The organism is Formivibrio citricus, assembly GCF_900115065.1.
In the GTDB taxonomy this organism is placed as follows: Bacteria; Pseudomonadota; Gammaproteobacteria; order Burkholderiales; family Chitinibacteraceae; genus Formivibrio; species Formivibrio citricus.
Genome location: NZ_FOVE01000010.1, coordinates 1 through 56,613, shown reverse-complemented (window position 1 = coordinate 56,613; position 56,613 = coordinate 1). Strand labels below are relative to the sequence as shown.

Annotated in this window: 55 protein-coding genes, 1 tRNA gene and 1 pseudogene (1 of these 57 only partly in view); 32 read left to right on the top strand and 25 right to left on the bottom strand. The window is 56.9% G+C overall.

Features of this window, described 5'->3' with window-relative positions:
- The 3 genes from BMZ36_RS07985 to BMZ36_RS07970 form a co-directional block, all read right to left on the bottom strand.
- A protein-coding gene (locus tag BMZ36_RS07985; protein ID WP_308417366.1) for an ATP-binding protein crosses the window boundary here: on the bottom strand, positions 1–569 show its 5' portion. 163 nt of this gene lie to the left of the window's left edge; only the first 569 of its 732 coding nucleotides appear in the window; its start codon is at positions 567–569; the stop codon falls past the left edge of the window.
- 249 nt (positions 570–818) lie between these two features.
- Positions 819–1,748 carry a mechanosensitive ion channel family protein gene (locus BMZ36_RS07980; RefSeq protein ID WP_091194181.1) on the bottom strand — a complete coding sequence of 310 codons (930 nt, stop codon included), beginning with the start codon at positions 1,746–1,748 and terminating at the stop codon, positions 819–821.
- Positions 1,749–2,849: 1,101 nt separating this feature from the next.
- Entirely contained in the window at positions 2,850–3,593 is a 744-nt protein-coding gene (locus BMZ36_RS07970) for a toll/interleukin-1 receptor domain-containing protein (RefSeq protein WP_091194173.1), read from the bottom strand.
- Positions 3,594–3,758: 165 nt separating this feature from the next.
- Here BMZ36_RS07970 and BMZ36_RS07965 point away from each other — a divergent pair.
- The 4 genes and pseudogenes from BMZ36_RS07965 to BMZ36_RS07940 form a co-directional block, all read left to right on the top strand.
- A pseudogene (locus BMZ36_RS07965) lies at positions 3,759–3,974 on the top strand (IS110 family transposase); the annotation flags it as partial.
- Positions 3,975–4,681: 707 nt separating this feature from the next.
- On the top strand, positions 4,682–5,167 hold the full coding sequence (locus BMZ36_RS07955) for a PM0630 family protein (RefSeq protein WP_091194164.1): 486 nt from the start codon (positions 4,682–4,684) through the stop codon (positions 5,165–5,167).
- A gap of 650 nt (positions 5,168–5,817) precedes the next feature.
- Positions 5,818–6,789, top strand: coding sequence for a hypothetical protein (locus BMZ36_RS07945; RefSeq protein WP_091194160.1), 972 nt, complete (start codon positions 5,818–5,820; stop codon positions 6,787–6,789).
- A 206-nt stretch (positions 6,790–6,995) separates the two neighbouring features.
- On the top strand, positions 6,996–8,360 hold the full coding sequence (locus tag BMZ36_RS07940; protein ID WP_091194156.1) for a DUF6035 family protein: 1,365 nt from the start codon (positions 6,996–6,998) through the stop codon (positions 8,358–8,360).
- Between the two features lie 13 nt (positions 8,361–8,373).
- Here BMZ36_RS07940 and BMZ36_RS07935 read toward each other — a convergent pair whose 3' ends face one another.
- From BMZ36_RS07935 to BMZ36_RS07915, 5 genes are all read right to left on the bottom strand, one after another.
- Positions 8,374–9,744, bottom strand: a complete 1,371-nt coding sequence (locus BMZ36_RS07935) for a hypothetical protein (protein ID WP_091194153.1) — start codon at positions 9,742–9,744, stop codon at positions 8,374–8,376.
- A 165-nt stretch (positions 9,745–9,909) separates the two neighbouring features.
- Positions 9,910–10,611 carry a hypothetical protein gene (locus tag BMZ36_RS07930; protein ID WP_091194150.1) on the bottom strand — a complete coding sequence of 234 codons (702 nt, stop codon included), beginning with the start codon at positions 10,609–10,611 and terminating at the stop codon, positions 9,910–9,912.
- A gap of 30 nt (positions 10,612–10,641) precedes the next feature.
- A complete protein-coding gene (locus tag BMZ36_RS07925; protein WP_091194366.1) occupies positions 10,642–11,103 on the bottom strand; it encodes a hypothetical protein in 462 nt (153 codons plus the stop codon).
- Between the two features lie 248 nt (positions 11,104–11,351).
- On the bottom strand, positions 11,352–12,143 hold the full coding sequence (locus tag BMZ36_RS07920; RefSeq protein WP_091194145.1) for an endonuclease: 792 nt from the start codon (positions 12,141–12,143) through the stop codon (positions 11,352–11,354).
- A 15-nt stretch (positions 12,144–12,158) separates the two neighbouring features.
- Positions 12,159–13,454, bottom strand: a complete 1,296-nt coding sequence (locus tag BMZ36_RS07915) for a type II toxin-antitoxin system HipA family toxin (protein WP_091194142.1) — start codon at positions 13,452–13,454, stop codon at positions 12,159–12,161.
- A 211-nt stretch (positions 13,455–13,665) separates the two neighbouring features.
- Between BMZ36_RS07915 and BMZ36_RS07910 the strand changes: the two genes are divergently transcribed.
- Together BMZ36_RS07910 and BMZ36_RS07905 are read left to right on the top strand one after the other, a co-directional pair.
- Complete coding sequence (locus BMZ36_RS07910; RefSeq protein ID WP_091194138.1) at positions 13,666–14,226, top strand: 3'-5' exonuclease; 561 nt, start codon at positions 13,666–13,668, stop codon at positions 14,224–14,226.
- A gap of 29 nt (positions 14,227–14,255) precedes the next feature.
- The gene (locus tag BMZ36_RS07905; RefSeq protein WP_091194135.1) at positions 14,256–15,884 is read left to right on the top strand and encodes a hypothetical protein; all 1,629 of its coding nucleotides are present in this window, start codon (positions 14,256–14,258) and stop codon (positions 15,882–15,884) included.
- 100 nt (positions 15,885–15,984) lie between these two features.
- On the opposite strand, the gene BMZ36_RS07900 is transcribed toward BMZ36_RS07905, so the two are convergent.
- From BMZ36_RS07900 to BMZ36_RS07875, 7 genes are all read right to left on the bottom strand, one after another.
- Entirely contained in the window at positions 15,985–16,479 is a 495-nt protein-coding gene (locus tag BMZ36_RS07900) for a hypothetical protein (protein ID WP_091194132.1), read from the bottom strand.
- Positions 16,463–16,675: a hypothetical protein gene (locus BMZ36_RS14320; RefSeq protein ID WP_143086005.1), complete on the bottom strand. Its 213-nt coding sequence runs from the start codon at positions 16,673–16,675 to the stop codon at positions 16,463–16,465. Before BMZ36_RS14320 ends, BMZ36_RS07900 begins: the two co-directional genes overlap by 17 nt.
- 133 nt (positions 16,676–16,808) lie before the next feature.
- Positions 16,809–18,377, bottom strand: coding sequence for a TniQ family protein (locus BMZ36_RS07895; RefSeq protein WP_091194129.1), 1,569 nt, complete (start codon positions 18,375–18,377; stop codon positions 16,809–16,811).
- A complete protein-coding gene (locus BMZ36_RS07890; protein WP_245747837.1) occupies positions 18,325–19,224 on the bottom strand; it encodes a TniB family NTP-binding protein in 900 nt (299 codons plus the stop codon). The genes BMZ36_RS07895 and BMZ36_RS07890 overlap by 53 nt, the downstream gene beginning before the upstream one ends.
- Positions 19,225–19,229: 5 nt before the next feature.
- Positions 19,230–21,128 carry a TnsB C-terminal domain-containing protein gene (locus tag BMZ36_RS07885; RefSeq protein ID WP_091194121.1) on the bottom strand — a complete coding sequence of 633 codons (1,899 nt, stop codon included), beginning with the start codon at positions 21,126–21,128 and terminating at the stop codon, positions 19,230–19,232.
- A 2-nt stretch (positions 21,129–21,130) separates the two neighbouring features.
- Positions 21,131–21,850, bottom strand: coding sequence for a TnsA endonuclease N-terminal domain-containing protein (locus tag BMZ36_RS07880; protein ID WP_091194117.1), 720 nt, complete (start codon positions 21,848–21,850; stop codon positions 21,131–21,133).
- Entirely contained in the window at positions 21,810–22,745 is a 936-nt protein-coding gene (locus BMZ36_RS07875; protein ID WP_091194114.1) for a YifB family Mg chelatase-like AAA ATPase, read from the bottom strand. Before BMZ36_RS07875 ends, BMZ36_RS07880 begins: the two co-directional genes overlap by 41 nt.
- A gap of 114 nt (positions 22,746–22,859) precedes the next feature.
- Here BMZ36_RS07875 and BMZ36_RS07870 point away from each other — a divergent pair, with 114 nt between their 5' ends.
- From BMZ36_RS07870 to BMZ36_RS07860, 3 genes are read left to right on the top strand one after another with little or no spacing between them, the layout of a single operon-like run.
- Positions 22,860–23,909 carry a sensor histidine kinase gene (locus BMZ36_RS07870; RefSeq protein ID WP_091194110.1) on the top strand — a complete coding sequence of 350 codons (1,050 nt, stop codon included), beginning with the start codon at positions 22,860–22,862 and terminating at the stop codon, positions 23,907–23,909.
- The gene (locus tag BMZ36_RS07865) at positions 23,875–24,642 is read left to right on the top strand and encodes a LytR/AlgR family response regulator transcription factor (protein ID WP_091194105.1); all 768 of its coding nucleotides are present in this window, start codon (positions 23,875–23,877) and stop codon (positions 24,640–24,642) included. Before BMZ36_RS07870 ends, BMZ36_RS07865 begins: the two co-directional genes overlap by 35 nt.
- A complete protein-coding gene (locus BMZ36_RS07860) occupies positions 24,635–25,039 on the top strand; it encodes a DUF2721 domain-containing protein (RefSeq protein WP_091194101.1) in 405 nt (134 codons plus the stop codon). The genes BMZ36_RS07865 and BMZ36_RS07860 overlap by 8 nt, the downstream gene beginning before the upstream one ends.
- Here the strand turns inward: BMZ36_RS07860 and BMZ36_RS07855 are convergent, their stop codons facing one another.
- From BMZ36_RS07855 to BMZ36_RS07845, 3 genes are all read right to left on the bottom strand, one after another.
- Entirely contained in the window at positions 25,040–25,441 is a 402-nt protein-coding gene (locus BMZ36_RS07855; protein WP_091194098.1) for a diacylglycerol kinase, read from the bottom strand. It abuts the gene before it with no gap.
- A 147-nt stretch (positions 25,442–25,588) separates the two neighbouring features.
- Positions 25,589–26,785, bottom strand: coding sequence for an acetate/propionate family kinase (locus BMZ36_RS07850; RefSeq protein WP_091194094.1), 1,197 nt, complete (start codon positions 26,783–26,785; stop codon positions 25,589–25,591).
- Between the two features lie 2 nt (positions 26,786–26,787).
- On the bottom strand, positions 26,788–28,143 hold the full coding sequence (locus BMZ36_RS07845; protein ID WP_091194089.1) for a bifunctional enoyl-CoA hydratase/phosphate acetyltransferase: 1,356 nt from the start codon (positions 28,141–28,143) through the stop codon (positions 26,788–26,790).
- A gap of 173 nt (positions 28,144–28,316) precedes the next feature.
- On the opposite strand from BMZ36_RS07845, the gene BMZ36_RS07840 reads away from it, so the two are divergent.
- From BMZ36_RS07840 to BMZ36_RS07790, 12 genes are all read left to right on the top strand, one after another.
- Positions 28,317–28,832, top strand: a complete 516-nt coding sequence (locus BMZ36_RS07840) for a biotin/lipoyl-containing protein (protein WP_091194084.1) — start codon at positions 28,317–28,319, stop codon at positions 28,830–28,832.
- Positions 28,833–28,921: 89 nt separating this feature from the next.
- Entirely contained in the window at positions 28,922–30,214 is a 1,293-nt protein-coding gene (hisD, locus tag BMZ36_RS07835) for a histidinol dehydrogenase (protein ID WP_373277405.1), read from the top strand.
- A gap of 141 nt (positions 30,215–30,355) precedes the next feature.
- Positions 30,356–30,817 (top strand): acyl-CoA thioester hydrolase YciA, encoded by a 462-nt coding sequence (gene yciA / locus BMZ36_RS07830; RefSeq protein WP_091194080.1) that lies wholly within the window; start codon positions 30,356–30,358, stop codon positions 30,815–30,817.
- Between the two features lie 82 nt (positions 30,818–30,899).
- Positions 30,900–31,403, top strand: a complete 504-nt coding sequence (locus BMZ36_RS07825) for an RDD family protein (protein ID WP_091194076.1) — start codon at positions 30,900–30,902, stop codon at positions 31,401–31,403.
- Positions 31,403–32,083 (top strand): RDD family protein, encoded by a 681-nt coding sequence (locus tag BMZ36_RS07820; RefSeq protein ID WP_218142666.1) that lies wholly within the window; start codon positions 31,403–31,405, stop codon positions 32,081–32,083. Before BMZ36_RS07825 ends, BMZ36_RS07820 begins: the two co-directional genes overlap by 1 nt.
- Positions 32,084–32,249: 166 nt before the next feature.
- Positions 32,250–33,200 (top strand): stage II sporulation protein M, encoded by a 951-nt coding sequence (locus BMZ36_RS07815; RefSeq protein ID WP_091194073.1) that lies wholly within the window; start codon positions 32,250–32,252, stop codon positions 33,198–33,200.
- Positions 33,190–34,785 carry a DUF4129 domain-containing protein gene (locus BMZ36_RS07810; RefSeq protein WP_177187824.1) on the top strand — a complete coding sequence of 532 codons (1,596 nt, stop codon included), beginning with the start codon at positions 33,190–33,192 and terminating at the stop codon, positions 34,783–34,785. The genes BMZ36_RS07815 and BMZ36_RS07810 overlap by 11 nt, the downstream gene beginning before the upstream one ends.
- Complete coding sequence (locus BMZ36_RS07805; protein ID WP_091194012.1) at positions 34,782–35,906, top strand: DUF4350 domain-containing protein; 1,125 nt, start codon at positions 34,782–34,784, stop codon at positions 35,904–35,906. Before BMZ36_RS07810 ends, BMZ36_RS07805 begins: the two co-directional genes overlap by 4 nt.
- A complete protein-coding gene (locus BMZ36_RS07800; RefSeq protein ID WP_091194008.1) occupies positions 35,903–36,886 on the top strand; it encodes an AAA family ATPase in 984 nt (327 codons plus the stop codon). The genes BMZ36_RS07805 and BMZ36_RS07800 overlap by 4 nt, the downstream gene beginning before the upstream one ends.
- 130 nt (positions 36,887–37,016) lie before the next feature.
- Positions 37,017–38,321, top strand: a complete 1,305-nt coding sequence (locus BMZ36_RS07795; RefSeq protein ID WP_091194360.1) for a DUF58 domain-containing protein — start codon at positions 37,017–37,019, stop codon at positions 38,319–38,321.
- 149 nt (positions 38,322–38,470) lie between these two features.
- A complete protein-coding gene (locus BMZ36_RS14315) occupies positions 38,471–39,070 on the top strand; it encodes a hypothetical protein (RefSeq protein WP_143086004.1) in 600 nt (199 codons plus the stop codon).
- A gap of 185 nt (positions 39,071–39,255) precedes the next feature.
- Positions 39,256–39,873 (top strand): DUF4202 domain-containing protein, encoded by a 618-nt coding sequence (locus BMZ36_RS07790; RefSeq protein ID WP_177187823.1) that lies wholly within the window; start codon positions 39,256–39,258, stop codon positions 39,871–39,873.
- A gap of 1 nt (position 39,874) precedes the next feature.
- On the opposite strand, the gene rtcA is transcribed toward BMZ36_RS07790, so the two are convergent.
- The 5 genes from rtcA to BMZ36_RS07765 form a co-directional block, all read right to left on the bottom strand.
- Positions 39,875–40,906, bottom strand: coding sequence for an RNA 3'-terminal phosphate cyclase (gene rtcA / locus BMZ36_RS07785; RefSeq protein ID WP_091194005.1), 1,032 nt, complete (start codon positions 40,904–40,906; stop codon positions 39,875–39,877).
- Between the two features lie 44 nt (positions 40,907–40,950).
- Positions 40,951–41,610, bottom strand: coding sequence for a hypothetical protein (locus tag BMZ36_RS07780; protein WP_091194002.1), 660 nt, complete (start codon positions 41,608–41,610; stop codon positions 40,951–40,953).
- A 4-nt stretch (positions 41,611–41,614) separates the two neighbouring features.
- Complete coding sequence (locus BMZ36_RS07775) at positions 41,615–42,832, bottom strand: RtcB family protein (protein ID WP_091193999.1); 1,218 nt, start codon at positions 42,830–42,832, stop codon at positions 41,615–41,617.
- Positions 42,833–42,886: 54 nt separating this feature from the next.
- On the bottom strand, positions 42,887–44,032 hold the full coding sequence (locus tag BMZ36_RS07770; RefSeq protein WP_245747834.1) for a slipin family protein: 1,146 nt from the start codon (positions 44,030–44,032) through the stop codon (positions 42,887–42,889).
- Positions 44,033–44,256: 224 nt separating this feature from the next.
- A tRNA-Ile gene (locus BMZ36_RS07765) sits at positions 44,257–44,329 on the bottom strand.
- Between the two features lie 333 nt (positions 44,330–44,662).
- On the opposite strand from BMZ36_RS07765, the gene rtcR reads away from it, so the two are divergent.
- Positions 44,663–46,264, top strand: a complete 1,602-nt coding sequence (gene rtcR / locus BMZ36_RS07760) for an RNA repair transcriptional activator RtcR (RefSeq protein ID WP_091193996.1) — start codon at positions 44,663–44,665, stop codon at positions 46,262–46,264.
- A gap of 2 nt (positions 46,265–46,266) precedes the next feature.
- Positions 46,267–46,635, top strand: coding sequence for a TfoX/Sxy family protein (locus tag BMZ36_RS07755; protein ID WP_091193993.1), 369 nt, complete (start codon positions 46,267–46,269; stop codon positions 46,633–46,635).
- On the opposite strand, the gene BMZ36_RS14735 is transcribed toward BMZ36_RS07755, so the two are convergent.
- Positions 46,632–48,341, bottom strand: a complete 1,710-nt coding sequence (locus BMZ36_RS14735) for a flagellinolysin (protein ID WP_091193990.1) — start codon at positions 48,339–48,341, stop codon at positions 46,632–46,634. The two genes, BMZ36_RS07755 and BMZ36_RS14735, sit on opposite strands and share 4 nt — an antisense overlap.
- Positions 48,342–48,582: 241 nt before the next feature.
- On the opposite strand from BMZ36_RS14735, the gene hisB reads away from it, so the two are divergent.
- The 6 genes from hisB (at position 48,583) to yaaA (ending at position 52,838) form a co-directional block, all read left to right on the top strand.
- A complete protein-coding gene (hisB, locus tag BMZ36_RS07745) occupies positions 48,583–49,176 on the top strand; it encodes an imidazoleglycerol-phosphate dehydratase HisB (protein WP_091193987.1) in 594 nt (197 codons plus the stop codon).
- Position 49,177: 1 nt separating this feature from the next.
- Positions 49,178–49,819 (top strand): imidazole glycerol phosphate synthase subunit HisH, encoded by a 642-nt coding sequence (gene hisH, locus BMZ36_RS07740; RefSeq protein WP_091193983.1) that lies wholly within the window; start codon positions 49,178–49,180, stop codon positions 49,817–49,819.
- Positions 49,820–49,866: 47 nt separating this feature from the next.
- Positions 49,867–50,607: a 1-(5-phosphoribosyl)-5-[(5-phosphoribosylamino)methylideneamino]imidazole-4-carboxamide isomerase gene (hisA, locus tag BMZ36_RS07735; protein ID WP_091193979.1), complete on the top strand. Its 741-nt coding sequence runs from the start codon at positions 49,867–49,869 to the stop codon at positions 50,605–50,607.
- A gap of 129 nt (positions 50,608–50,736) precedes the next feature.
- Positions 50,737–51,510: an imidazole glycerol phosphate synthase subunit HisF gene (gene hisF, locus BMZ36_RS07730; protein ID WP_091193976.1), complete on the top strand. Its 774-nt coding sequence runs from the start codon at positions 50,737–50,739 to the stop codon at positions 51,508–51,510.
- Between the two features lie 93 nt (positions 51,511–51,603).
- The gene (gene hisI / locus BMZ36_RS07725; protein ID WP_091194353.1) at positions 51,604–51,993 is read left to right on the top strand and encodes a phosphoribosyl-AMP cyclohydrolase; all 390 of its coding nucleotides are present in this window, start codon (positions 51,604–51,606) and stop codon (positions 51,991–51,993) included.
- A gap of 83 nt (positions 51,994–52,076) precedes the next feature.
- Positions 52,077–52,838 (top strand): peroxide stress protein YaaA, encoded by a 762-nt coding sequence (yaaA, locus tag BMZ36_RS07720; protein ID WP_091193973.1) that lies wholly within the window; start codon positions 52,077–52,079, stop codon positions 52,836–52,838.
- 1 nt (position 52,839) lies between these two features.
- On the opposite strand, the gene BMZ36_RS07715 is transcribed toward yaaA, so the two are convergent.
- On the bottom strand, positions 52,840–54,120 hold the full coding sequence (locus tag BMZ36_RS07715) for an SLC13 family permease (RefSeq protein ID WP_218142668.1): 1,281 nt from the start codon (positions 54,118–54,120) through the stop codon (positions 52,840–52,842).
- Positions 54,121–54,394: 274 nt separating this feature from the next.
- Between BMZ36_RS07715 and BMZ36_RS07710 the strand changes: the two genes are divergently transcribed.
- The 3 genes from BMZ36_RS07710 to BMZ36_RS14730 all read left to right on the top strand — a co-directional run.
- On the top strand, positions 54,395–55,129 hold the full coding sequence (locus BMZ36_RS07710) for a GntR family transcriptional regulator (protein ID WP_091193970.1): 735 nt from the start codon (positions 54,395–54,397) through the stop codon (positions 55,127–55,129).
- 170 nt (positions 55,130–55,299) lie between these two features.
- The gene (locus BMZ36_RS07705; RefSeq protein ID WP_091193967.1) at positions 55,300–56,202 is read left to right on the top strand and encodes an amidohydrolase family protein; all 903 of its coding nucleotides are present in this window, start codon (positions 55,300–55,302) and stop codon (positions 56,200–56,202) included.
- 53 nt (positions 56,203–56,255) lie between these two features.
- Positions 56,256–56,613, top strand: a 358-nt coding sequence (locus BMZ36_RS14730; RefSeq protein ID WP_143086003.1) for an aconitate B, incomplete at its 3' end; no start/stop codon positions are given.

The window sequence follows — 56,613 nt, the reverse complement described above, 5'->3', positions numbered from 1 at the left end:
GAGAGGCCGGCATTGTCCGGAACGCAATGCATGTCGATGGCCTTGGGTTGCAGGGCGTTGTTGGGGTGCCCCTGGCGGGTTAGCTGCCGTTCGCGGGCTTGAGCGACGCGCTCGCGCACCGTCGCACTCGATTCGCCATCGGCGGCGGAGAGCAGCGCCGATTCCGGCAGCACAGGGACTTCGACGATCATGTCGATGCGGTCGAGCAGCGGGCCGGAAATTTTTCCGCGGTATTTGCTGACCTGATCGGGCGTGCAGCGGCAGGCATGCCGTGGGTGCCCCAGATAGCCGCAAGGGCAGGGGTTCATGGCGGCGACGAGCTGGAAGCGCGCGGGGAACTCTGCCTGCCGGGCGGCGCGGGAAATCAGGATGCGCCCGGATTCGAGCGGTTCGCGCAGAACTTCCAGCACCTTGCGGTCGAACTCCGGCAGCTCATCGAGGAACAATACGCCGTGATGTGCGAGGGAAATCTCCCCCGGTTGCGGGTTGGCGCCGCCTGTTAGAAGGAAAATTATTTGCGAATCAAGAACGATAAATGCGACTGAGGAACAGTATTTGCGACTAGACACCACTATTTAGCCATCTAGAAACCGACATGTATATAAGATAAGTGGCGCCGTGCGCGCCCTTATCAGGTATGAGCCATGAGCCCGCAATGACCGGTGTAGTTTCGCAGTCCTTCTCCTTCTCAGCCAATCAGGCCGGCGATGCCGCAAAACTCAAACCGAAAAGAACGTCGAAACTATTGCATTCGACGGGGAAGCCCTTGTAGTAGAGTTAACCGGCGCGGAGCCGGCCTTATCAGCGGAGCTTCCATGTTATACACCTGAACTACCTACTGCAGCCTTAATTGACGCTTCGAAATATTGCGTTCCTGTATATCCGAGAATAGCTCCAACAACAAAAGCGCCGTAGAAGTCTTCAAGCGTAACGAACCCTTTCGACGATTCCTGCCGAGACAAAACGATGGCAAGAATCATGGCCATTACGATGATTCCAAGCACGCTAACAATTGACGCGGCTGCTGAAAACTCAGAGGAAAGAATGCCTTTATTCAACTGCCGGGCGAGCCATCCGAGAATGCCACCGGAAACTGTGCCGAGGACAATCGACTTCACGGGCGGTTGAACAGATACCGTGACTGGAACAACTTGGCTGCGCGGTTCATCACCAACCCTGAATCTTATGAGCGCATATAAGTCGAGCACTTTTGGTTTCACCAATAGCCAATGAGCAGTCTTCAACTCAAACGAAGCCAAGTCTTCCTGATGAGGCGGAATTACTCTCTCTTTACTGTCTCCGGGATCGGCTTTTGCGTCAGGAGTGTCGAACACGACCTCTGCGCCCTCGGCATTATTGATATGTACGTTGTCATTAGGACCAAACGGGGTTTTCACAGTCAGCTTTGACTGTGGCTCCATGTTTATGTGGAAATGCCGCCCTCGTGGTGCCGGAAACTCCGCAGTAAGTGGGCCGACGCTAATTTCCTTTACCTTAAACATGACGAAGGCTGAAACAAAACTTTCAAAAAAACCCGGTTTCTTGTCCATTCCGTGAGACGACTTTTCGTCCTCTCCAACTTGCGACGGAAGCAATGGGGCTGACGATGGCGCTTGAATTGACTCGATGACAACCTGTTCCGAAAACGGATTTCGAATTATCAAACTCACTGTCGCAGGGGTGCCCGCTACTATCGGGGAAGCCTTCACCTCGACGGACAGTAGTCCCTTGGCTTCAAAGTTTTCCATCAATAGACCTTTCGACAGCGACTAGTTAGGTGCATAACGTCTGAATTCACCGGACTGCGCGGCTTTTCGCGCAGGTCCGGTGGAATGATGGGTTCGGCCTCGGATGACAAGCCAAGAGGATTAGCTCCCGCAGGTTTGGCTAACGTTTGCCCACACGAAAGTACAGTTCGGCTTGGACGTGAACGTTTCGCCGTGTTTCCCGTTGTGTTCAGCGCACATGGGAACAAGATAGGAGTGAGTTTTGTAGTCTTCGTTTTTCGCGGCGGGCCTTGTTACATGCGCGCCGAGGGTTGCATCGTTGTTGCAGCCTGCAACTGAACATTTGCCAGGACTCTTTTTGCTGTATTTTTTCCAATGATCGATCCAAGCCCCGCAACTGCATTTGGGGCGTTGCGATGTGCCTACCTCGTTCTTGATCTTGACTTGCTCTGCTACTGAATAAACCGTGTCCATTAAAAAACTCCTGTGATGACGTGGATTTAGGCCGAACGAATAGCGTTTATCCGCCGCAGCGGAAATGGTTGATGAGATAGCTGCATCATAGCGGCGGATAAACGCTATTCGTTAGGACACATTCTTGCGAGAGCGATACTTGAGTAACTTCCCATGCTCGCGAACAAGACGCTTAGCAAATAAGTCGTTAAAAAGCCAAACGAGTTCGAAGATAAGAATTGGCGAACCAGCGACGAGCCCCACAAATATTGACTGACCGAGGATTTTCCTAAATGTCTCGGAAACAAGTATTGCACCGATGTAAAAAAAACACATTAAGAGGAACGCAACGAACTGCGCATTTGCATTCCCGATAACGTAGGCGATTTCCATTGGGTTTTGCCTTGCCGCCCGTAACTTGCGATGGGCGCTCAAGCGTTTGGTACGTGAAACGCCTCGGATTTGGCTTGGAAGTACGCTAAACCATTTGTAGATAACTGTGGCGACTAAACTGAACAGAATGCCGCTAACCCAAGCGCCTGGGTCTGATAGGGTCTTAATTATTGATTCCATATTTCTCGATCATTGACTGGATTTGTGCACAACCACCCGAGTTAAGCCAGGCCGCCTAGCCGCGTCGGCTTGGACGGAATTGTTAGGTTGCATTTCTCACTGCCTAATAATTTTGTGCTGAATCGCGTAATGCTTACCCTTACCTGTGAGACGAATATCTCTGTCAGGGTCTTGAGTAATTAGGCCTTCTGACTTGGCTTCCTCGATATATAAATCAAACATAATTCTGGACATCGGAGCATGCCTGACGAGTGATCCATAGTTAATGTAATCGGTCGATTGACTTTCAAATTTGGCGACGACTAGCTTCATAACTACCAAAACCCCATCTCCTGTGCGATTGGGCGGGGTTTCCGTTACTGGGGTGAATGGATTGTTCGCAATGATAGGCTTCTCGTAGAGAGGTGCATTGTGCAATGTACGAATCAGTTCATCAAATGAGAATTCGAATTGATCTGGGCGCGAAAAATCCAAGAACAGTTTTGAACGAAGGAAGGTCGGAACGTTGTGGCTCCCGCTTTGACGAATCAATGGAATGACCTTATTTGAATCGATCGTCTTTAGTAGGTCAGCCGTGACGATCATCTTTTCATATCCGACTCCGCCAGCGCCCGCGTTCGCTTTTTCTACGTATTTATCTGTGCAGACCATGAGCACACGATCCGCAGCTATCAACCCCTGCTCCATGAAACGAGGGAGGTCATCGCCAGGCTTCAAATCCCATTGATCTAGGATGGCGTCAATGCCGTTGTTTCGAAGGCGAGTGGCAAGGTCAAGAACCCATTTTTTATGATCCTGGGAATCATGTGAGTAAGAAATGAACGCTTTTGGAATCGCCATCGTGGCCCTATGTATGAAGTTTTGATGGTCGTTGCAAATGACTGATGCAACCTAACGAATAAAGGGACTTCCCCGTCCCGAGGCTGCGGCGGAAGCCGCTGCGGCAACGAAGTGCCATAATGGAATTTCCAGATTTCATCAAATCGCTTACGGAAGGGGAAATCCATAGCTATTATCACCGCTGGCTTCCATCTCGCCAAGAATGTCTTTGCAGTGCATGGCGTGAATGAAACAGGCAAGGCGGAACTCATTAAACCCAAGATACCACGTAGTCAGTTGCTGGATTTGATCGCCTAGCTGCCTCCCTGCCTGATCGGGCTGGAGTCCTGTTCCGGCGCCCATCACTTGGCACGGCTGTTTTCCCGGGATGTCCACACTGTTTTATTTGCGAATCTTCGTCCGACTTGATGCCATTTGCTGCTTGGCCTCACGTTTTGCCTGATTCCGATCCTTCCGACACAAGACGCAGCCACAGACCAAAGCCCCGATTCGCACTTTTTGCGGCCCATGGCGGGGGCATATAAAAAGCGCAAACAAGGGGTCCGACGGGTCTCGATGAACATCGAAGCAATCAGGGGTGGATGATTTTGCCATCCTCCGTTGCAGGACACTATCGCTCAGCCGTCTTTTATGGCCTTCATTTTCTGGCGATGGATAGCTCGTTGCCTGACTGGCCTCTTCTCCGCACTTTGGACAAGCGTGCGTGGCGAGCAGCACGTTGGCCGCTGAAGATGCTTTCACTTCCCCATGGATTGGGCAGTGAAGATAGACGGGCTCACGGTAACGCGTGTACCGCTCGACGGTCACTGGGCTGCCGGGATGGGCAACCTGAAAACAATGTCTGTACCCGTGGATGCTAAAGATCATGGTTTCCCCGGATTTCGGTCATGTAAATCACATCTTTTCATTCACGAAATTTGCTGAATGGCATGCTTGGCGAGATGGAAGCCAGCGGTGATAATAACCATGATTTTCTCGTTTCGTAAGCAATTAAACAAGGCATGGTAATTATAAGAATTTGCACTTCGTTGCCCATGCAGCTTCGACCGTAGTATCGACACGGATCACCCCTTTTTGCGAGTACGCACATGAACCGACTGATCGCCCTGCTTTCACTGATTGCTCTTGTTCTTTGCGGCCCAGCCGTTGCCTTGCCTCTGAACCCGACTGACGGCCCATCCAGGGTATTCGAAGTGGTCAGCGCCGATTTCGGCCTTTTCAATTCAGCGGAATCCGGAAGACCTCTGTTCGAGTCCGTGAAAGTAGTGCCCTTAACACCAGACCAAAGCTACGGCTGGGTCATTCTGCTTCGAACGAACAAGCCTACGATCAAATGGCGGGAAGAGTTCACCCTTCCTACCAAGCCAGACACTTGGGGAGCCCCCGAATCGCAAGGAACTCGCTCGGTCTCGACCGATGGACGCGTCTCGATAACAGAGCGGGAAGTTTCCCCGGAGCGCGGCATTATTTTCAATTCTTGGGCCGTAGCTCCGGGAGACCCAAAGGGACGATATGTCATTCGCGTTTTTATCGAAGGGTCTTTGGCACACGTTTTTGAATTCGATGTGCAATGAGCGGTGCTGCACATCGCCCCAGTTGCCCACTGGAAGATGGATCGTTCACGTTTTTTATAAATGAGGGGATGTATGCGTAATTTTCTGATTGTGCTTCTTGTTTGCTTTGGTCTTGCTTCTATGCCGGCAGAGGCTCGCGGCAGCCGAGGTGGCGGCAAATCCCACGCCAGCAAGTCTTACTCGAAGAAATCGTATTCCAAAAAAACATACCCCAACAGAGGCGGGCATTATGCCGGGGGTAAAGGTTCATCCCACAAGGGAGGGAAGTATAAAAACCGTCGGACAAATGATCACTATACCAAGCGGCGATAAGTCATGATGTTCCGCCTTGCCATCGTTTTCGCGCTCATCTTTCCCGGAGCGGTTATCGCCCGCGTTCCGCTCTCTGACGCCCAGATAAAGCAGCTAATCATCAAGGACTCCATCGCGAACTATCCAGGCAACTGCCCGTGTCCCTACAACACAGATCGGGCTGGGCGTAGTTGTGGAAAACGCAGCGCGTACAGTCGACCGGGTGGCTATGCCCCGCAGTGCTACCCGAAGGATGTGACGAAGGCAATGGTTGCGGAGTGGAAGACGGGGAGACAATGATTGGAATGGACGATAAATCGTATTTGGATACTTTTCTACAATAAACACTGGGGGCGTTGATGAAGTACACGATTGAGAACGAGTCTGAAGCTTTCTTGCTGCTAGAGGATGCCCTTGGCGGAAAGATTGGCATGGACGCGCTGGAACTGGATTTTAAAGGGTGGCCAGTCGTCAACATCCGGGTGTGTGGCGAAGGTTACGATAGTACAATCACCCCAGAGATGGCTAATGCAATCATTGAGCTACAGCATGCCATTCACCGTTCTTATGCTCGCATTGTCCACAACAAAAGCAACGCCAGATGCTTGAATGGAACTGAGAAAGATCAACTGCGCCTGAAGGTTAAAGTCCAGAAGGGAAGCACAAATCTGCCAGTTGATTTAACTGAGTATCTCAAGACCGTGACCACACAGGTGATAGACAAAGTGACTCCGGAGCAAGTTGTTACGATGGTGGTTTCCATCGCGCTGATCGCAGGAGGATGTTGGGCTTACAAGGCATTTCTTAACGCACGAGTGCGTGAAAAAGAAGTTGATGCGGAAACGCATAAAGCCATCGCCCTGTCTGAGCAAGAAACTAAACGATCTGAAATTATGGCAAAGGCACTTAGTCGCGATGAGCGGCTATTGCACGTAAAGAGTGATTTTGATCAGGCGCGAAATGAAATATTGAAGGGGACAGCGGACGCAAAAATGATACAGGTCGGGGACCTGACGCTGTCCGGAGAATCTGCTCGTAAGCTTGCTCATTCTGCCCGAGCAGAATCGATTGATGTCCAATTGAATGGTAATTACATCATCATTGAGGTGCACCACAGTCATCCTGATGAGGTTCGCTTGAAATTGAATCGTTGCAGTGATGGTAAAGAGTTCTATGCGAAATTCAGGGATGCAAGCCTGGATCAGGAACAGATCAAGATCCTACAAAGAGCTGAGTGGGATAGAAGCAAGGTGTATCTGAGTATTAATGCTACGGAGTTGCGCGGAGAGGTTACAACGGCGACGGTTGTCTCCGTCACGCTGCAGCCGTAGCCCAAAAGTCGCACGACAAACCCGGCCTCGGTCGGGTTTTTCTTTATCCGTACAAAGCCTCAGTCCTTCTTGACTGAGTCTCAAGAGATCGCTCGCCTGCACAACAGTTTAAATGAACTGATCGTCAGGACGAGGTAATCGGGATTGCGGTGCTCTACCTTTGTGAGCGAGCTAAACTGGGCTTTTGCCCTCAGAGGTATCCGGGGATGGATTCTTTGTGTGTACGCAATCCAGAAATTGAAGAGGTTTTGAACCTAGAAACAGGTCAATTATTGACGGCGCAGGCTGCCATCGGCACAGATTATGGCGTGGCAGAGCAATTTCGAATGCGTCTTGCGGAAGAAAATGCCACCGATAGCCACCAAGTCATCTGCCCCATATGCCGGGTAGGTGTCTATCTGTGCGTGCACAAAACCAAGGAATTCGGGAAGCGCTTCTACTTCAAGCATCGTATTGAGGATGGAAATTGCCCAGCCATCACGCGCGGGGCCTTGAATAAGGACGAGATTACCGCCCGGAAGTACAACGGGGTGAAAGAGAGTGCTGCGCATTTCCGGATGAAGGAAATCATCGCCGAAAGCTTGGCACAGGACCCGCGATTTTCCAGCAGCCCTATCGAGATAGAACAGGTCTGCAAAGGCGACGGTGGTGCGTGGCGTAAACCAGATGTGCGCGCGGTCTTGGATGGAAAAATCCCGGTAGTCTTTGAAATTCAGCTGTCGACCACTTTCCTGCATGTAATTGCTGAACGCCGGCTGTTTTATCGCCAGTATGGCGCCTTGTTATGCTGGGTGTTTCAGTCTTTTGACCCGACCGATGCCCGGATGACCCAGGACGATATTTTCTACAACAATAATCGGAATCTGTTTCTGGCCTCGGAGCAAACGCTCGCCCTATCTAAGGAAAGTCAGGCATTCATGCTGGATTGCCACTGGCAAGAGCCTCGTTGGACGGCAAGCGGTATAGAGGACGTCTGGAATAACGCTTTTGTCACCTTGCCGGAGCTGCACCACGACATTGACAATTACCGGGTATTTCACTTCGACTATGACCAAAGCCGAGCCCAGCAAGCCCAGGACGGAGCAAAAATCGATCTGAAGCAGCGCTTTGTCCAGTGGTGGTCACGAAAGAACCATGACCTGGAAACCTGGCGCCGATTTCAAACAGAGTTCTTGCAGTATGGCGTATTGCTACCACAGTGGCCTGACGACGCCCTTGGCCTACTTAGTGCGCTATTCTCGGCTCAGGCTGGGAAACCCGTGCACTGGAGACACGCCAAGTTAATCTCTGCCGCGCATACCGTGGTAAACGACTATCCGGAAGTGTTACAGCCTTTCCTGGCCGCGATAGCCGTCTATGGTCGACGGGAGCAGCTTAAACAAGAGGATACCCGCGACGCCCAAGGGCTGAAATGGGAAAGAAAAGAGAAAGAATGTCGCGAAGCCAAAGCCCAGGGAGATGCACGGTTTAACCGGGACCGAGCCAAAGACCCGGTCACCGCTTTTCTGTTTCCAGAGGTATGGAGAAAGTTACAGGCTTGGGATGCCTCCGCCGCCCAAGCCTCTTGCTGATTATTGGTAATGACTAGCAATCCGATAAATTGCCGCCATTATTGATCCCTTGTTGCAAGCTTGGCAGGCCGCAAAGCAGCCTAGCAATAGCGTCCTCGATACTTAGTCCTTCCCGGATTCCTGCAGCGAAAATCGAGAGCGATTGCGCCCCTAACTTGTAGTGGTGAATACGCTCGACCAGCACATCGATCAATCCCTTTTGGACAATTTCGCTTTCCAAGAATGGGTCGTATGCGGGAGGCGCTGGACTGGCAAATATTCGCATAGCCTCAGCACCTGGCGTCGATTCATTCAATCCATAGCGCTCGTAGAAAAGTTCTCCTAGTGTGCCAGCAGGTTGCTGTTGCGGCCGGGTCCATGCCTTAAGAGGCAACCGTTGTTTTTTGCGTACGGTTTCGAGAAGGCGTTGTAACTTCCCTGGCATCGTGGCTGTCGCTTTGGTCACGTTGTAGAACTCGCGTTTGCATAGGGATGCGGCATCCTTCACGACTATCCATGTGGCACACCAAAGTTCCTGAATGCTGTATTGGTCAAGTGCGACCCTGATCTGACTGGTGATGTTGTCGACGTCCTTTGATTCTGGATTAAGCGAATATCGACCACACTGGTTTAAAAAATAAGTGATGCATTCGGCAGTCGCATAATCCAGCCAAAGTGAACGCAACTCGTCATTCTTGTCCCACGGGCGATTATCGAGGTAGGTCAGTGCATCCTCGCTTGCCCCATAGGTTCTGTCTGGCACGAGAAAATAACGGGCTTTTGCCATATTGAACCAGAGTTCTCCGTCCTCCAACCAATAGGCACCAGATTGGGAGAAGGCGGGATCGTCGGAGATGACATTCGCATTAATAAGTCGCTCGATCAACGGGGACACGGGGCCATTAATGAGAGAGCGTAAATCGGCCGTCTCAAAAACTCCCTCGACCAATTTGGGACAGATGGCACGTTCCAACGCAAGTACGATCAAAGCGATGTCATCCGGTAATTGGCCGTATTCGATCTCAAGCATCCTCGCCGAATCGGAGGCTTTACGCATTGCCTCGGCAAGCGCTTCCTGCTCAACAGCCAAATTTCGCGCTCGGTCCCTTGCTTGTAGCTCTTGGCAGTGATTGCAAGGGGATAACCTGCGGAGTTTCTTAATTGCAGGATCCGTGCGGCTACGAACGGATATGTTGTCCCCGCAGATAGGACAAAAGTTGTCTGGGTTCCATGCTCTCGACTCGCCGCTGATGAAAGTAAGGAGTTTGGGGGTGGTGGTAATTTCGCGGAATGGCAGCAGGTCGGCCACATTATGGAGGTATTTGCCGTTATTGTCGGTGCTCCAGTATTTTTCCACGAGTTCGACGACCTCCGGGTCGTCGCTAAAGACTTCAAACTCAATCATGCTAATCCCTTTTCTTTGCGCAGGTCGCCTGTTCGACGTTAGCTGAATCGGTGGCCGTTAATCGGGCCTACAAGAACTGGTGTTAGAAGCGGCAACTTCAACGTTTGAAATAAGCAGCCTCGCGCAGCTTTTCGCGCGAGGTTCGCTCGATTGATGGGGTGGACGTCACGGGCATGACCGGTACCAACGGCGCTCGCCGACAAGTGCCGGATAGCCGCCGATTAGTCGATAGGCGACTTCCGCAAAGTCCTGTTGTTTCTGTTCGAGCATGAGCCCCCATAAAGTCTGATGCTCTGGACCTGACGCTCGGCGGTCGACAGACTTCATATGAATGACACGGTCGCGAATGGTTTTTAATTCCTTGAACCCTTGCCAAGCCTTGGTTCCTGCAGGGCTCTTAATATTGTGGGCCATCGGGAGAACGCGCTTCAGCTTTTCGTCGAGTTGAACGAACCGTTCGATGTCAGCGCGGGAAAGCTGCTTCACTTCTTTCGCGTTCTTCCATAAGTAGATGAAGTTCGCCGGAATCGACTCGTTTGCAAACGCTTCAATGGCAGTGAAGGAAAAAATGACTTCAGCGATAAATAGCTCAAAGAAGTCGAAAAGAACTCGGTGATCTTCAGGCCAAGTTCCCTGTGGTTTGGGATGGCTGACAAAGCACATATCAACGTCGATTGCGACGCGGCGGGCATGCGCATTGCGCGCCAAACTCAAATAGAGTGCCGGTGCAGAAGGCAGGCCAAAACTGAGATGCCGCTTAGCTAGCATCTCTGTTGTGGCAAGTATGCCGAGTCCTGTTCCGGTGGCATCGATTGCATGGAAGCGCCAGTCTTCCTTTTCCAGTAGATTGGCTTGATGAGGTGTCATTGTGATGTGATGCCCAATGTTAGAAGGAAGTTAAGCGTGGTCTATTTCATGGGCGCGGGCATCGATTTCAAATGGAGCATTGTGATATCCAACGGTAGCAATTTGTTGAAGATACGTCGGGAGAAATGCCGCAATCGAGCCAGCCTGCTCATACTGGAACGAATGGCGAAATTCATGGGACAGAAGTCTGATAGTGCTTTGCCCTCGACATATGTAGATAGCGTAACCAAAAGTCATTCCAGTCATATGTGGACCTAGTAGTCCAGTTGCGATGGCAGCCTGTTGCAACGCCTGATCTTCTGGCAAAGGAAGCTGAGGGACTTCAGCGACGCGAATAAGCTCTGGACGCATTACTCCGACATTTCGTGCAACGGAAAGCAGAGCATCATTTAGGGGCTGGCCAATCTGCCCAATGAAAGAATTTTGGGCTTCTGCCCATGCAATAGCCTTTGGAACTAACTGCGGCAACGCTGAACGAAGATCGTATTCCATGGGTATACCTAACGTATGATCGGGGCTTCCCCGTCCCGTAGCCGCAACGAAGTGACATAACAGGATTTCCAAATTGCATTGGATCGCTTACAGAATGGGAAATTAATGGTTATTATCACCGTTGGTATCGCTCTCGCCAAGAATGTATTTGTTGTCCATGGCGTGAATGCTTGCAAGCAAGGTTGAACTCGCCAAACCCAAGGACACGCCTCATGGACACGGTCTAATTTCCCGGCACAACCACTGCGTTACTGACATATACCAGTTAATTTCTCTGGAGATTCAACTAGCAAATTCCCCTCACCCTGCCAGCGACTGACCCGTCTGTTTCGCTCAATCTCCCACGCATCCACCGGGTAGGTTTTAGCCCACGCACACCAGAGATTTTTGTCTTGGTTGCTCATGCTGAGGTTATAGCGTGTGTGCATGTACAGACTGATCCGGGCGACTCTCCCCCGTACTTCTTCTCTTGGCTGGAAACGCCGGTTCTTAAAATCTGGCACACTTTTGCATTGCCCATAGACCGGAGTCGGGTTGTTGGTCCAAGCGCCATAGCTCATATCACCCCGATCTCCGTTAACTTCGCCCACGGCTGGCACCAAGTTATTGAGGTCGCCTTCCATCTGATCAAAGAGCTGGTCTTTGCCGCTGCAATTTTTCCGGCCACCGTCCTGCCAACATTGGCGTTGTGAACCAAGGTGTTTGGCCGGAACCACATGCTCCCATTCGATTCGCTGGGCGCGGTTTGCATTCTTGCGCGGCACATACCCGCAGGACGCGAGATCCACGTCCTTGCCTGTGTATTTGCAACCGCAATAAATGTCTTCTGCCAGTCCGGCATAGACCTCAGGTAGGATTTTTTTTGCCGAGCTGAAATTACGATGCCCGACCTGTTTTTTGCTGGTGACCAGTTCAACGGCCATCACCGAGTTAGGTTGAGATTCCGGCGGAGTTGCCACAGCTTGCTGGGCAGCAGGAGAGTCTTTACAGCCTGCAAGCAGTACCGCAGAGAACAGCAGTGTAGAAAACAGGTACCGCATAAAAATCCTAGTGGGTTAAATTGGACGAATTCTCGCCAGTCGAGTCATCTGCTGCTCAATACCCTGCTCGCAATCATCGATAATCTGTCGATCGACACCGCAAGCCAACATGGTTTCCGGCAGTTGATGGATCATTCCGTAGAAGCTGCGCAGGGATACCATCACCTGCCGTTTGTCTGAGTCGTCGATCTGCAGCGCCCCGACGATATCCCCCCAGTCCGTCATTTCGTTCTTGCCCGGTAGCGCCCAACGGCAGCCACGGGTGATCAGATCCTTATCCAGATACATCGGCGCGAAGTCGTAAAACGGGGTCAGTTGTACTGTGCCATCGGGCAGAATTTGCACGGAGGTATTCCGGGCGTGGTTGTCCGGGTTGCGCATGGCGAGGTTGAGAATATCGCGCCGAATGAACTCGGCGACTTCCTGTGCTGGATGGGTCACGTGCGGGATAAAAGCATTTACCAGGTCGAACTGGGAAGTGCGCAAGCCGCTATCACGCAGACCGGCCAGCGAGGCGAGCGTTTCCTGATGCAATCGGCGCAAGCCGTCCGGTAGCACCTGCCGATCGAAGCGCGGCACGAAGAGCATGTTGCCGGCGAGGATCGGTTCGCCGGCGCAGCGCAGGCCACAGCGGGCGGCTACGCGCAAATATGCCGCTTCGTTGCGAAGCACCTTTTGGTCCGACTCATCTGTCCCACGGGCAAATTTGACCAGCCAATGTTTCTGCGCTTCTTCATCCGGCAGTGCGGCATCGGCATGCCACAGCCCATCCTTACTCTGAGTCAGCATAAACTTGGGAGCGGCACCTTGGACGCCGGTCGCGCCGGCGGCGAGCATCAGATGCTGCCAGACATACTCGGCAAACGAGCCATCCGGCCGGGTAATTTCTTCAAAGGTAAACCCGCCCGTGCGAATGCCAGGATGTTCTTTACGGTGCTTCTCATAGAACGAAACTGCCGTGTTGATCCGCAGATTGCCGATCGGGTTGAATGCCCCGTACTGGGCGAGCAACAAATCGGCAGCATCCTCGCGCGCCTTCAATCCCAAGTGATTCAGCAAGAATTTCCGGCCGCGACCATGGGGCACCAGGTCGATCAGGGAAGAAGGACACAGAGGCGCTTGTTCTTCGAAATAGCCCAAACGCTCATCGCTGACCGGTAGATTCAACGAAAGCGCCGGCAACGACTCATCGGCATATACATACTCCGGCAAATATTCGAAGGTTGCCGCGTGCGCGACAGCACTCAACGGGCTGAATTCAGCCGCAGGCAGCCACAGGCCTTTATGGTGAATTTCAATCGTGCTGCGCATGAGAAAGCCGAGATTGGACGGATACCATTACTGTGCCATACCAAGACAAGACCGCCCACCCCATAACTATTCACCTTTGCTGGGCACTCAAAGGGAGCCTGCGAATTGCCGCATCCGTGGGATAAGATGAAGAATTGTCTGCGAGCATTTCCATGGCACCATCGCAGGAAATGCCAAGGTCGGCGAAGCAAACTCAAAGCGGAGAAAAATAGTGCTCCTGATCATTGATCTTGAAGCTACCTGTTCTGACGATGACTCCATTCCGGCCGAAGCCATGGAGATCATCGAAATTGGCGCATGCTGGGCAGATATCGATGGAACGGTCATCGATCGTTTCCAGTCATTGGTCCGTCCGCTTGAGCGGCCCCAGCTCACCCCCTTCTGCACCGCTCTGACAGGCATCCACCAAGCAGATGTCGACCATGCAGCGCTATTCCCTACTGCAGCGGGGGCTTTGCGCGAGTTCGTTGCGCGGCACCGAACTCCAGATTCGTTCTGGGCCAGTTGGGGTGCCTATGACCGCAAACAGATCGAGCGGGAGTGCGCTCGCCACGGGATCTCTGACCCGATCGGCATGGAACACATCAATGCAAAGCGCATGTTCGCGAAAAAGCAGAAAATCGGAAAAGAAGTGGGCATGGCCAAGGCCTGCCAGCTGGCAGGCCTGATACTCGAAGGCACACACCATCGGGGGCTAGACGATGCGTTGAATATTGCACGACTGATGCCGTGGGTTTTCGGGGAGCGCGCGTTGCAACCGATTGTTACTTAAGATCTCGATCAGCACATAATAGGCAGACTATGAAAATCGAAGCTCTCAACCAAGACGATCGTCCTTGGCGGATCGATTCGATTGGTGACCTCGCTTACCCGAACTTGTCCTACCGGCGCACACAGCCATCGTTTCAGGTGGCCATGTCCCCTATCTTAGTCGACCTAAACGATACTCAGGCCTTGTTATCACCTACAGCTACCGATATCAGTGAACAACGACGACCTTGGTGCTCACTTGGCATTTTGCCATTTCTTCGAGTTGGAGATATCTGGAAATCTGGCAAGCTCCTTCGCCAGCCAGACTACCAGCTTCAAACCTTCGTAAATTTGGAGATCAATCAAGACACAACCGCCTTGATCAAAGCGGGGCTGAGCACAGAAAACAAGCAGTTCCTACTGCCTTTGCGAGAACACCCTTGGCATCGGTCACATACCCAAGCATATTGTTTGAGGATCCAACTGCCGGATGATCACCAGATCGTTATTCCTTGTTGGGAACTGATTCGCTTCTACTTTGGCTCCTCTAGCCGCCTTATCCATACGATTTTTCAGTACACCCTGAAAAAGGAGATGCTGTTTACGGATAACATCACCACGCACGGAGGGCATGGACTTCATCTTGTTCTGGCCGATGGCATACCAGGGCGATCTGCCGCAGATATTGGTCGAATTGCCATGAGTAATGTCGCGTGGCGTTCAGTTCTACGCGTAGCTTCTTCTTGCTTGAGAGCATCAACACAAGGCGAGCTAATTTATCCGAACACATTTTTCCCATTTGAAGGAAAAACGAATCTAGTTGTGGCTGGGAAATGGCTGCCTCTCGGCAAACAGGAAAATATGACCTTCATGGTCTTTAACATTCGATCCTGTTCTCACCCGTTCCCTTTTGAATCACTGAAATATGAATGCTCGACTCAGAAGAACCCGGCAATCGCACAACAGAAAGAGTCTTCCTCTGAAACCAAGCCATCCATAGCGCGTACGTCGCAAGAAAACGAAAACATCATTCTGAAAAACGTAGACCCGGGGAAAAATCTGAGCTCGGCCCTAACCTCCCATGGAAACGATATTCGATTCCCGGACCTTGAGAATAAGGAAGTCTGGCGAGCCGCCGAAATCGATAAATCTGACCATGGAAGCGTGGCGCTTATTCATGCAGACAATAGTGTAGAGGTCCACGCAACAGGCACGCCTGTTGCCTATGACTCGATCCGCGCAGTTGAACTGACTTTGGGTAAAGGCATGCTCAGTACAATCAGGCAAGCAACACTCCCCCGTTTTTTGAGAGAGGCGCTGAAAACTCTACAGGAGAATGGAAACTTAAAGATTCGCTTGCTATATCCCGATAGCTCGCGCTCCCCGGTAATAATCGTCCCCAAGATAATCAACGACGAAGGCGAAATCCACTTAGGCTGCCATTTCCAGTATACAAATGGCTCTCGCCGACCAAGAAAGGCCGCCGTCCTGATAGTGGCTAAACCTTGCCAGACAGATTATGTGGTTGTACTCGAAGGTTCGACACGAGAAACACGCCTTCAGATCATCAAGATCGATGCGGGCAAAGATGGTACGTTCTCAAATAATATAGATATACAACGTGTTGTGGCACTGGCAATAGTCCAAGCACCATCTATTCCGCAATATACCCCTTGTTGAGTATCTGCGCGAAGGATGTGCTTGCCTCTTTGGTAGATATGATGAAGGCACGAACTAATTTCAATACCATCAGATCAAGTTACACATTCGGTTTTTATATTTAAGAGTAGACTCTTTTTGAATCCAGCAAGATATCAAAACAAAGCCCCAAAGTTTCTTGATTACTATGACGCCTAACCAAGTTATACTGAATCTCGAGCCGAATCGTGTTATCTATTGTCGTCACATCAATATCAAGAAGATTGTATGCAAACGCCAAGGCGGCCAAATAATTAAGCTGCAAAATCGCCTTGTCATCAGAAAGACACTCCGGGATATGCACGATACTCCATCGACTCAAACGAAATGCATAAACGCCAGCAACTTTTCCAGGTGAAATACTATTTGGGAGTCTTCGCGCCGAAAGCATTTGGAGATCTTTTGAACACTCCAAAATTGCACTCGAAAATGCTTGCTCAGATATGACAATATCTGCATAACCAGCAGATTTACCGACTATTTCTATTACTATATCTTTGTAACGGTCAAATAAAAACTCTACATCTTCTCTCGTATTAATAAATTGCAACTTACTAATATCAATATTTGACGGCATCTTCCAAAAGCACTCTAGCGTTTATTTTAGAAATAGAATTCACTCGAAACTTTCCAACAATTTCTTGAGCATTCTTAAATCCATTATTCATGGACGTTTTTGCCCACGCCTCTATATCTTTCTGATAATAATCAGCTACAGTAGTTGCTGCTTTTTGTGCGCCTTGAGACGTTTCTAAGTCACGCAAAGTAGTCATTTAAGCTACACACCTTTTTCTGAAGCATTTTTGGCTCGGCGAGTAAAATACCCCTCAACCTAAGAAAAAGAGGTCTTGGGGCCTGTTTACTTACTAAGGAGTGAAATAATACGCAAAAAAAACAACTCTGCCATCATTCTGGCACTAAATTTTTGCTCTTAAGAGCAGACCAACACGCCTCAGCCGATAATCGGCGCCCAGTCAATACAGATGTAAACAAGCATGCTTCTTTAAGATCAGGTCGAAAATGAGGACGAACGTTCTCCCAAAACCACACCATCCACGCTGCAGCCTCTCTCTTTGACCGAGGCTCCGTGTAAAAGCTAGCTTCCGGTATTTCTGGCACCCACTGCCGCACATCATCCATCGTGAGCAAAATCACTTTTTCCTGAGACAACTTGAACTGTCTTGCCGCCGCAAACATAAACTTGGTGCGCAGATAGAGCAGCCGTTTCCGCTCGTTCAAAGTCCCAGCAATGCGGTGATCAATGTCCACCATGAACTGCTCGTATTCTTCATCGGTCATACGCTTGCGTCTATTGAATCCCTGCAGGCGCGAAAAATCCCGCCCTGAAAATTCTCTCAGAGCCTGATTTGTCGTGGGCTTTCCTTGCTTGTACGCGGCATCGTAAATCGCGTATGCCTCATTTTCTGAGAACGGTGTCGAACGGCGTGCAAAGCTCGCCATGACTGAGGCATACCAAAACGGAGGGTTGGTGGCGGAATTCGTTAGATCGGAACACCTGATGTGATACTCGGAAACGTACCTCTTAAAAACACTTGGCCACTCGTGGAGCAAAGAGGCCATTTTCCCCATCAACATCTGCCTATCTGCCAACGCCAAGCGCTCGATCTCTTTCCCGCTAAGGTGCGCAAGTTGTTGGTCTCTCTTGGACACCATGCGTCCGGTCAGTATGCCGGCCAGCATCGACCGCAGCCCGTTGAAATAAAGAACCGAATGCAGATTGGGATTGCCAGCCCAATCCACGTATCCCGTCTCAAGAATTGCTTCCAGGTCTCGCTGGAAAACGATTAACGACGGATCAGCAGAAGTGACGGGGGCACGCAGCAACGATTTTGAACAATGGTGACATGAAACCAGCATGTCCTTGTTCGGGAATATCCGCCTCGTCGTCATATCCGTTCGATGCGGTTCAATGGCGGCGCCACAGAAGGGGCATTGATCCAGCAGCAAACATCCATGCTTTGTGCAGACAGTTGTCCAAGCCAGTCTCCATTTGCGCCGATAATATCTGCCATCAGGCTCAGCAAGACATTGTGGACAGAACAGCAGACTTGGCCGAGTCCGCTCACGGTGATACACGCCAAGTGGCAATATCCATCTGCTGTTTCCATGGCGGTTTACTCTTTCCGACAACCATCCTTCGTAAGCGGGTAATGTGGTATTCCATGCCTGCTCTGGCGTGGCGCCAGTTACTCGACACAATCCTTCCAGAAGATAATCAGGAGCAAGGCGATCAATATCCCTGTTCCAAACTGGGGTATACCGCTTGAACAACATGGTGCAGACGGTTTCAGCCTTGATGCCATGCGCGTGTGCAAACCGAATTAGCCAAGAACTCAGCAGCTCGTCGGGCCTGGGCTTGGGGTGGATGGGCCAAAGCTTGCCGGAAAGGCCAGGCTGAAGCTCAAAGCTTTTCTGGGTTAAATGTCTGCCTGTTGACGACGTGGGGGCACTCATCGATCACCTCTTCGGTAATCTGTTCGACTCCTGTTTTTATGGCATGCTGCGCGGCGCTGCGCAGTGTTTTTGCGAGCTCTCCAATCATGCCTTCGCTGACGCCATACAACTTTTTGGGCAACATGCCTTTATGAAGTACTGACGGCTTTTTGAGCGGTAAAACGGATTCAAAACTGACCAGTAAGCGCCTGAAGTCCTCGCCTTCCTGCCAAAGGTTGATCGGTCGTACCGGAAACCGGCTTTCGATCTGGAGATCGGTCTTCATCGCATGAACTGCATCCAGAGTACCGGCCGCAACAATCGAAATTTTCAGCTCGTTGCTGAGATACTTGAGCATGTTCAAGAAAAATCGCTGCTTTGCCACGCTCCCCGCCAGTAAAGCGTTCACCTCATCAACCAGAAGTACCTTTGTTTCAACCATTCGTAGGATTTCAAGAACCTGCAATAGCTTCCGATCTGCCGCCTCGTTGGTACTTGTCATCATTCCCAAACTACCCAGAAGCATGTTCAAAAAAATATGTTCGCTGGGACCTGGTGGTGACTGGATATACACCACAGGGACGTGGGCTGTATCAAAATCTGCGCGCTCTTCCGCAGGATGGCGTTTCAAAAACTGCCGGAGAATTTCGGTTTTGCCATTGTTGGATCGGGCAACAATCAGCATGTTGGGCATACGGTTTGTTTTCGGATGGAGAAGTAACCCCTCCATTTCCTCCAGCAACTCATTTGCTCTCGTGTAGGGAATGAAAATCTGCTGGCCAATTGCGGCGATACGCTCATCATCTGAAGCATCTAGCAGTTTCAGGGCACGCTCGGAAAGTCTTCTGGATGGGTTTGAAGCAGTCACGTTGGTCAACCCTCGCTGATGCCCTCGAAAGGCTCAATATCGCCATCGTCATGATCGATAACTGGCACTGGTTTAGGTCCCGGTACCGCTTTGGGAGCAACTGGTGCGTCCGATTTTTTTCGACTGCGTTCCCAACCTTTTTGCCGCTGCCGCATACGGCGGGCACTTTTGGTTTTCTCGGACTCCTCGACCACCAGCTTGCGCATACGATCAATCGTTCTGAAGATCAGTTCTTCGTTGGTCGATTGCTTTGAGTCTTCACGTAATCGTTTCTTGGCCTGTCGCACCTCCCACAAACTGACCGGCGGACGAGTCAAATTACGATACGGCACTTCAATGTACTGGCTGCTGTCTTCGTCATAGAGCCATAGCTTGGACAAGTCACGCGGATCGTAGCGGCAAATAAACTGGCGCTTCAGCTTAGCTGTTTCGTTGTCCCGAGCATGGATAAACCGCCGTAACGCGTCGCACCAGTAATAGATTCCTTCGAAAGCAATGCCATACTCCTGAACCGTTCTTTCCACATACGGGGAGAAATCCAGAAAAAGACGATGCTCATCAGGAAATCTCGCAGGAATTCCGCGTGCGATACCGTTTGCTTGAGGATCCCCAAGAATACCCCGTTCCCATTTGACGATCGGAGGAAGCCCATCGTTTCCTTTATGCGGACGCTGGTGGTACACGCCCAAGATAAACATCGCGAACCATTTTTCCAGTGCATCCATACTCATCACGGCCCGACCTTCAGAATCGTATTCAAGCCGTTCTTTTGGGTTGGAAAACGTTGTTCCGGGCAGTTCTCCGTGGATTTCACTCATGTATGTGCGGAATGCGCGTTCTACATGACCACCGTACCGTGGACGTCCTCTCGGTCTGCGCTGCGCGATGATTCCATATTCTCTAGCCGCACGGCCCAACATCGTTCCCCGGAATTCCTTGGCATTATCGGTATGAATGACACGCATCATGCCCCAGCACGGCCATTCTAAATCCTCAAGATCAAGCCTTTTCAAGAGGCGTTCTTTGCCCAAAATAGCCCGAGCGATACAAACGCCTGTGGCCATGGCACCCGGGTTGTCCAGGGATATAAAAAATCCCACGACCATTTTGCTGTACACATCGATGGCAATCGTCAAATAGGCCCGGCCAATCGGGAGGCGATGAATATCGTCAACGGCGATCACATCCATCGGGGAATGGTCGATCTGCACGACTGCGAGCGGCTGTTCTGCATCCGGGAACGAGCCGTAAATCGGGCTAAATTGTTCGTCCGCAGCTTTGTAGCCCTTGCGTTTACGGACTTTCAGGGCGTCATCTATTGCGTCGATACGCGCAGATACTGTCGCAGGATCAGGGGGAGTCAAACGCTCGTCCTTGCAGCGTTTTCGGACTTCTTCCGCCGTTTTTGCAACACTTCTACACTGATCGCTGAGATAAAGTGTATCGATGCAATCTTTGATGATTTGCTCAACGCGTGCGTCGAGCCTGTTTACACCCTTGTCGCTTCGCGGTTTACGAAGCAAGCAGGAAAGCACCCCTGTTTTTTCGTACTCCTTGAGCCATCTGTACACCGTGGCACAGTGTTTCTCCAGTAAGTCAGCAGCAGCTTCAACTTCTTGTTTCGTACGTTTTTTCGGTCCTAGCAGGATCAACGGCTTTAGTACTTCGACGATTTGGCACACACGATCCCAGTCTTCTCTCGGAACCAATGCCAAATCGACAAGTCGGTTGGTTGGGGCAACCTCGCCAATAGCTAGGTCCGTAACCTTGCGCTTCTTGCGTTTTCCTTCAGCGTTTTCGACCAAAACAGTTTGCGTATCCAAGAGATCAACAACCACATAGGAGCCGTCGACATCGGTGACGTGGGATCCTGGAATAAGGCTAACTCTGTCCAGTCTGGTCATCTCTACTCCTGATCACTCGGTACCCAAATTGAATTCTTCGGATTCCGCTGAATCTTGCAGTCCATCGCAAGAGGTACATGGAGATCGCAGACGATTTCCCGCCTCGCGACCATACACCACAATGTCCAAATGCCCTCACCGCGCCCCACGCGATCACGGGAGCCATAACAATGGTCAAGCAACCTGTTGATGCTGGCCTCTTCCATTTCGCTTAATGCTTGAAGCAAGCGCTCATGGTGTGTTTCGTACAGAGGGCTATACCGGTAAGACCAGAGAAACTGAATATTGCGGAAGTAAGGCGTTCTGATGCGGTCTTCTGTGAAAATTTGAAAGTCCCAGCCCTGCTCATTGGCATACGCCTTGGCCGCTTTGAACTTTGGCTTGAGCTCTTTCCAGTTCCTAGCCAATTCTTCCCGATATTTCACTTCGCAAAGGATAGGTTTACGATCTGTTTCGGGCTTGGGATTTCGAAGAAAGTGAACCAGCAGGTCTGGCGTATAACTACGGCGATTGCCGTTTGGGTTGGTGTATCTGATTTTGACCGGCTGAACCTGAAACCAGTCGATGTCTGCGTCCCATGCCATAAGCATGATCAGGTCGCGCTCCAGAGAAGACTCAAACTCTTGGCCGAGCACTTCCCCGGTCAGACTGACCGTGTTGATGGGGATTTTTCGTACTGCTTCAGGAGTACCCACGTTGAGGATCCATGACATCAGTCGCATTTAATTCTCCTGCAAAACGTGTCCGTTCGCAAATAGCGTTCGGTTTTACACCGCCGCCGACCAGGGCGACGCCGGATGAAGTGTGATGGGGTGCCCTGAAATTGCGGATACCGTACGCGCGGGCATCCAGCCCCTTGTTGCCGATCGATTGTACCGTTGCCGCTTCCAGTGCCTCTTCGGCGGTCATCGGCGGCAGCAGGCCCGGCAGGCGTTGCGCCAGCATGGATTTGCCGGTGCCGGGCGGGCCGATCATCAACAGCGAATGTCCGCCCGCGGCGGCAATTTCCAGCGCGCGCTTGGCCTGCTGCTGACCCTTGACCTCGCCGAGGTCGGGATAGTGCCGGGTTTCGGGGGAGGGGGGCGCTTGGCCGGTCGGCAGCGGATCAACGCCCAGCAGGTGGCGGCAGACCGCCAGCAGGTGCGGGGCTGCCAGTACCGGGGTTTCGGCAATCAGCGCGGCCTCTGCAGCGCTGGCTTCGCTGATGATGAGCGTGCGCTTGGCCATGCCGGCGGCAATGGATAGCGCCAGCGCGCCGCGGAAGCCGCGCAGCTCGCCGGTCAACCCGAGTTCGCCGGCAAATTCGTATTCCTTGAGCCGGTCGGCGGGGAGTTGCCCGCTCGCGGCAAGGATGCCGATGGCGATCGGCAGATCGAAATGCCCGGCAGACTTGGGCAGATCGGCCGGCGCCAGATTGACGGTGATGCGGCGGTTGGGAAATTCGAAGCCGGAAACGGCCAAGGCCGCACGAACCCGGTCACGTGCTTCGCGCACTTCGGCTTCGGGCAGGCCGACGATATTGCAGGCGGGCAAACCGTTGGCGAGATGGACTTCCACCATTACCGGCAGGGCGGACAGGCCTTCCAGGGCGCGGGATTGGACGATGGCCAGTGACATGATGGCTATCCGGAAAAATTGCTTATAGTGATGTTAAATTGTTGCATGCCCCGATCACCGGACTATTCTGACAAATAATGAATAATACAAAAAAGATTAACGCAAGGATATGCGATGTTTCGTCCTGACGATACGCCAGCAAGGCTGCCCGACTTCCGCAATGTAGGGGTGATCTCGCGCGCCTTGATCGGGGTCAATCTCGGCATGATGTTTCATTTGCTGCTGATCGTTCCCGACTGGCCGAGCTGGCGTGACCGCCTGTTTGCCGCGGCGCTGTGGTGCGAACCGATGCTGCTGCTGACGCTGGCCGTGCTGGCCGTGTTGTCACCGTGGTTGGCCAGGGCGCCCTACCGGCAGGGTGTACTTTTTACCGTGCTGCTTGCGATGCTGAGTGCCTGGGCCGTGCGGGTTTTCTACGGCGATATTTCGGAAGCGCTGGCCGGCCAGTTGCCGTGGCGTTACGAGTTGAGTGCCGGTGCCTCGGCGCTGGGGCTGCTTGCCTATTACCGGCTGTGGATGCGGGCGCTGTCGCCGCGGATTACCGAGGCGCGGCTGGCGGCCCTGCAGGCACGGATCCGTCCACATTTCTTTTTCAACAGCCTCAATGCAGTGTTGTCGCTGATCCGTTCCGATCCGCGCCGGGCGGAAACCATGCTGGAGAACCTCTCCGACTTGTTTCGTGTGGCGATGGGCAAGAAGCAGGGGTTGTCGACGCTCGCGCGTGAAGTGGAGTTGGCGCGCGGCTATCTGGAAATCGAGAAGGTCAGACTCGGAGAACGGCTGAGCGTGGAATGGTTCATCGACAAAATGCCGTGGAAAGCAGCCATTCCGCCCTTGATTTTGCAGCCACTTCTTGAAAATGCCGTCTATCATGGAATAGAGCCCTCGCTGTTTCCCGGCGTGGTGCAGGTGAACATTTTTCGCGTTCGCGACGAGGTGCACATCGATATCCGCAATCCCTTGCCCAAGGGCGGCGATGAGCGAGCCCGCCGCATCGGCAATGGCATGGCACTGGAAAATGTGCGCGAACGCTTGTTGTTGCATTTTGACGCGGCAGCAACGCTGACTGCCAAGACCGTGGGCGAGCATTACCAGGTCCATATCGTGCTGCCCTATCAGGAGATCGCCGATGCAGAAACCATTACGCCTGTTTTTGGTCGATGATGAAATCCCTGCCCTTAACCGGTTGAGGGATGTCTTGGCCGATTGCGCCGCAGCTTGTCCGCATGAAGTGGTTGGGACGGCAGCCAACGGCATGACGGCGCTGGCCCAGCTTGCAGAAGCGCATGCCGATGTCGTGATTCTGGACATCCAGATGCCGCAGATGAGCGGGATCGAAGTGGCGCGCAAGTTGCTGGATTTTTCCCAGCCGCCGGTGGTTATCTTTGCCACGGCATTCGAAGACTACGGTGTGGCGGCTTTCGACGTGCGCGCGGTGGATTATCTGCTGAAACCGATTCGCCAGGATCGCCTGATTGCCGCCTTGCATCGCGCCGAGGAGATGCGCTTGGCACGCCCGGCCCAATCCGGCCAGATGGTTGGCGCGCGTACACATTTCAGCGTGACCGAGCGTGGCCGGGTGCACCTGATCCCGGTACAGGATGCGGTCTATCTCAAGGCCGAGCAGAAGTACATCACGTTGCGGACTCTCGCGCGTGAATATCTGCTGGAAGACTCCCTGACGCGTATCGAAGAGGAATTTGGCGCGCGTTTTGTGCGTATCCATCGCAACTGTCTGGTGGCGTGTGATGCGCTGGTTGGATTTGAACGTGAGGTACAATCGGGTGGCGATGCCCACTGGGTGGCGCTGCTACGGGACCTGCCCGAGCGATTGCCCGTGAGCCGCCGCCAACAGCATGTCATCAAGGATTTTGGAAAACCGGAACACGATGGATAGTTTCAGCATTACTACCCCTTCTTTGCTTTTTCCCGCCATTTCGCTCTTGATGCTGGCGTATACCAACCGGTTTCTGACCATATCCAGCATAATACGCCAGTTGCACGAAAGTCATCGGCGCAGCCCGAACGAAGGCAATCTGCTGCAGATCGACAATTTGCGCCGTCGTGTCTGGCTGATTCGCTGGATGCAGGCGGCCGGGGTGATGAGCCTCTTGGTCTGCATCGTTTCGATGGGCTCGTTTGCCTTTCATGCCGAACAAATGGCTTTCGGACTGTTCATCGTCAGCTTGTTGCTGATGGTGGCTTCGCTGGTTCTTTGCCTGATCGAAGTCATGCTGTCCGATACGGCACTCAACGTGCTGCTGGCGGACATCGGCGAATTGCCCCCGAAATAGTCAAATCGCTACTGCAACGATCCACATCAGGCCCAAATTGGTCAATCCGACCAGTTGCGCAGCGCTACCCAAATCCTTGGCGCGCTTGGCCAGGGCATGGTGTTCCAGCGAGGTGTGATCTACTGCTGCTTCGATGGCCGAATTGATCAGTTCAACAGCCAGCGTTGCCATGTGGCTGGCGATCAGCAGGGCGCGCATCCAGAGCGGAAAAGGCAGGATCAGGCAGAGCGGGATGCCAATCAGGGCCAACAGGGAAATCTGGCGGAACGCTGCTTCGTTGCTCCACGCGGCATGCAGGCCGTCGAGCGAATAACCCAGCGCGTTGAGGATGCGCCGGATGCCGGTTTTTCCCTTGAACGGACTATTCTGGTCGGGAGGAAGGTTTGCAGAAGGATTATTCATGTCAGTTTTGCAATTGGGGACAAGGCAGTATAGCCCCGGAAGAATAGCGGTGAATGGTAGACAAGTTGTGACGAAACGATGAAATTTGCATGAAAAAACGGCCGACGGAATATTCCGCCGGCCGTTTTGCCTTCAAAGAAGGAACGATCAGGCCAGGTTCTTCACCGCAGCACGAGCGATCATCAGCTCTTCGTTGGTCGGGATGATCCATACCGGGATCTTGCTGTCCGGAGTGGAAATCTTGCGCGGTTCGCCGGAACGCTTGTCGTTGGCTTCCAGATCGATCTTCACGCCCATCCAGCCCAGTTGCTTGCAGATTTCAGCGCGGGCGATGTTGTCGTTTTCACCGATACCGGCGGTGAAGACCAGTGCATCGAAGCCTTCCATGGCTTGGGCCAGGGAAGCGGCTTCGCGGGAAACGCGGTGGCAGAAGAAATCCACGGCCAGCTTGGCGCGCGGGTTGGTCGGGGATGCAGCGTGCAGGTCGCGCATGTCGGAGGACACGCCGGACATGCCCAAGAGACCGGATTGCTTGTAGATCAGGTCTTCGATCTGCTTGGCATCCATCTTCAGGTGGTTCAGGCAGTGCAGGATCACGCCGGCGTCGAGCGTACCGGTGCGGGTGCCCATCGGCAGGCCTTCCACGGCGGTGAAGCCCATGGTGGTAGCCTGGCACTTGCAGTCCTTCAGGGCGGCCATGGAGGAGCCGTTGCCCAGGTGAGCAACCACGGTGCAGCCCTTGGCGGCCTTCGGATCGAGTTCCGGCAGGACGCTGGCGATGTAGGCATAGGACAGGCCGTGGAAGCCGTAGCGGCGGATGCCTTCCTTCTGCGCGAACTCATACGGCAGCGCGAACATCTGGAACAGTTCCGGCTGGGTGGTGTGGAAAGCGGTGTCGAAGCAAGCCACTTGCGGAACGCCCGGCAGCAGATCGTTCATGATCTTGATCGGGGCAATGTTGTGCGGCTCGTGCAGCGGGGCCAGCGGGATCAGGGCTTCCAGTTCCTTGATGACTTCCGGAGTGATCAGTACCGGCTCGGAGAACTTGGTGCCGCCGTGCACAACGCGGTGACCGATGGCGGAAATCTTGCCCCCGTGGGTCTTGTCCTTGAGCCAGTCGAGGATGTGGTGCAGGGAGGTGTCGTGGCCCTTCGGCTTGTCGGCCGGCAGCTTTTCGCTGGCGAGCTTGTTGTCGGCAGCATCCTTGGCGGTGAAGGTCGGATCGACGTAGATACCGTCGATCTGGCCCTTGTACAGCACGGCCGGATCGGTAGCGGCGTTTTCGAACAACTGGAACTTGATGCTGGAGGAGCCAGCATTGATAACGAGGATAAGTTCTTTCATTTTCAGACTTTCTTTCCTGAGCGGTTAGCGAGGGCAACAAGAGCCATCACGGCGGTAGAGGCCATGCGGGTCTTTACATCATCCGCACGGCTAGTGAGGACGATCGGTACGCGGGCGCCGATGACGATACCCGCGGTTTGGGCGCCAGCAAAGTAGGTCATTTCCTTCCCTACCATGTTGGCGGATTCGATATTGGGCATGACCAGGATATCGGCCTGGCCTGCCACGGGAGAACTGATTTTCTTGGTTTTGGCTGCGGCCATCGAAATGGCGTTGTCGAATGCCAGCGGGCCGTCGAGCACGCCACCGGTGATCTGGCCACGGTCGGCCATCTTGCACAGCACGGCGGCATCCAGCGTGGAAGCCATTTTCGGGTAGACCGTTTCCACGGCGGAGAGAATGGCGACCTTGGGACAATCGATGCCGATCACGTGCGCGACGTTGATGGCGTTCTGCACGATATGCACTTTGTCCTCCAGTGTCGGCGCGATATTGATCGCGGCATCGGTCACGAGCAGCGGGCGGCCATAGGCCGGCACGTCCATGACATACACATGGCTGATCAGGCGTCCGCATTTCAGTCCGGTACTGGACGATACGACCGCGCCCATCATTTCATCGGTGTGCAGCGAGCCTTTCATCATCGCTTCGGCTTTGCCTTCGCGGCACAATTCGACCGCTTTGGCGGCGGAGGCGACGCTGTGCGGCGTGTCGACGATGGTCGCGCCGGAGAGGTCGATGCCTTCCTTGTCCGCCAGTTCGCGGATGCGGGCTTCCGGGCCAACCAGGAGGGGCACGATCAGGTTGGCTCGGGCCGCTTCCATGGCGCCGGTCAGCGATTCGCGGTCGCAGGGGTGGACGACGGCGGTGGGAATCGGCGGTTCCTGGTCCACGCGGTCGCGCAGTTCGGCAAAGACGCGATGCTGCACCAGCGTGAGCTGCGGCGGCTCGGCATAGGTGGCGGCATGCTTGCGCGTCGGCGCGATGATGGTCACGGGGCCTGAAACCAGCACCTCGTTGTTCTGGTTGCGCAAACGCGCATCAAGCACAACCTGCTTGGAAGCCGCGTCTTTTTCTTTTACAGTGAATTCGATTCCGAGCGTGTCGCCGTTGCGGATCCAGCCGTGCGAATCAAGATGGTGATCCTTCACGACCGAGCCGTTGCCCGGGAAGAAATTGATGGTGGATGAGGAAATCAGCGGGAACGCGCCGACGGCGGGAACACGCGCATCGTCGCCTTCGCCGTCCTGGCCTGCGAGCATGGCGAACAGGGCGAAATCGTTGGGCGTGACTATGTGACTGCGCTCGTAGGACATTCCCGGCGCGATATCATCGAAAAGCAGGTTTTCGTCGGACATCTCGTGACTCCTCGTGCAACCGTGATCAGCGGTTGGGTTCATATTTTGGAGCGGGCGCGATTATAAGTGCCTGATGTTGCGCTGCAATGCAAAAAATTACGCCGGCGCGTATCTTACAAGGGTAACTGTCGGCAATATTTGGTTTAAATCAACGCGATACGGTTTTTCTGACAATGAATACACCATATACCACGCATTTGATTTGTGCGCCGCAACTAAATGGTGCGGCGACGATTGGCGCCTTGCTGGCAACGCCTGGCGAGAGTGTTGTAGCGGATACGCCGCTGGTGCTGTTGCACGTGGATGGCCAGGCGCAGGAAGTTTGCGCGCCGGAAGCCGGTCTCGTCGGCAGTTTTGTCGTCGAGCGTGACGAAGCGGTTTCTTCCGGCGACCTGTTGCTGACCATGGAAATCGAGGAAAAAGCCATGCAGCTTTTTCCCTTGCTGGACGAAGAGCCCGGTTTCGCGCCAGCGTGTACCTTGCCTGAGGCCAAGCCCGCGGCCGTTGACAGACAGAACGGCACGCTGACGGTGGCGCCCGAAGCCGCAAGCCTCGCCGCCAGGCTTGCGCTCGATCTGGCGGAAGTCCCGCCCGGCCCCGACGGCGTGGTCGACGAAGATGCCGTGACCGACCATGTGCGCGACATCCTGATCCGCTGGCGCAAGCTCAAAAGGCTGGTTGTGGATTGATGGGATGTAATAATCCCGATCTTCGCACGACCACACCACTCAGCCGTATAATTCCTGCCAATTCCATACCCGTTTTCCCGGATACCGCCATGCTGCGTCGCCTCGATTCTTCCCTTCCCGAATTCCGCCAACAGCTTGAAGCCCTGCTGGCTTTCGAAACCTCGCAAGACCCGCAGGTCGAGGAGCGCGTGGCTACGATTCTCGCGGACGTCAAAACCCGCGGTGATGCCGCGGTGCTGGAATACACCAACCGCTTCGACAGCATGAATGCGCAGGTCATGTCCGAACTGGAACTGACTCAGTCCGAGCTGAAGGCCGCTTTTGACCGCCTGCCGGTTGCGCAGCGCGAGGCCCTGCAGGCAGCCGCCGAGCGCGTGCGGCGCTATCACGAGCACCAGAAAATGGCCTCGTGGCAATACACCGAAGACGACGGCACGGTGCTGGGGCAGCAGGTCACGGCGCTCGATCGTGTGGGTATCTATGTCCCCGGTGGCAAGGCGAGCTACCCGTCGTCGGTGCTCATGAACGCCATTCCGGCGCACGTAGCCGGCGTGGCCGAAATCATCATGGTGGTGCCGACCCCGCGCGGGGAGAAGAACGATCTGGTGCTGGCTGCGGCCTACATCGCTGGCGTGAGCCGTGCGTTTACCGTCGGCGGCGCGCAGGCCGTGGCGGCGCTGGCCTACGGCACCGAAACCATCCCGCCGGTGGACAAGATCACCGGGCCGGGCAATGCCTACGTGGCCGCCGCCAAGCGCCGCGTATTCGGCGTGGTGGGGATCGACATGGTCGCCGGGCCGTCGGAAATCCTCGTGATCTGCGACGGGCAGACCGATCCGGACTGGATTGCCATGGATCTTTTCAGCCAGGCCGAGCACGACGAAATTGCCCAATCCATCCTGCTCTGCCCGGACGCCGCTTACATCGAAAAAGTGCGGGCCAGCATCGAGAAACTGCTGCCGACCATGCCGCGCCAGGAAATCATCCGCGCCTCGCTCTCCAACCGCGGTGCGTTGATCCAGGTGCGCAGCCTTGAAGAAGCCTGCGAAATCGCCAACTGGATTGCGCCGGAACACCTGGAATTGTCGGTCGCAGAGCCGCAAGCCTGGCTGCCGCAACTCAGGCATGCCGGCGCCATCTTCATGGGCAAATACACCTCGGAATCGCTCGGCGATTATTGTGCCGGCCCGAACCATGTGCTGCCGACCGCGCGCACGGCGCGTTTTGCCAGCCCGCTCGGCGTGTACGACTTCCAGAAGCGCACCAGCCTGATCATGGTCTCGGAAACCGGCGCGCAGAAGCTGGGGCAGATTGCCTCGGTGCTGGCGCATGGAGAAGGCTTGCAGGGGCATGCTCGCTCAGCGGAGCTGCGTCTGAAATAAACACTTGCTGCGAAGGCGCATGACTGCGTCGCGCGGTGCTCGAAATCCTCATGTATTTCACATACATTGCGGTTTCTGTGCTCCGGGCTCCTTGTCCTGCACCTTCTCGCTGCGTGTTCCTCCCAAACAAGGAGAAGCATCATGGCTATCAATCCCCGCCAACCCGCTGGCGTCCTGCTGTTGCGTACGCTTGCCATGCCCGCCGACACCAACCCCAGCGGCGATATTTTCGGTGGCTGGATCATGGCGCAAATGGACATGGGCGGCGCGATTCTTGCCAAGGAAATGGCGCGCGGGCGGGTCGTGACCGTCGCGGTCGATGCCATGACCTTTCTCAAGCCGGTGTCGGTCGGCGACGTGGTGTGCTGCTACGGACAATGCGTGCACATCGGCAACACCTCGCTCAAGGTGAAGCTCGAAGTCTGGGTCAAGAAGGTGGCGAACGAGCCGATAGGCGAGCGTTACTGCGTAACCGAAGGCGTGATTACCTATGTAGCTGTGGGCAAGGATGGTCGACCGCGCACCCTGCCGCGAGAAAATAACCCGGCGTTGTCGGAAAATGGCGGAGCAGGTTGCTGCGGTGCACCGTTCGAGGACGGCTGACACAGACTGATTTCTTGTTTACGATGGCTGTTGCTAGTCATGTTTTTTGCACGTTCAACCTGTTTGAAGAGGCGAGGCAGAAATGGATCAACAGCAACAGAACCCCTATGCAGCAACCCATCTGGTCCTGAACGAACCGGGGCCATCCGAAGAACTTGAACTGGCCGACCGCGGCGTCCGGCTCGGCGCCGTGGTGATCGATATCCTGTGCTTTGCCGGTATCGGCATCCTGATGGCGATTTTCATTCCGATGTTTGGCAAAGGGGGCGGCAAAGCCGCAGCGGCCATCATCGGGTTGCTGATGGGCGGCGCCTTTCTGGCCCTGCTGATCTACAACCTCGTCCTGATCCATCGCAACGGGCAAACCATTGGCAAGCGCCTGCTGAAGATCAAGGTGGTGCGCAGCGATGGCAGCCGTTGCAGCGTGGCGCGCTACTTTTTCATGCGCTACCTCATCACCGCGATTCTGGGCGCGATTCCCTTCCTGGGGGTTGTCATCTCCCTCGTCGATCCGCTGCTGATCTTCCGCGAATCCCGCAAGTGCCTGCACGATGAAATCGCCGACACCATCGTGGTAAAGGCTTGATGACATCGATTCTCGATGGCCGGCTGGAGCTGTTGACACCCGAAGGGGTCAGTCTGGCGCTGACGCCGGCCGGTCCCGCGCGCCGGGCCATGGCCTGGGCGGTCGATACTTTTCTGTGGCTCATTTCCATCAGCATGCTCATGGGGATACTCGGCGGTAGCCAGGCCGGGCGCGGCATCATGCTGCTGGTGCTGTTCGTGAGCTACTGGGGCTACCCGATCCTGTTCGAGGTCTACGGCAAGGGCATGACGCTCGGCAAGCGCTGGATGGGCTTGCAGGTGGTGCGCGCCGACGGTCTGCCGGTGGGGTGGCGTGAATCGGTCCTGCGCAACCTGTTGCTGGTCGCCGATTTCCTGCCTTTCCTCTATGGTGTTGGACTCTTCTGCATGCTGCTCGACGGACGCTTCCGCCGCTTGGGCGATCTGGTGGCCGGAACGATGGTGATCTATCGCGACCCGCCCGCCAAACCGGCCAGGATCGAAGACGGGCAGCCCCAGCCCTTGCCGTTTCCCCTGACGCCCGACGAGCAGCGCGCGCTGCTGGATTTTGTCGGGCGTGCGCCGCGCCTGTCCGATGAGCGCCGGCTGGAGCTCGCCGATCTGGCCGAGCCGCTGACCAAGGGCATCGGCCATGCCTCGCTGGCCAAGTTGCTCAACTTCGCGGCGGGGCTGACGCGATGAACCTGAATTCCTCACCACAGAGACACAGAGACACGGAGAAAAGCGAGAAATCAGACTTTCGCGCGTGCTGTGCAGTTCACTGGTCGGGTGTGGCAATTTCAGAGCGTAGCGGCTGGTTTTTCTCTGTGTTCTCTGTGCCTCTGTGGTTCAACGGAGGTTTTTCAAGATGAAGCAGAGCCTGTTCGAGCAACAACACGCCGCGCTCTGGGCCAAGATCGAAATGCTGCTCGCCGACAAGCCGCAGGGTGATCGCAAGGAATTGCCCCGCCTCTACCGTGCCTTGTGCCAGACGCTCTCGCTGGCGCGCCAGCGCGGGTATTCACCTTCCCTGACCGAACACCTGCACACCCTGGCGCTGGCTGCGCACCGCCAGTTGTACGGCGCGGCCATCGAGCGCCCGGCGGTCTTGCGTCATTGGCTGACCAGCCGGTTTCCGCGCCTAGTGCGCGAGGAGTGGCGCCTGTTCCTGATTGCCTCGCTGATTTTCTGGGGGGCAGGGCTGGCTGTCGGTCTTCTGGTCTGGTTCTATCCCGAATGGGCCTATAGCTGGGTTTCGCCGCAGGAGCTCGCCAAATACAAGCGCATGTACAGCCAGGCCGCCGCGCGGCTGGGGCGCGAAGGCAGCGGCAGCGATCTCATGATGTTCGGCTTCTACATCTGGAACAACGTCTCGATTGGCTTCCGGACCTTTGCCGGCGGGATTCTTGGCGGCGTTCCGGCGCTCTTGAGTCTGGCCTTCAACGGCCTGCACGGCGGTGTGATCGCGAGCTGGCTCTCGCGCGACCCGGTCACGCGCGAGGCGTTCTGGTCTTTCGTCATCACCCACGGCGCGTTTGAAATCACCGGGCTGATTTTGTCCGCCGTCGCCGGGATGCGTCTGGGCCTGTCGCTGATCAGCCCCGGACGCTACAGCCGTCATCATTCGCTGCTGCGCACCGCGCAGCGCATGTTGCCGATGGTCGTCGGTGCGGCGCTGCTCACGGCGCTGGCGGCGTTCTTCGAGGCGTTCTGGTCGGCCATGCCCGGGCTGGCGCCCGCGATCAAGTATGCGGTGGGCGGGGGCGCGTGGCTGCTGGTGCTCGCCTATTTCACGCTGGCGGGGCGCCATGAAGCTTGAACACCTGCAACTCGACCTGCGCCCGCGCCCCTACTGGCAGGCCATCGACCTCGGCTACGCGCTCTTGCGCCGCAATGCCGCGACGACCTACGCCGCCTGGTGGGCGCTGTGGGGGCCGCTGGCGCTCGCGATGCTGGCCCTGACCGCATTGCTGCCGCTGGACTGGAACTGGGTGCCCATGATGCTGATCTGGTGGGTCAAACCCTTGGTCGAGCGGATCGTCATTTACGTGCTGTCCCGTGCGGTTTTCGGCGAGGCGGTTTCCTGGCGCGAGGCGGTGCGCGCTTGGCCCGGCCAGCTTTCCGGCGGCTGGTTTCGCGTGCTGACCTGGTGGCGGCCGATCATGCTCGGTCGCGGCCTGTACCAGCCGATCTGGCAGCTCGAAGGCGCGCGCGGGGCATTTGCCAAGCAGCGGCGTCAGGCTTTGGGGCGGCGCGGCGCATATGGGGCGGCATCGTGGTTCGGCGTGGTCTGTGCGCATTTCGAATTCGTGATCGAACTGGGGTTGATTGCCCTGTTGGGCCTGTTCATCAGCGACCCCGGCGCGGCCAATCCGTTCACCCTGTTCGCGATGAATGCCAAGAACGAAAACTTCTGGTACCCATTATTGATGTTGGCTACCTACGCGCTGGCAGCGGGCATGATCGGGCCGGTGTATGTGGCCGGCTGTTTCACGCTCTATCTCAACCGCCGCGCGGAGCTTGAAGCGTGGGATATCGAGCTGGCGTTCCGCCGCCTGGCCGAGCGCTGCGGCAGGTTCGGCAAAACCCTGGCATCGGTGCTGTTCGTCACCGTGGCGGGTTTGTGTTTCATCGCGCCCGCCCCGCAAGCTTGGGCCGTCGAGTGCGAGCCACCGGCGCATGTCGCCAGGATGCTCAAGGCGCGCGGCGAGCCTCAGGATGCCGAGCAGGCGCGTATCCGTGCGCAGGTGGACGAAATCTATGCGCGCGAAGAGTTGCGCAGTTACGAATGCAAGCAGGGCTGGGTGCCGAAAAAGAAAGACGAAGTTGCCAACAAGGAAACCGCCCCGTTCTGGAAAAGTGTTTTCGACGTGCTTTCGGCGCTGGGCGATCTGCTCAACTCGGCCGCGGGTCTGATCAAGTTGCTGCTGATCATGGCAGCGGCTGCGCTGGTGTTCTGGCTGTTGTATCGCTATCGCCATGTACTGGAAAAGATGGGCCTTCTGCGCAAGAAAGCCCTGCCGGAGTTGCCGCAGGAAATCGCCGGTCTCGACATTCGCCCGGAAACGCTGCCCGACGATGTGGCGGCGGCGGTCTGGCAAGCCTGGCAGGCCGGCGAGCAACGCGCCGCGCTAGCCTTGCTCTACCGCGCCAGCATTTCGCGGCTCGCGCACCGGCACGGCATCGCCTTGCCCAAGGGCGCGACCGAGGGCGAATGCCTGCAGACCGCCCAAGCGGCACTGCGCGCCATGCGCCTGAATGAGGCACGCTACCGGGTCGTGAAAAGCGTCACCGAGGTCTGGCAGGCCGCGGCGTATGCCGACCGCTGGCCGGACGGCGAGAAGGTCAGGGCGCTTTGCAAGCACTGGCAGGCCGATCTTGACCAGGTTGAGGCTGCATCATGACCCGCACCGTGCGCTATCTGCTCTGGTTTATCGCCGTGGCGGCGGCCGTTTACGGCGCGTGGTGGTGGTTGACCCACATGGAGCGTCGCCCGGTGGCGATGCCGCGCCAGACACCGGAAGCCGCCGCCAATCCGCTGCTCGCCGCCGGGTTGTTCCTGGAAAAACAGGGAATCAAGACGCGCACCGTGGACATGATGGCCGAAGGCACGGCGCAGCTTTCGTCGGCCAGCGTGCTGTTGCTGCCGTATCGTTCGCTGCGCCAGGGCGACAAGGATTCCGCAGCGATCCGGCGCTGGGTGGAGAACGGCGGCGTGCTCATTACGGGGGCGCTGCGGCTCAAGGACGAGGAGAACGATCCGCTGCTGGATGCATTCGCGATCCGGCGCGATACCCCGGTCAAGACCCAGGACAAGGCCGGCAGCGTGCAACCGCCCGGCTCGCCGCGCGCGCTGGCCATCGAAACCCACTACGCCGACCGGGTGCGCCAGTTGCCGGACGCCGTTGCGCCGCTCTGGCAGGATCAGAGCGGCGAATACCTGCGCGCGTTTGCTGTCGGGCGCGGCCAGATCGTTGTGATGGGCGATCCGGATTGGTTCACCAACAAGTGGCTGCAACAGCGTGACCACGCCGAGCTGCTGTGGCGGCTGGTCGAGCTCAACGGCCCGCCGTCGCAGGTGCTGATCGTCAGCTCGCTGAAAATGCCGCGCTGGTATGTGCTGTTCTGGAAGAAAACCCCCTTGGGCTGGGTGGTGTTGCCGTTGCTGCTGGGGCTGCTGCTCTGGCGCGCCGTGCGGCGTTTCGGCCCGCTGTTGCCGGAGCCCGATCTGTCGCGCCGCTCCCTGCTGGAACATATCGATGCCAGCGGGCGCTGGCTGTGGCGGCAGGAGGGCGGCGCATTCCGACTGTTGCAGGCAGCGCGGTTGGTGCTGCGCCAGCGCATGCTCGCGCGCATGCCGGAATGGGCGCGCCTGCCGCAACATGAACTGGCGCAGCGCATTGCGCGCCGCTTCAAGCTCTCCGCCGACGAGGTGGACCGGGCGCTGAACAAGCCGGTCAGCCAGAATCCGCATGACTTCGCCTCCCGGCTCCGAATCTTGCAATTCCTGAGGAAAAAATTATGAGCGATACCCCAGCAACGTCCGAGCGCTTTACCCAGGCCGTGGAAATCACCCGCCGCCTGCGCGACGAGATCGGCAAGGCCGTCGTGGGCCAGCAGGCCATCATCGACCATGTGCTGGCTACGCTGCTGGCGGGCGGGCATGTGCTGATCGAGGGCGTGCCGGGGCTGGGCAAGACGCTGCTGGTGAAAGCGCTGGCCAAGACCTTTGCCGGCGATTTTGCGCGTATCCAGTTCACGCCCGATCTGATGCCGGCCGATGTGATGGGCCACGCGGTTTTCGACCTGAAGAACCAGAGCTTCACCCTGCGCAAGGGGCCGGTGTTCACGAACCTGCTGCTTTCCGACGAAATCAACCGCGCCCCGGCCAAGACGCAATCGGCGCTGCTGGAAGTCATGCAGGAGCGCCAGGTCACCATCGAAGGCGAATCGCACCCGCTCGCCGCGCCGTTCATGGTGCTGGCCACGCAGAACCCGCTGGAGCAGGAAGGCACCTATCCCTTGCCGGAAGCGCAGCTCGACCGCTTTCTGGTCAAGGTGCTGATCGACTACCCCTCGGCGGCCGAAGAACTGGATCTTCTCAAGCTGACCACGGTGGGTTGCGTGGGCGATGCGCTCGACGTAAGCCGCGTCGGCACGCTGATCAAGCCGGAAACCGTGCTCGCGCTGCAGCAGATCGTGGCGAACATCCGCGTGGACCATGCCGTGGCCGAATACGCGGTGCGCATCACCCGCGCCACCCGCGACTGGCCGGGCATCGCCATCGGCGCCGGCCCGCGCGGCGCGATCTCGCTGGTGCGCGTGGCGCGCGCATTGGCGCTCCTGGCCGCGCGCGATTTCGTCACGCCGGACGACATCAAGGCCGCTGCGCTGCCGGTGCTGCGCCACCGCATCACCCTGAGCCCGGAAACCGAGCTGGAAGGCTTGTCGACAGATCGGCTGCTGACCAACCTGCTCGAACAGACCGCCGCACCGCGCACATGAACGTCATGAAAGGATTTGAACCACAGAGGCACGATTGGAGTAGGGTGCGCTGTGCGCACCATTCCTCCGGAATTCGGACCGCGTGCGCAACAAATTGCACCCCCTGCGACGCTGCGGCAAAGGGCTTGAAATGATCCCCTCCCGTCTCCTCCTCTGGCTGGTCGTACTCTGGGCTGCGCTGGGCTTTGCCGCGGGCTGGTTCGCTGTGCTCGTCGAACTCTGGTGGGCCGCCGGCGCGCTGCTGCTGGTGCTGGCAGCGGGCGATGCCAAGCTGGGCCGGCAGGTGCCGAAAGTGCGGCTGGAGCGCACGCTCAACGGCGTCTGGCCGCTGGGGCAATGGCGCGAAGTGGCGCTGACGCTGCACCACGAAGGCGGGCGGCCTTTGCGGTTTTCGCTGTTCGATGGTTACCCGACCGCGTGGGAAATGGACGGCTTGCCGCATGGCGGGCAACTCATGGCCAGGCGCTTCCTGACGTTCCGCTACCGGCTGCGTCCGCTGGCGCGGGGCGACGAAACCTTCTCCGCCGCGCATGTGCGCGTCGAATCCCCGCTGCGTCTGTGGCAGCGGCAGGTGCGCTGGGGCGAGAGCCAGCGCGTAAAGGTCTTCCCCGATTTTGCGCGCGTGCTCGGCCACAACCTCATCGCCACCGACCAGCGCGTTCCGCAGGCCGGCACCTTGCGCAAACGCCAGCGCGGCGAGGGCACGGACTTCCACCAGTTGCGCGAATACCGTATCGGCGACAGCCTGCGCTCCATCGACTGGAAAGCCACGGCGCGCCAGCAGAAACCCATCAGCCGCGAATATCAGGAAGAGCGCGACCAGCAGGTGGTGTTCCTGCTCGACAGCGGCCGGCGCATGCTCGCGCGCGACGGCGAGCTGGCGCATTTCGACCACGCGCTCAACGCCATGCTGCTTCTGGCGTGGGTGGCGCAGAAGCAGGGCGACGCGGTCGGGCTGATGACCTTCGGCGCGGAAACCCGCTGGCTGCCACCGCAGAAGGGGCGGGTGGGGCTGGACCGCTTGCTGGCCGGCGTCTATGACCTGCAACCCTCCGAAGTCGCCCCCGACTACGCGCTCGCCGCCGAAGCCCTGCTCGGGCGGCTGCGCAAGCGCGCGTTCGTGGTGCTGCTGACCAATCTGCGCGACGAAGACGACCAGGCCCTGGCCGCCGCCGTGCGCCTGCTATCGCGCAAGCATCTGGTGCTGTGCGCCAGCCTGCGCGAATCGGCGCTCGACGCGGTGCTGGAAACCCCGGTGACGCAGTTCAACGAAGCCCTGCGGCTGGCCGCCACCCACGATTACCTGACCCAGCGCAGCGAATCCAGCCGCCGCCTCGGCCTGCGCGGCGGCATGCTGCTGGACGTCACCCCCGACCAGCTCCCGGCTGCGCTGGTGGACCGGTATCACGGGATCAAGGATGCGGGGGTGTTGTGATGGCGGGTGTGACTTTAACTGATTAAATGTGAATATATTTCACTATTGTTCAGTAGAGATTGTCGTGTCACTGTGAGGTTAACGACGGTGACGTTTTCTCCGAATATGCCACCAGTGGTGGCGATACCCCGTTAGCCAGCGAACAACCGATGGAAAATTACACATCGCCAGATATCGTCGTTACTGAAATACTGCGGGCGCTGTCATCTAAAAGCGCCGGTCTAGCCGCGTCGTTCGCACATCCGAGATTCCTGGATGATTTCAAGCGGCGACAAGTTTTCGCTCTTGAGGCTCAGTCGGGAAGTAACCCGACAATTGGCAAGAAAGATTTGGGAGCTAAGAATATTTCGGAGGCTCGCATTCTGTTACGTGGATCGCTTTCGCATGTGTTCGGCGTAGAAAATTTAGCAGAACTCAAGGCCTTATCATCACTAGATCTATTCACGAGAGTCCTAGCTGCAAAGATTTGGAGCGCGCCCCCGATGCTTACTTGGGGACGTTTGGTGGGCGTTGTACACGTTAGAAACGACGAGGCTCATGCGGTGATTGATACCAGACCTGACAACTATGATCGTGACCTATATATGCTTCCATACCATCACGTACGGGCAATGACGCTTTGGAAAGACGACGGTAGTTGGTCCAGTCTATTCAACGGCGGCCTACCTATAGATCTAAGCCACGGTATTCAACTTGGAGATTTTTCCTCTTCGCAATATCAGTGGACCGGCGGTGAAACTCATGGTTAACCCAGCACTCAACCCGTTCGCTTCGTTTTCTGGAGCCGGCGTCAAGTTTAATAAGCACAACACCCTGGACAATAGGGGGCAGACCACGGTTTGTGTAGTTTCCCAGAACGAATCTTCCACAAAATGGTGACCGCTAATCACCTCTTGACCCACGGCACAATGATGCGAATTGTCCAAGAGAAATCATGACCGAAATCACCCAACCACCTCGATTTGAATCCTGCCTGTCCCGCTTCGACGCCGCCAACGCCGAAGACCCTCGCTCGGAATTCGCCGAAGGGCGCAACTGGCCGAAGGAGTTGCTCTACGGCCGGCGCATGAGTGCGATGCTGGCGCGTTTTGCGCCGCAGGCGGGCGAGGCGGTGCAGTTGGCTTGCCGGGCGCAGCATATCCGGCGCTGGGCGATTCCGCGTCAGGATTACCCGATGACGCGCGAAGGCTACCTGAGCTGGCGCACCGCGCTGTACCGCTTCCACGCGCAAACCGCCGGCGAGATCATGCGCGAGGTCGGCTACGACGCGGCCATGATAGAGGCCGTCGGCCAGATCGTCGGCAAGCGCGGGCTGAAGGTGAACCCGGATACCCAGTTGCTGGAAGACGTGGCGGCGCTGGTGTTCCTCGAATCGTACATGGCGGGTTTTGCCGAAGAAAAAGCCGACTACTCCGAAGAAAAGTGGCTCGGCATCATCGGCAAAACGTGGAAAAAGATGTCGGAAGCCGGGCGGGTGTTTGCGCTCTCGGGGCAGATCGCCTTGCCGCAAGCCTTGCTGCCGTTGATCCAGAAAGCGATTCAGGCAGGCTGAATCAAACGGCCAAGGGTTGCACATCCACGGCCCAAACGCCCGGCGTGATTTCGGAAATGTCGCCGCGTACGGGCAGAAATTGACCGATCACGTCCAGATTGGTCCGGAGATGATCCGAGACTCGGTTTGTGGTGAAACGGCCTCCGCCGGCCAGCGCCAAAGGCAGCGCCAATTGGTCGGCAAGGTGTTCGCCGACGGCTGCGCCTCCCTCCCGATAACGCCGGGCTTCCCCAGCCACTTTTTGGGCTACCGTTTCTGCGGCCAGTGACCGCTCGCCAAAAGCCACAAACGTCTCGCAAACGTGTTCGTATGCCAGCGATACCATGACCACATTGCCCGGCCCTTCCCGTGCGGGCAGGCTGCGCAATTCGGTGTCCATTGGCCCCAACAGCGATTCAACCTGTTCCAATTCCCGCTTGGCCACTTCCCCCGGTACGCCCGCCACAATGGCTACGGCGCGGGTTGCCCGCCACTCTCCGCGAGACTCCAGCGTCAGCGGCTGAAGCTTGCCGGAAACCGGCGCGACCTTGGCGCAGACTTCTCCGCCCCCTGCAGGGAAAAACCCGTGTCGCAGACATTCCAGCTCGGTCTGTACCCTCATGCGCCGCATGAGAGGCAGCCAGGACTGCTGCAGAAAATCCACGGGCGGGGCAGCGGGGTTGTGCGTGCCGCCTGATACATGGACCGTAGAGGCCGCATCGGCAAACCACAGCGCGGGCAGAATGGTTTGCAAGACCAGTGTGGTGCTGCCGGCGCTGCCAATGGCAAAGCGGTAATCCCCGCCCCGAATGGCGCCGGGCGTAAACGTGAGCGCCGTCGAGCCCAGTGCCGCCCCATCCACGTTGGCCCCGCAAACGGCCGCCGCAGCGGATACCGCCGTCAGATGCTGGCGCAGCAAGCCCGGCTTGGCGCGCTTGGCCCGGATGCGGTTAATCCGGAACGGGATGCCGGTCAGCATCGACAGCGTGAGGGCGGTCCGAAGAATCTGCCCGCCCCCTTCGCCATGGGCGCCATTGAGTTCAATCATGTTCATTTCGGGTTCTTTCTGGTGTTGCGCCGGGGGAATAACTCTGGAGTTCACATTGATTCCTTCCGTATTGCGAGCTGCCGTTTCTGTTTTGCGCGGTTGAACTTGCGGTCAAAGGCTTTCCCGCGAGAGGAATGGTTGGGTTTGGCCGGTTCCGTGTTAAACAACGCGGGCTCAACCCATTTCAACCAGGATAAGTATTGCCGGGCCCGCAAGGCGATTGTGGGGTTGATGTCGCTGCTCAAGGCTTGCAAAGACTTGATCCGGTCTGGATAGCTTCGAGTGCGGAAAAGCAGATCGCAGTGCAGATGCCGCACCTCATCATCTTGCCCATTCAAGCGGGCCAACGCCTGGTGCAAAACATTTCCCGAAAGATGACTGAGCATCTCGATGGCACAAGACCGTTCCACTAGTCCCGGCTTGAAACAGCAATCGATAAGCCAGTGAGCATCGTTGTCGGACACCGCAAGGCAGAGCGCCTTGCGGATACCGGATCGTTCTCCACTGTATTGCCTGGTTTCGGCGTACCGGTGCAACAAAACAGCCATATTGGCCGGGCCGCCCCAGCTTCCCAATACTTTGGCAGCGTTGACCCGCACCCCGTCCCATTTGCTGGTCAAAGCCAGCAATACTTCATTACGGGCCGCCTCGGTTTCTGGCTTGCCTGCCAGAAACTTCAGCCGTTCGCATTGTTGCTGGAGCATGTCCATTTTTTTACCCCTTCACGCATACCACCTGCCGCAAGGTATGCACGATTTCGACCAGATCGCTCTGGGCGGCCATGACGGCGTCGATGTCCTTGTAGGCCATCGGGATTTCGTCGATCACGTCCTTGTCTTTTCTACATTCCACATGCGCGGTGGCGCGGATCTGGTCTTCGACCGTGAAGCGCTTCATGGCCTGGTTGCGGCTCATGGTTCGGCCTGCGCCGTGGCTGCATGAGCAGAAGGATTCCGGATTCCCCAGCCCGCGCACGATATAGCTCTTGGCGCCCATCGAGCCGGGGATGATGCCCATTTCGCCCTTTCCGGCGTGCACCGCGCCTTTGCGGGTCACGAAAATCTCTTCGCCGTAGTGCGTTTCTTTCTGCACATAGTTGTGGTGGCAATCCACCGGTGCGCCGTCGAATTCAATCTTGCGATCCAGCAGGGCTTCTACCGCGACAACCAGGTTATCCAGCATGGCGACGCGATTAAGCCGGGCGAATTCCTGCGCCCAGTGCACGGCGTCGACATAATCGTCGAAGTGCGCACTGCCTTCGGCAAACCAGGCGAGGTTGCGATCAGGCAGGGTGTCGAGCTGATCGTGCATGTCTTCCTGCGCCAGCCGGATAAACAGCTCGCCGATAGCGTTGCCGATTCCGCGGGAGCCGGAGTGCAGCATGAACCAGACGCGGTTTTCGGTATCCAGACACACTTCAATGAAGTGGTTGCCGGTTCCCAACGTTCCCAGATGCTTGTGGTTGTTGGTGTTTTTCAGTCGCGGATACTTGCCGGTAATGCGCTCGAACCCCGGTTGCAACTGCGCCCACAGTGCGTTCACGTTATCGGGCGGGTTTTCCCAGCTACCTTTGTCCCGGCCTCCGCGGGTCACGGTCCGGCCATGCGGGATGGCGCGTTCGATGGCTGCGCGCAGGTTGGCCAGATCGGCAGGCAGGTCTTCCGCGGTCAGGTTGGTCCGCACAGCGGACATTCCGCAACCAATATCCACACCCACTGCCGCCGGGATGATGGCGCCCCGCGTGGGGATCACGCTGCCGATGGTTGAACCCTTACCCAGGTGCACATCGGGCATCACGGCCAGATGTTTGAAGATGAAGGGCATCCTGGCAGTGTTGATCAATTGGGCGCGGGCATCGTCTTCCACCGGCACGCCTTGCGTCCACATCTTGATCGGTGCGCCTTGGGCCACGTCGATTTGTTCGTAATTCATGTTTCGTTTCCTTTCTTGCATGGTCTCCCCCGCGAAGGGAGAGACCATCGTTGTTTATGCGCCCTTGATGGTGACCAATCCGTTCAGCACTTGATCCAGCCCGCCAAAGACGGAGATCCGGTCAATGCGTTCGGCTACACGCTCCAGCGTTTCCAGTTCTTTCAGGCGTAGCGCGGTCGGGTTGTCTTCCATCACCTTGGCGGTGTTCAGCAGCGAGCGGGTCGCTGCGGTTTCTTCGCGGCGGCGGATGACATTGGCTTGCGCGGCTTTTTCGGCTTCAACCACTTGAGCCAGTATGGTCTTCATCTCGCCCGGCAGGATGATGTCCTTGACGCCAATAGCCGAAACTTCCAGACCCATACCTGCCAACTTCTTGCCGACATGTGCTGTGACGACTTCGTCGATAATCAGCTTGTTTTCCAGCAACTCATCCAGCGTGCGGGTGCCCACCGCGGCACGCAGACCAAATTGCAGTTCGCGGTAAAGATGCTCAACCGGCTTGCTGATGGTCGAAAATGCCTGCTTGATATCGGTAAAACGCCAGGACGCCGCCAAATTGATCCGCAGTGCCACCTTGTCTCGGGTCAGAATTTCCTGGCCGGAAACCTCGATGGCTTGCAAGCGGGTGTCGATCACTTCCACGGATAGTTCGCGGTTGAAGCGCCAGAAGGCATATTGCCCCGGCGACAGCAGTTCCGTCAGCTCGCCGTTGACCCGCAACAGGCCAATATTCCATTCCGGCACTTGTACGGCCAGTACTGCGTTCAACCCTTTGACGATGCGATTACGCAAAGCCTGCTGGGTCAACCGTGCCGCGAGCGCTGCAGGCAGACGGAACCCTTCTTGCAGGTTGATTCTCTCCAGTCGCTGGGCGATAAAGCCTTTCCAGTACAGGTTGCGGGTTCCCGGCGGCAGAATTTCCACCAGGATATTGTCTTCATAACGCAAGCCGACTTCGTCTTCGCTCAAATCCATGCGCAGGAAGTGTTGATCCAGTACGCCGGATTCATTCTGGCGCAGGTAATCGGCCAACGGGTTATTGAACAGCGGATCGTTGAGCGAAAACACCTCCATGCCATAGCGGTTGAACGGATCGAATGCACGGAAAACACCCGGCTCGACGATGCGGACAAAGTCGCCATCGCGCAGCAACAATCCGCGCTGATTTTTCTTGATGACCAATCGTTTGAACATAATCATTTTTTGACCTCTTCATAATTGCCGGCGGGCATCGATCCGGCGGGCTTTGCCGCGGGGCAAGAGGGGGAACGGGCTTGATTTCCTGGTTGTCCCGTACCAAGGTTCGGGGCCATTCCATCTTGCCAATTCTGCCAATCACCCGGCGTTGAAGCCGGACCGGATCGACGGTGGCGCAAGCGCCACACCGGCGGGTTTACTGCGTCCATGTTTGCCGTTACAAGGCAATTTTCGAGCGGGACTCGAACCCGCGACAGTCCACTTATTAGGCGGAGGCTCTACCCATTGAGCTATCGAAGGCGACGTTCCGGGAATCGAACCCAGGCAAAGCACCAGCAACGTCGGTACCGTTTCTTTGGCAGTGCGGCATGCGCATCGGCAACAGATTTGTCCGGCTTTTGCGCACCGTCGGGGGTTTTGAGCCCCGGACCGTGGGCGACTGCAGTTTTGCGGCAAATCATAAATAGCGAGAGGCGTGCCAGAGAAAGGCACTGGAGGGAATTGAATGTGTAATTCATTGAAAAACAACAATAAAAAATAGATATTGCATAATGATTCTGGAATTTTTGGTTATCGCAATTGTCATCTTTCTGATACGATAAAATCGTTGTTTATCTTTTTGGATAAGTCAAAATGCGCAAAACGGTGGTGATCGGCTTTGTCGGCACCGTGCTCGATTACGTGGGGAAAGGGGCGGAGCGATGGAGCAAGTGGCGGCCTACGGTTTGCCTGTGCCAGCAGGAAGATCAGATCGTCGACCGTTTGGTGCTGCTGCACGATGAGCGCAGCCGGGGGCTGGTATCGCGGATTACGCTGGATATTGCTCAGGTATCCCCTGAAACCACGATCGAGCCGCGAGAGGTGGTGCTGCAAAACCCCTGGGATTTCGAAGAGGTGTATAGCCTGCTGCATGATTTTGCAGCGACTTATCCGTTTGATCTGGATAACGAGGATTACCTGATCCACATCACCACCGGGACGCATGTGGCGCAGATTTGCTGGTTCCTGCTGGCAGAATCGCGCTACTTGCCTGCGCGATTGATCCAGACTTCCCCGCCCGTCAAACGGCGAGGGGAGACGCTGGGGACGGCGACGATCATTGATCTGGATTTGTCCCGTTACGACAAAATAGCCCAGCGGTTTGCCCGCGAGCAGGCTGAAACGGTGTCTTTTCTCAAGTCGGGGATCGCCACGCGCAATGCGGCTTTCAACCGGATGATTGAGGAAATCGAACGTGTAGCGGTGCGCTCGAAAGCGCCACTGTTGCTGATTGGGCCGACCGGCGCGGGCAAATCGTTTCTGGCGCGGCGACTGTATGAGCTCAAGCGCCAGCGCCGGCAACTTGCCGGCGAGTTTGTAGAAGTCAATTGCGCTACCTTGCGCGGCGATGCGGCAATGTCTGCGCTGTTCGGACATGCCAAAGGCGCTTTTACCGGCGCGGCGAATGAACGGGCCGGTTTGCTGCGCGCTGCTGATGGCGGTGTGCTGTTTCTGGATGAAATCGGCGAATTGGGACTGGATGAACAAGCCATGCTGCTGAAGGCCATCGAGGAAAAGCGTTTCTTCCCGTTTGGCTCGGATCGCGAGGCCAGCAGTAATTTCCAGTTGATCGCCGGCACCTGCCGTGACCTTCGCCAGTGGGTTGCCGAAGGGAAATTCCGCGAAGACCTGTTTGCACGGATCAATCTATGGACTTACCAATTACCGGGGCTGGCTGCGCGCAGTGAAGATATCGAGCCAAATATTGAATTCGAATTGGCACGGTTCGCGCGCGAGCAGGGGGAACAGGTGCGTTTCAATACCGAAGCCCGGCTACGCTATCTGGCGTTTGCCACCACCACTCAAGCCTGCTGGAGCGGTAATTTCCGGGAGCTCTCGGCCTCGGTCAGCCGCATGGCTACCTTGGCTGAGTCCGGGCGAATCACCACGGCGGTGGTGGATGATGAAATTGAACGGCTGCAGGCCAACTGGCGGCTACCAGGCAAAGCAGATGCCCTGGCTGAGCTACTGGGGGATGCCGCGGCAGAGCTGGATGTCTTTGACCGGATTCAACTGGAAGGGGTATTGAGCGTATGCCGCGAATCGACCAGTTTGTCCGATGCAGGTCGCAAATTGTTTGCCTGTTCGCGCAAAGACAAAAAACAACCCAACGATGCGGATCGGCTGCGAAAATATCTGGCCCGGTTTGGCCTGGATTGGCAGCAGGTAAGTGTTTTCAACCAGAAAGGAAAATAAACATGGCGCGCCGTAACGAATACCTCGACTGGCTGATCGAGCAACTTGCCCCGCTCGGCTCAATCCGCGCCAAGGCCATGTTCGGTGGCTACGGGCTGTATTGCGACGAGGTGTTCTTCGCCATCGTCGCGGACGACGTGCTGTTCGTGAAGGTGGACGACACCAGCCGCCCGGCGTTCGAGGCCGAAGGCTTGCAGCCGTTCACCTATCCGATGAAGGACGGTTCGGTATCGACAATGTCCTACTATCCCTTGCCCGATTACGCGCTGGAAACCCCGCATGAGCTTTGCGACTGGGCGAGGAAAGGCATCGGGGCGGCGTTGCGGGCGCGGCAGAAAACCGGCCCGCGCCGCGGCAAGAAAGCGGGTTAGCGGAGCAGTTGCAGGACGAGGTTGGGCATGCTGTTGGCTTGCGACAGCATCGCGGTGCCCGCTTGCCGCAGGATGTTCTGCCGGGTGAGGGAGGCGGTTTCGGTGGCGTAATCCGCGTCGCGGATGCGCGAACGGGCGGCCGACTGGCTTTCGATGGACGTTTCCAGTTGGGCGGCGGTGCTTTCCAGCCGTGATTGGGCTCCACCGATTTCCGCGCGATGCTTGCTGACGAAATCCAGCGCCTTGTCGAGGTCGTACAGGGCAAACTGCGGCAGGTTGACGAGATCGACGCTGTCGATTCCCAGCGCGGAGACGTTCATGGCTGCGATCGAGGCCGTAATGGTTTCGTTGCTCTTGGCGCCAACCTGCAGGGCAAAGCTCTTCCGGTCCACGCCGCCCACGCTCTGGTAATCCAGCGCGAAGCCGTCGACCTGCGTTTCGGCGATGGTGTCGCCGCGATCCAGAAGAATATCCTTGGCCGAGAGGACCGATCCCTGATCGGTGTCGTATCCGCCGATGGCGCCGGTGTCGGAGTTGGTCAGGTTCATGCCGCCGATGAATGCTCCGGCATCGGCATTGAAATCGGCCTTGAAGCCCGCCAGATCGGCAAAAGCGCCACTGCTCGCATTGGTCAGGGCTTGGGAGAGATCGGAACCGGCATTCTGGTTCAGGTAGACCATGATGTCCTTGATGCCGTCCCCGCCCGCTTCCTTGATCTTCTGGTGCATGTAGCGAACTGCGGCGTAGCCTGCCGAATAGCCGGCGCTGGCCGATACATCGTCGTTGCCGAATGCCGTGAGGATCGTTGCCAGGCCGGCGCCGCCGTTGTAATCCGTGCTCAGGCGCTCGTCTGCGCCGTGGATGAATTCGGCCGCGCCTTCCTTGAACCAGCTTGGCAGTGCGCCCACGCTGTTGAAATTCATCGATCGGCCCATGACGGCATGCACCATCTCGTGCGCGATGATCCGGTCGTTGTAGATCGGCGCGCTGCCGCCGTCGGGCAGGTTGGGCGGGGTGAAATCCGCCATGTCAACATAGAGGAAGGGATTGAGCGTGCGGCCCTGTCCGTCGGCTGTGCCGGTCAGGCTGCCGACCGCGGCCAGTACGCCGCCGGGCGAGGAGGTGAGCCCGGAGCCGACTGGTGGCGTCAGAACGATTTCGAGCGTGGCGGCGTTGTCGCCCGTGATGCCGTAATAGGTCTGGATGCGCTCGACGGATTCTTCGAGCCAGCCCAGCTTCAAGCCATCGAGTACGGCCCGTTCGGCGGCGGTGCCGCTCAGGCTGTTGCGGTTTTGCGAGAAGATTTTTTCGCCGTTGAATTCGGTTTGGCCGGCGATCTGGTCGATGTTTTGCAAGAGCTGGTTGGCTTCCTGCTGCAGGGCCTGTTTGTCGCCCAAACTGTTGGTGGCGTTGGCGGCCTGCACGGCCAGCTCGCGAATGCGCTGGATGCTGTCCGTTACCGTTTGCATGGCGCCCTCTGCGGTCTGCAGCAGGGAAACACCGTCGTTCACGTTGCGGCGCGCCTGGGTGTTGCCGCGTATCAGCGAATCCATGCGCTCGCTGATCGCCAGTCCGGCGGCATCGTCTTTCGCGGAATTGATGCGCAGTCCGGACGACAACCGCCGAAGGCTCGTATTGAGCCCCTCGGAGGATTTTTCGAGCTGGCGCTGAACAAACAGCGACGGCACGTTGGTCTGGATCTGCATGGCAGCTTATGTCTCGCAAACGTGTAAAGCCATCCCAATGACAGGGATCGCTATCGTAAGATCGGCTGTCAGCTCAAAAACTTGAGGCCATGCCGAAATTTTATGCAGAGGGTTTTGCAATGCCGGGAAGTCACAAGCCATTTCTCGGGGATAACCCTTATATTTGGCTTCACGCCACACGAATTCTGTTGGACAATCAGGGCTTAGCCGCGTTTGCGGCCGTTTCCGTTTTGAAAAAGCCATGCGCCAAGTTACCGTTACCCGCAATACGCTGGAAACCCGGATCACCGTCACGCTGAATCTGGATGGTTCCGGCCAGTCGAAATTCGATACCGGCGTGCCGTTCCTCGACCACATGCTCGACCAGATCGCGCGCCACGGCCTGTTCGATCTGGAGATCGCGGCCAGCGGCGATCTGCATATCGATGCGCACCACACGGTGGAGGACATCGGCATCACGCTCGGCCAGGCGTTTGCCAAGGCGCTCGGCGACAAGAAGGGCGTACGCCGCTACGGCCATGCCTATGTGGCGCTCGACGAGGCCCTGAGCCGCGTCGTGGTCGACCTGTCCGGCCGTCCCGGTCTGGTGCATGAAGTCGAATACAAGCGCGAGAAAATCGGCCAGTTCGATACCGAGCTGTTCGGCGAGTTCTTCCGCGGTTTCGTCAATCACGCTGCCGTGACGCTGCACATCGACAACCTGCGTGGCGACAATGCGCACCATCAGGCCGAGACGGTATTCAAGGCTTTTGGCCGCGCGCTGCGCATGGCCGTGGAATTCGACGAACGCATGGCAGGCATGATGCCTTCCACCAAGGGCACACTGGCAGGCTGAGATGAAAATTGCTGTCGTTGACTATGGCATGGGCAACCTGCGCTCGGTAACCAAGGCGCTGGAGCATGTGGCGGGCGATGCCGCCGAAATCATCCTCACCGCCGATCCGGCGGTTGTGGCCGCTGCCGACAAGGTGGTGTTCCCCGGTCAGGGCGCGATGCCCGACTGCATGCGCGAGCTCGAAGCGCGCGGCTTGAAACAGGCCGTGCTCGATGCCGCCAAAACCAAGCCGTTCCTCGGTATCTGCGTCGGTGCGCAGCTCCTGTTCGAATTCAGCGAGGAAGGCGATACGCCGGGCCTGGGTGTGTTCAAGGGCAAGGTCATCCGTTTCCCGGCCGACAAGATGCACGACGAACACGGCCAGAAGCTCAAGGTGCCGCACATGGGCTGGAACGAGATGTTCATCCTCAAGGATCATCCGCTCTGGGCGGGCATCCCCGACGGCGAGCGCTTCTACTTCGTGCACAGCTACCATTTCGTCCCGGCGGACGATATCGCCGTGATCGAAAGTGCCTACCCCTACCGCTTTGCTGCGGCCGTGGCGCGGGCCAATATTTTTGCCATCCAGTGCCACCCGGAAAAAAGCCACAATGCGGGCCTCAAACTCCTGGAAAATTTCGTACACTGGAATGGTTGCTTCTGATCCGTTCCACTTTTTTATCAATCATTTATCTGATTGCCTGAACCATCATGCTGATTATCCCTGCCATTGATCTGAAGGACGGCCAGTGCGTACGTTTGCGCCAAGGCCTGATGGAAGACGCGACCGTGTTTTCCGAAGAACCCGCCGCCATGGCCGCTCACTGGCTGGACAAGGGCGCGCGTCGCCTGCATCTGGTCGACCTGAACGGCGCCTTTGCTGGCAAGCCGAAGAACCTGAATGCCATCAAGGGCATTCTTAAGGAAATCGACGGTGAAATCCCGGTGCAACTGGGCGGCGGCATCCGCAGCCTGGAAACCATCGAGCAATACCTTGATGCCGGTATCGATTACGTGATCATCGGCACCGCTGCGGTCAAGCAGCCGGGCTTCCTGCACGAAGCCTGCGACGCCTTCCCCGGCCACATCATCGTGGGGCTGGATGCCAAGGGCGGCAAGGTGGCGACCGACGGCTGGGCCAAGGTCACCGACCATGACGTGATCGATCTCGCCAAGCGCTTCCAGGATTACGGCGTCGAATCCGTGATCTACACCGACATCGGCCGCGACGGCATGCTCTCCGGCGTGAACATCGAAGCCACGGTCAAGCTCGCGCAGGCGCTGACGATCCCGGTTATCGCTTCGGGCGGCCTGACCAACCTCGACGACGTCAAGGCATTGTGCGCCGTGGAGAAGGAAGGCATCGAAGGCGTGATCACCGGCCGCGCGATCTACGAAGGCACGATCGACTTCCAGGCCGCACAGGATCTGGCCGACCAGCTGTCTGCCTAAATTTTTTGGACCACAGAGGCACAGAGGGCAGGAGGAAAACCAGAATCGGGAGTTTTTTCAACTCTTGGGTTCTTCCGGTTTTCTCCCTTTCCCTGTGCCTCTGTGGTGAATAGCTTTTCAGGAATTTCCATGGCACTGGCCAAACGCATTATTCCCTGTCTCGACGTCACTGCCGGTCGCGTGGTCAAGGGTGTTAATTTCCTTGAGCTGCGCGATGCGGGCGATCCGGTCGAGATTGCCAAGCGCTACGACGATCAGGGCGCGGACGAGGTCACTTTTCTCGACATCACTGCATCCTCGGATGAGCGCGATGTGATCCTGCACGTGATTGAAGCCGTTGCCTCGCAGGTGTTCATTCCGCTGACCGTCGGCGGCGGGGTGCGCAAGGTCGACGACGTGCGCCGCCTGCTCAATGCCGGTGCCGACAAGGTCAGCATCAACACCACGGCCGTGACCAACCCCGAAGTGGTGCGCGATGCCGCGGCCCGCTTCGGTTCGCAGGCCATCGTGGTCGCGATCGACGCCAAGCAGGTCAGCTTGCCCGGCGAGCCGCTGCGCTGGGAAGTATTCACCCACGGCGGACGCAAACACACCGGACTCGATGCCGTCGAGTGGGCGAAAAAGATGCAGGCCTACGGCGCAGGCGAGATCCTGCTCACCAGCATGGACCGCGACGGCACCAAGATCGGTTTCAACCTGCCGCTGACCCGCGCGGTGTCCGATGCCGTGGATATCCCGGTGATCGCCTCGGGCGGCGTCGGCAACCTGCAGCATCTCGTCGATGGCGTGATCGAAGGCCACGCCGATGCGGTGCTGGCAGCGAGCATCTTCCACTTCGGTGAGTACACGGTGCGCCAGGCCAAGGAAGCGATGCGCGCCGCCGGCATCGAAGTTCGCCTGTAAATTCTTTGAACCACAGAGACACAGAGAAGGGGAGAAAACCCTCCCTCAATATTTTCTCCGTGTCTCTGTGACTCTGTGGTGAAGGTTTTGCCCATGACCTGGCTTGATGAAATCAAATTCGACAGTGCCGGCCTCGTGCCGGTGATTGCGCAGGACAAGACCTCCGGGCGCGTGCTGATGTTCGCCTATGCCAACCGCGAAGCCGTGGCGCTGACGGCGGAGAAGGGCACGGCGCATTACTGGACGCGCTCGCGTCAGAAGCTCTGGCACAAGGGTGAAGAGTCCGGCCATTTCCAGCGCGTGCACGAGATGCGCATCGATTGCGATGGCGATGTGCTGATCTACCTGATCGAACAGGAGGGCGGCATCGCCTGCCATACCGGGCGCGAAAGCTGTTTCTACCGCGCGTTCAAGGACGGCGAGTGGGTTGTGACCGATCCGGTACTCAAAGACCCGTCTGCCATCTACGCGAAACCGCACTGACCGAAAGACCGCCTTGCTCAGGCGGTTTTTTCATGGCGGCACCGGCGTTATGATCGGGGCATGACAGATCGCCGGAGCCCGCCATGCTGATGCTGATTTCCCCCGCCAAGACGCTCGACACCACGACGCCCCCGCCCGTTTCCGACCATTCCCGCCCCGATTTTCTCGACCGCTCTGCCGGGCTGGTCGGCCTTCTCAAGCAGAAAGCCCCGCAGGAACTCGCTGAACTGATGGGCTTGTCCGACAAGCTCGCGCGCCTCAACTATGAGCGCTATCAGGGCTGGAGCCCGGAATTCAATCTGCAGAACGCCAAGCAGGCGCTGTTCATGTTCATGGGCGATGTCTATGAAGGGCTGGACGCGGCCAGTCTCGAAGCGGCCAGGATCGACTACCTGAACCGGCATCTGCGCATCCTTTCCGGCCTCTACGGACTGCTGCGCCCGCTCGACCTGATGCAGCCCTATCGGCTGGAGATGGGTACGGCACTGCCCAACCCGCGCGGCAAGGATTTGTATGCCTTCTGGGGCGATACCCTGACCGATGCGATCAACGCACTGAATCCCGGCGTGGTGGTGAACCTGGCCTCCAACGAATACTTCAAGGCGGTGAACACGCGCCGGCTTGCCTGCCCGGTGATCACCCCGGTGTTCGAGGACTGGTCGGGCGGCAAATACAAGATCGTGAGCTTCCATGCCAAGCGGGCGCGCGGCTTGATGGTGCGCTGGGCGGCGCTCAACGGTGTGGAAGACCCGCAGCAGCTCAAGGGCTTCGATCTGGAAGGGTACGGTTTTGAGGCTGCGCAGTCGGATGACATGACCTGGCGTTTCCGTCGTCAGCGGAGCTGATTTAGCCGAATCGGGACAAAACCAGCGTCGCCGTAATTGCCATGAGCCACCCGATGGGGACGGCCTTGAAAAGCAGTTCGGGAAACAATCGGGTGCGGCATTCTTCGGAAGTACTGGCGCCAAGAATCAGGCTTCCGCCCGAGGAAAACGGCGAGATTGCCGAAGCTTGGGCGCCGACGACGATGCTGGCAAACAGCAGCATTTCGCTGTGGCCTGACGCTGCCGCAATGGCCGGCACAATCGGGAAGAGCGCCGGCGTGACAACGCCCAGCGTGCTTGAAAAGAGCGACATGATCGCCGCGATCAGGCACATCGCCAGCGGGATGATGGCGGCAGGAAGATGCGATCCGATCCAGCCGGACAGCATCTCGATGGAGCCGGCCTCAATGGCGATCGATATCAGCATGCCGACCCCGCAGATCATGATCAGGGTGCTCCATGGCACCATCGAAAGAACTTTTTTCTCGTCGGCCAGATTCAGCAAGAGCGCGATCACGGAAAAGATCGCCGCGACCAGGCCAATATCCATCTTCGAATAAATGAAAGTGATGCCTGGGTTGCCGGGAACCAGCATGTGCAGGACCGGAACCAGAAGCACGATTCCCAGCATGACTGAAACAAGAGCCAGGGTGGTTTTTTGTTGGGCATCGAACGGCGCCGGTTTGCCCGCTTCAAAAATCACCCGGTCTTTGTTCCCGGATAAAGCAAAAAAGCCCGTGATGACAACGACGGGAATGACGAGCGTCACGACAAAAATGCCGGTTGCGTTGATGAAGGCCGCTTCCGGCGTGGCTCCGGCAGACTGCATCAGCTCCCTGAAGATGATCCCGCTCTGACTGGTCATCAAGTTGGCGCCGGCCAGTGCGCCGTAGTTGACGGCCATGGCGCCCAGAACCCGGCTCATCCCCGTTTTGTCGCAAAGCATCAGGGTCAGCGGCGCCATGAAGGCCAATACGGTGTAAAAGCCCGGCCCCATTCCGGCGATCAGTGTGGCGGAAAAGAACACGGCGAAAGGCAGCGAATGAGGATGTTTCTGGCAGCGCAGGATCAAGTGGCCGGCCAGCTTTTCCAGCGTTCCGTTGGCAATGGCAAAGTTGTAGAAGACCGAGACCGAAAAGATGATGAAGAAAATATGCAGTGGCCAGAATGAAATGACGGTCGACGGTTCAAGATTCAGGCCAAAACATCCAATCAGATAAGCAAAAGCAATCGCAAACAAGCCGGTGTTGATCCCGGTTTTATAGCCGAGGGCGATTGAAACGACGATTGCCACGATGATCATTGCTGTCACGATTGAATCCCACCCGAGTTTGCGGCCTTGCGTTGAAAATTCGCGAGGATGCCCGCTCAAATCCGTAGTTCCCCAAACCGCCCGTCTGTTCCGGTAGCTTGTCACGTCAGGGTTTGAATCTGCAAGGCTCAAGCCCCTGATCCGGTTGGAGGCTGCTGCTCATCCGGTCGCAGATAATTCCCGATTGCGCGTCACCGACAGGCGTTGACCCTCGCTCCGAGTTGTGGCAATAATAACATATATTCGTATATATGAATTTGATGCCATGACATTCACCTTCTCCAACGACGACCGTCTGCCGCTCTACCAAAGGCTCCGCGATGAGCTGGCGGCCAACATTGCCGAGAATCGCTGGCGTCCCGGCGAGGCCATCCCGACCGAAGCCGAGTTGGTCAGTCATTACGGCGTATCGATCGGCACCGTGCGCAAGGCTGTCGACAAACTGGTAGCGGAAGGGGTGCTGGAACGTTTCCAGGGGCGGGGAACTTTCGTGCGGCGGGCCAGTTTTGACAATGCGATGTTCCGTTTTTTCCGTTTCCAGAGTGAAACCGGCGAACCGCTGGCTCCGGAAGGGCGGGTGCTGAACCGTGAGGTCGTTGAAGCGCCGGCGCAGGTCGCGCAAGGGCTCAATATCACGGCTGGTTCTCCCGTCATCCATTTGACCCGCGTGCGCTTGATCAATCAGCGCCCCCTCCTTTCCGAATCCATCTGGTTGCCCAAGGAAAAATTCTCGGCGCTGCTGGATATTCCCTTGAGCGAATTCGGCAACCTGCTTTACCCCTTTTACGAAGAACGCGTTGGCTGTGCAGTGGCCTCGGCTCAAGAGTATCTGACCGTCGAGCCGGTCGGCGCCAAGGATGCCGAGCTGCTGCAGATCGCCGAGGGCACGGCGGTGATCACGGTGGAGCGCGTGGCATTCGGGTATGACCAGCAACCGCTGGAGTGGCGTCGTTACTGTGGCTTGGCCAGCCATTTCCGTTATCACGTAGAAATCCGCTAAGGAGGCGACTGAACAAGTCGGCGAGAAGGCGCAGGGCAAGGAGCCCGGAGCGCAGAAACCGCAATGTATGTGCAAATACATGAGGATTTCGAGCACCGCGCGACGCAGCCATGCGCCTTCGCAGCAATTGTTCAGCGTTTCCGTAACCAATCTTTTGAGAGGAACGAGTTATGCAGATCAGTCGTCGAGCGTTTGGTCTTGGGGTTTTGGGTACGGCAGCCATTTCGACCTTGCCGGGATGCGCAAGCTCCCTGATGGGCTCCGGAGAGATGGCCATCGATACGCATGCCCACGTATTCAAACGCGGTTTGAAATTGGCCAATGTCCGGCGCTATGCCCCCGACTACGATGCGACGCTCGCGGATTACTTGCAGGTGCTCGATGCCAACGGCATGACGCATGGGGTGCTGGTTCAGCCGAGTTTTCTCGGTACCGACAACAGTTTCATGCTGGAAGCGCTGCGAGCCGAGCCGAGGAGGCTGCGCGGCATCGCCGTCGTGAATCCGGATATTCCCGTGGCGGAGTTGATTGAAATGGCCCAAGCCGGCGTGGTGGGTATCCGCCTGAACTGGGTTGGCGGCGTGCGTATCCCTGACTTTACCAGCGGACCGTGGCCGCGCTTCCTGGCCAATCTGGTCAAGCTGGATTGGCAGGTGGAAATACATCGCGAGGCGAAGGATCTGAAAGCGGTCATGGAGCCCTTGCTCAAAGCCGGGGTCAAGGTGGTTGTGGATCACTTCGGCCGGCCCGATGGCAAATTGGGCGTGAACGATCCTGGCTTCCGCTATTTGCTGTCCACGGCCCAAACCCGGCGGGTGTGGGTCAAGATTTCCGGGGCGTATCGCAATGGCAAGGGCGGAGCGGGTGAAGCGACAGCACTGGCCGCCATTCCGTTATTGAAAGAAACCTTTGGCCTGGATCGACTGGTATGGGGCAGCGACTGGCCGAATACCGCGTTTGAAAAGACGATCACCTATCCGGCGATGCGCAAGCAGCTGGATAGCTGGCTGCCCGATCCGGCGGAACGCAAGATCGTATTGGCGCAAACACCGGCACAGTTGTTCCGGTTCTAAATAAAAAGTAGTTATCAAAAAGTTTTATTCAATCCTGTAGGAGGAATGAAGAAATGCTAAACCGTCGCAGTTTCATCATCCGCAGTGCCGCCACCACCGCAGCCGCCACCATCGCGATCACCTCGCAAGCTGAAGCCAAGGAAGCGATTGCCCAAAAGGGCAAAGGCGCCGCCGCCAAGGGCAGCGCACCGGTCAGCATCCCGATGGATGACGCCAAGAGCAAATCCGTCATTTTCGATGCCTACCGCAAGCATGCCGCCGAACGCGCCGCCATGGGCATCCCGCCGCTGCCGCTGAACCCGACGCAAACTGCCGCGGTCGCCTTCCTGCTGCGCAACCCGCCCAAGGGTGAAGAAGCCTTCCTGATGGACCTGATCACCAATCGTGTCCCGCCGGGCGTGTCCGAATCCG

Coding starts and splice junctions, on each gene's coding strand:
- BMZ36_RS07900 (WP_091194132.1), bottom strand. CDS start 16,479: ATGCCGTCAAATATTGATATTAGTAAGTTGCAATTTATTAATACGAGA.
- BMZ36_RS07810 (WP_177187824.1), top strand. CDS start 33,190: ATGAAGCTTGAACACCTGCAACTCGACCTGCGCCCGCGCCCCTACTGG.
- BMZ36_RS14735 (WP_091193990.1), bottom strand. CDS start 48,341: ATGCAGATCCAGACCAACGTGCCGTCGCTGTTTGTTCAGCGCCAGCTC.
- BMZ36_RS07850 (WP_091194094.1), bottom strand. CDS start 26,785: ATGAAAGAACTTATCCTCGTTATCAATGCTGGCTCCTCCAGCATCAAG.
- BMZ36_RS07780 (WP_091194002.1), bottom strand. CDS start 41,610: ATGGACATGCTCCAGCAACAATGCGAACGGCTGAAGTTTCTGGCAGGC.
- BMZ36_RS07980 (WP_091194181.1), bottom strand. CDS start 1,748: ATGGAAAACTTTGAAGCCAAGGGACTACTGTCCGTCGAGGTGAAGGCT.
- BMZ36_RS07790 (WP_177187823.1), top strand. CDS start 39,256: ATGACCGAAATCACCCAACCACCTCGATTTGAATCCTGCCTGTCCCGC.
- rtcA (WP_091194005.1), bottom strand. CDS start 40,906: ATGAACATGATTGAACTCAATGGCGCCCATGGCGAAGGGGGCGGGCAG.
- BMZ36_RS14320 (WP_143086005.1), bottom strand. CDS start 16,675: ATGACTACTTTGCGTGACTTAGAAACGTCTCAAGGCGCACAAAAAGCA.
- hisH (WP_091193983.1), top strand. CDS start 49,178: ATGAAAATTGCTGTCGTTGACTATGGCATGGGCAACCTGCGCTCGGTA.
- BMZ36_RS07970 (WP_091194173.1), bottom strand. CDS start 3,593: ATGGCGATTCCAAAAGCGTTCATTTCTTACTCACATGATTCCCAGGAT.
- BMZ36_RS07860 (WP_091194101.1), top strand. CDS start 24,635: ATGGATAGTTTCAGCATTACTACCCCTTCTTTGCTTTTTCCCGCCATT.
- BMZ36_RS07845 (WP_091194089.1), bottom strand. CDS start 28,143: ATGTCCGACGAAAACCTGCTTTTCGATGATATCGCGCCGGGAATGTCC.
- BMZ36_RS07920 (WP_091194145.1), bottom strand. CDS start 12,143: ATGCGGTACCTGTTTTCTACACTGCTGTTCTCTGCGGTACTGCTTGCA.
- BMZ36_RS07825 (WP_091194076.1), top strand. CDS start 30,900: ATGGATCAACAGCAACAGAACCCCTATGCAGCAACCCATCTGGTCCTG.
- BMZ36_RS07895 (WP_091194129.1), bottom strand. CDS start 18,377: ATGAGTGCCCCCACGTCGTCAACAGGCAGACATTTAACCCAGAAAAGC.
- BMZ36_RS07945 (WP_091194160.1), top strand. CDS start 5,818: ATGAAGTACACGATTGAGAACGAGTCTGAAGCTTTCTTGCTGCTAGAG.
- BMZ36_RS07880 (WP_091194117.1), bottom strand. CDS start 21,850: ATGCGACTGATGTCATGGATCCTCAACGTGGGTACTCCTGAAGCAGTA.
- BMZ36_RS07940 (WP_091194156.1), top strand. CDS start 6,996: ATGGATTCTTTGTGTGTACGCAATCCAGAAATTGAAGAGGTTTTGAAC.
- BMZ36_RS07905 (WP_091194135.1), top strand. CDS start 14,256: ATGAAAATCGAAGCTCTCAACCAAGACGATCGTCCTTGGCGGATCGAT.
- hisA (WP_091193979.1), top strand. CDS start 49,867: ATGCTGATTATCCCTGCCATTGATCTGAAGGACGGCCAGTGCGTACGT.
- BMZ36_RS07955 (WP_091194164.1), top strand. CDS start 4,682: ATGAACCGACTGATCGCCCTGCTTTCACTGATTGCTCTTGTTCTTTGC.
- BMZ36_RS07885 (WP_091194121.1), bottom strand. CDS start 21,128: ATGACCAGACTGGACAGAGTTAGCCTTATTCCAGGATCCCACGTCACC.
- yaaA (WP_091193973.1), top strand. CDS start 52,077: ATGCTGATGCTGATTTCCCCCGCCAAGACGCTCGACACCACGACGCCC.
- BMZ36_RS07805 (WP_091194012.1), top strand. CDS start 34,782: ATGACCCGCACCGTGCGCTATCTGCTCTGGTTTATCGCCGTGGCGGCG.
- BMZ36_RS07705 (WP_091193967.1), top strand. CDS start 55,300: ATGCAGATCAGTCGTCGAGCGTTTGGTCTTGGGGTTTTGGGTACGGCA.
- BMZ36_RS07820 (WP_218142666.1), top strand. CDS start 31,403: ATGACATCGATTCTCGATGGCCGGCTGGAGCTGTTGACACCCGAAGGG.
- BMZ36_RS07775 (WP_091193999.1), bottom strand. CDS start 42,832: ATGAATTACGAACAAATCGACGTGGCCCAAGGCGCACCGATCAAGATG.
- BMZ36_RS07715 (WP_218142668.1), bottom strand. CDS start 54,120: ATGATCATCGTGGCAATCGTCGTTTCAATCGCCCTCGGCTATAAAACC.
- BMZ36_RS07925 (WP_091194366.1), bottom strand. CDS start 11,103: ATGGAATACGATCTTCGTTCAGCGTTGCCGCAGTTAGTTCCAAAGGCT.
- BMZ36_RS07800 (WP_091194008.1), top strand. CDS start 35,903: ATGAGCGATACCCCAGCAACGTCCGAGCGCTTTACCCAGGCCGTGGAA.
- BMZ36_RS07935 (WP_091194153.1), bottom strand. CDS start 9,744: ATGATTGAGTTTGAAGTCTTTAGCGACGACCCGGAGGTCGTCGAACTC.
- BMZ36_RS07855 (WP_091194098.1), bottom strand. CDS start 25,441: ATGAATAATCCTTCTGCAAACCTTCCTCCCGACCAGAATAGTCCGTTC.
- hisF (WP_091193976.1), top strand. CDS start 50,737: ATGGCACTGGCCAAACGCATTATTCCCTGTCTCGACGTCACTGCCGGT.
- BMZ36_RS07840 (WP_091194084.1), top strand. CDS start 28,317: ATGAATACACCATATACCACGCATTTGATTTGTGCGCCGCAACTAAAT.
- BMZ36_RS07710 (WP_091193970.1), top strand. CDS start 54,395: ATGACATTCACCTTCTCCAACGACGACCGTCTGCCGCTCTACCAAAGG.
- BMZ36_RS07870 (WP_091194110.1), top strand. CDS start 22,860: ATGTTTCGTCCTGACGATACGCCAGCAAGGCTGCCCGACTTCCGCAAT.
- rtcR (WP_091193996.1), top strand. CDS start 44,663: ATGCGCAAAACGGTGGTGATCGGCTTTGTCGGCACCGTGCTCGATTAC.
- BMZ36_RS07770 (WP_245747834.1), bottom strand. CDS start 44,032: ATGATTATGTTCAAACGATTGGTCATCAAGAAAAATCAGCGCGGATTG.
- BMZ36_RS07875 (WP_091194114.1), bottom strand. CDS start 22,745: ATGTCACTGGCCATCGTCCAATCCCGCGCCCTGGAAGGCCTGTCCGCC.
- hisI (WP_091194353.1), top strand. CDS start 51,604: ATGACCTGGCTTGATGAAATCAAATTCGACAGTGCCGGCCTCGTGCCG.
- BMZ36_RS07930 (WP_091194150.1), bottom strand. CDS start 10,611: ATGACACCTCATCAAGCCAATCTACTGGAAAAGGAAGACTGGCGCTTC.
- BMZ36_RS07795 (WP_091194360.1), top strand. CDS start 37,017: ATGATCCCCTCCCGTCTCCTCCTCTGGCTGGTCGTACTCTGGGCTGCG.
- BMZ36_RS14315 (WP_143086004.1), top strand. CDS start 38,471: ATGGAAAATTACACATCGCCAGATATCGTCGTTACTGAAATACTGCGG.
- BMZ36_RS07755 (WP_091193993.1), top strand. CDS start 46,267: ATGGCGCGCCGTAACGAATACCTCGACTGGCTGATCGAGCAACTTGCC.
- BMZ36_RS07815 (WP_091194073.1), top strand. CDS start 32,250: ATGAAGCAGAGCCTGTTCGAGCAACAACACGCCGCGCTCTGGGCCAAG.
- BMZ36_RS07865 (WP_091194105.1), top strand. CDS start 23,875: ATGCAGAAACCATTACGCCTGTTTTTGGTCGATGATGAAATCCCTGCC.
- BMZ36_RS07915 (WP_091194142.1), bottom strand. CDS start 13,454: ATGCGCAGCACGATTGAAATTCACCATAAAGGCCTGTGGCTGCCTGCG.
- yciA (WP_091194080.1), top strand. CDS start 30,356: ATGGCTATCAATCCCCGCCAACCCGCTGGCGTCCTGCTGTTGCGTACG.
- hisB (WP_091193987.1), top strand. CDS start 48,583: ATGCGCCAAGTTACCGTTACCCGCAATACGCTGGAAACCCGGATCACC.
- hisD (WP_373277405.1), top strand. CDS start 28,922: ATGCTGCGTCGCCTCGATTCTTCCCTTCCCGAATTCCGCCAACAGCTT.